The sequence below is a fragment of the Affinundibacterium danionis genome, from assembly GCF_042432465.1.
Classification (GTDB): domain Bacteria; phylum Pseudomonadota; class Gammaproteobacteria; order Burkholderiales; family Burkholderiaceae_D; genus Undibacterium; species Undibacterium danionis.
In genome coordinates this window covers 1-57671 of the sequence record NZ_JBHLXJ010000004.1, presented here as the reverse complement: position 1 = coordinate 57671, position 57671 = coordinate 1, and the positions used below count along the sequence as shown (strand labels likewise).

Annotated in this window: 45 protein-coding genes (1 of these 45 running past the window's edge); 26 read left to right on the top strand and 19 right to left on the bottom strand. The window is 45.8% G+C overall.

Going from position 1 to position 57671, the window contains the following annotated elements:
* Together ACFFJH_RS04350 and ACFFJH_RS04345 are read right to left on the bottom strand one after the other, a co-directional pair.
* Positions 1 to 282, bottom strand: partial view of a peptide chain release factor 3 gene (locus tag ACFFJH_RS04350; RefSeq protein ID WP_390210347.1) — the beginning only. The gene continues 1386 nt to the left of window position 1, outside the view; the window shows 282 of its 1668 coding nt (coding positions 1-282); its start codon is at positions 280 to 282; its stop codon lies beyond the left edge, outside the window.
* A gap of 186 nt (positions 283 to 468) precedes the next feature.
* The gene (locus tag ACFFJH_RS04345; RefSeq protein ID WP_390210345.1) at positions 469 to 1575 is read right to left on the bottom strand and encodes an S-(hydroxymethyl)glutathione dehydrogenase/class III alcohol dehydrogenase; all 1107 of its coding nucleotides are present in this window, start codon (positions 1573 to 1575) and stop codon (positions 469 to 471) included.
* 226 nt (positions 1576 to 1801) lie between these two features.
* Here ACFFJH_RS04345 and sppA point away from each other — a divergent pair, with 226 nt between their 5' ends.
* From sppA to ACFFJH_RS04330, 3 genes are all read left to right on the top strand, one after another.
* The gene (gene sppA, locus ACFFJH_RS04340) at positions 1802 to 3670 is read left to right on the top strand and encodes a signal peptide peptidase SppA (protein WP_390210344.1); all 1869 of its coding nucleotides are present in this window, start codon (positions 1802 to 1804) and stop codon (positions 3668 to 3670) included.
* Positions 3671 to 4094: 424 nt separating this feature from the next.
* On the top strand, positions 4095 to 4835 hold the full coding sequence (locus ACFFJH_RS04335) for a helix-turn-helix domain-containing protein (protein WP_390210343.1): 741 nt from the start codon (positions 4095 to 4097) through the stop codon (positions 4833 to 4835).
* A gap of 202 nt (positions 4836 to 5037) precedes the next feature.
* The gene (locus ACFFJH_RS04330; protein WP_390210341.1) at positions 5038 to 5766 is read left to right on the top strand and encodes a hypothetical protein; all 729 of its coding nucleotides are present in this window, start codon (positions 5038 to 5040) and stop codon (positions 5764 to 5766) included.
* Between the two features lie 93 nt (positions 5767 to 5859).
* Here ACFFJH_RS04330 and ACFFJH_RS04325 read toward each other — a convergent pair whose 3' ends face one another.
* From ACFFJH_RS04325 to ACFFJH_RS04290, 8 genes are all read right to left on the bottom strand, one after another.
* A complete protein-coding gene (locus ACFFJH_RS04325) occupies positions 5860 to 7629 on the bottom strand; it encodes a M14 family metallopeptidase (protein WP_390210340.1) in 1770 nt (589 codons plus the stop codon).
* A 13-nt stretch (positions 7630 to 7642) separates the two neighbouring features.
* On the bottom strand, positions 7643 to 9433 hold the full coding sequence (locus ACFFJH_RS04320) for a M14 family metallopeptidase (protein WP_390210338.1): 1791 nt from the start codon (positions 9431 to 9433) through the stop codon (positions 7643 to 7645).
* A gap of 129 nt (positions 9434 to 9562) precedes the next feature.
* A complete protein-coding gene (locus tag ACFFJH_RS04315) occupies positions 9563 to 11686 on the bottom strand; it encodes an amidohydrolase family protein (RefSeq protein WP_390210337.1) in 2124 nt (707 codons plus the stop codon).
* A 212-nt stretch (positions 11687 to 11898) separates the two neighbouring features.
* Positions 11899 to 12411: a TPM domain-containing protein gene (locus ACFFJH_RS04310; protein ID WP_390210336.1), complete on the bottom strand. Its 513-nt coding sequence runs from the start codon at positions 12409 to 12411 to the stop codon at positions 11899 to 11901.
* Positions 12411 to 13358, bottom strand: coding sequence for a TPM domain-containing protein (locus ACFFJH_RS04305; RefSeq protein ID WP_390210335.1), 948 nt, complete (start codon positions 13356 to 13358; stop codon positions 12411 to 12413). The genes ACFFJH_RS04310 and ACFFJH_RS04305 overlap by 1 nt, the downstream gene beginning before the upstream one ends.
* Complete coding sequence (locus tag ACFFJH_RS04300) at positions 13358 to 13957, bottom strand: LemA family protein (protein WP_390210334.1); 600 nt, start codon at positions 13955 to 13957, stop codon at positions 13358 to 13360. Before ACFFJH_RS04300 ends, ACFFJH_RS04305 begins: the two co-directional genes overlap by 1 nt.
* A 75-nt stretch (positions 13958 to 14032) precedes the next feature.
* A complete protein-coding gene (locus tag ACFFJH_RS04295; RefSeq protein ID WP_390210332.1) occupies positions 14033 to 14488 on the bottom strand; it encodes a NanQ anomerase/TabA/YiaL family protein in 456 nt (151 codons plus the stop codon).
* 233 nt (positions 14489 to 14721) lie between these two features.
* The gene (locus ACFFJH_RS04290; RefSeq protein ID WP_390210330.1) at positions 14722 to 15054 is read right to left on the bottom strand and encodes a DUF3579 domain-containing protein; all 333 of its coding nucleotides are present in this window, start codon (positions 15052 to 15054) and stop codon (positions 14722 to 14724) included.
* 547 nt (positions 15055 to 15601) lie between these two features.
* Between ACFFJH_RS04290 and ACFFJH_RS04285 the strand changes: the two genes are divergently transcribed.
* Positions 15602 to 17056 (top strand): M20/M25/M40 family metallo-hydrolase, encoded by a 1455-nt coding sequence (locus ACFFJH_RS04285; RefSeq protein WP_390210328.1) that lies wholly within the window; start codon positions 15602 to 15604, stop codon positions 17054 to 17056.
* A 90-nt stretch (positions 17057 to 17146) separates the two neighbouring features.
* Here ACFFJH_RS04285 and ACFFJH_RS04280 read toward each other — a convergent pair whose 3' ends face one another.
* Entirely contained in the window at positions 17147 to 17890 is a 744-nt protein-coding gene (locus ACFFJH_RS04280; RefSeq protein WP_390210327.1) for a YoaK family protein, read from the bottom strand.
* A 761-nt stretch (positions 17891 to 18651) separates the two neighbouring features.
* Here ACFFJH_RS04280 and ACFFJH_RS04275 point away from each other — a divergent pair.
* The 7 genes from ACFFJH_RS04275 (at position 18652) to nagZ (ending at position 28730) form a co-directional block, all read left to right on the top strand.
* Entirely contained in the window at positions 18652 to 21348 is a 2697-nt protein-coding gene (locus ACFFJH_RS04275; protein ID WP_390210326.1) for a TonB-dependent receptor, read from the top strand.
* Positions 21349 to 21469: 121 nt separating this feature from the next.
* Positions 21470 to 22990 carry a tryptophan halogenase family protein gene (locus tag ACFFJH_RS04270; protein WP_390210324.1) on the top strand — a complete coding sequence of 507 codons (1521 nt, stop codon included), beginning with the start codon at positions 21470 to 21472 and terminating at the stop codon, positions 22988 to 22990.
* A 305-nt stretch (positions 22991 to 23295) separates the two neighbouring features.
* The gene (locus ACFFJH_RS04265; RefSeq protein WP_390210322.1) at positions 23296 to 24219 is read left to right on the top strand and encodes a glucosamine kinase nucleotide-binding domain-containing protein; all 924 of its coding nucleotides are present in this window, start codon (positions 23296 to 23298) and stop codon (positions 24217 to 24219) included.
* 30 nt (positions 24220 to 24249) lie between these two features.
* A complete protein-coding gene (locus ACFFJH_RS04260; protein ID WP_390210320.1) occupies positions 24250 to 24984 on the top strand; it encodes a GntR family transcriptional regulator in 735 nt (244 codons plus the stop codon).
* Positions 24981 to 26111 carry an N-acetylglucosamine-6-phosphate deacetylase gene (nagA, locus tag ACFFJH_RS04255; protein ID WP_390210319.1) on the top strand — a complete coding sequence of 377 codons (1131 nt, stop codon included), beginning with the start codon at positions 24981 to 24983 and terminating at the stop codon, positions 26109 to 26111. The genes ACFFJH_RS04260 and nagA overlap by 4 nt, the downstream gene beginning before the upstream one ends.
* Positions 26104 to 27114 (top strand): SIS domain-containing protein, encoded by a 1011-nt coding sequence (locus ACFFJH_RS04250; RefSeq protein ID WP_390210591.1) that lies wholly within the window; start codon positions 26104 to 26106, stop codon positions 27112 to 27114. The genes nagA and ACFFJH_RS04250 overlap by 8 nt, the downstream gene beginning before the upstream one ends.
* A gap of 101 nt (positions 27115 to 27215) precedes the next feature.
* Positions 27216 to 28730, top strand: a complete 1515-nt coding sequence (gene nagZ, locus ACFFJH_RS04245) for a beta-N-acetylhexosaminidase (RefSeq protein ID WP_390210318.1) — start codon at positions 27216 to 27218, stop codon at positions 28728 to 28730.
* 202 nt (positions 28731 to 28932) lie between these two features.
* Here nagZ and ACFFJH_RS04240 read toward each other — a convergent pair whose 3' ends face one another.
* A complete protein-coding gene (locus ACFFJH_RS04240; RefSeq protein WP_390210316.1) occupies positions 28933 to 30249 on the bottom strand; it encodes an MFS transporter in 1317 nt (438 codons plus the stop codon).
* Positions 30250 to 30610: 361 nt separating this feature from the next.
* Between ACFFJH_RS04240 and ACFFJH_RS04235 the strand changes: the two genes are divergently transcribed.
* The 3 genes from ACFFJH_RS04235 (at position 30611) to ACFFJH_RS04225 (ending at position 34046) form a co-directional block, all read left to right on the top strand.
* A complete protein-coding gene (locus tag ACFFJH_RS04235) occupies positions 30611 to 31699 on the top strand; it encodes an acyltransferase family protein (RefSeq protein WP_390210315.1) in 1089 nt (362 codons plus the stop codon).
* Positions 31700 to 31948: 249 nt separating this feature from the next.
* A complete protein-coding gene (locus ACFFJH_RS04230; RefSeq protein WP_390210312.1) occupies positions 31949 to 33100 on the top strand; it encodes an HD-GYP domain-containing protein in 1152 nt (383 codons plus the stop codon).
* An 85-nt stretch (positions 33101 to 33185) separates the two neighbouring features.
* On the top strand, positions 33186 to 34046 hold the full coding sequence (locus tag ACFFJH_RS04225; RefSeq protein ID WP_390210311.1) for a response regulator: 861 nt from the start codon (positions 33186 to 33188) through the stop codon (positions 34044 to 34046).
* Between the two features lie 121 nt (positions 34047 to 34167).
* Here the strand turns inward: ACFFJH_RS04225 and ACFFJH_RS04220 are convergent, their stop codons facing one another.
* From ACFFJH_RS04220 to ACFFJH_RS04190, 7 genes are all read right to left on the bottom strand, one after another.
* The gene (locus ACFFJH_RS04220) at positions 34168 to 36069 is read right to left on the bottom strand and encodes a DUF3426 domain-containing protein (protein WP_390210310.1); all 1902 of its coding nucleotides are present in this window, start codon (positions 36067 to 36069) and stop codon (positions 34168 to 34170) included.
* A gap of 71 nt (positions 36070 to 36140) precedes the next feature.
* Positions 36141 to 37049, bottom strand: coding sequence for a 50S ribosomal protein L11 methyltransferase (gene prmA / locus ACFFJH_RS04215; protein ID WP_390210308.1), 909 nt, complete (start codon positions 37047 to 37049; stop codon positions 36141 to 36143).
* A 277-nt stretch (positions 37050 to 37326) separates the two neighbouring features.
* The gene (gene accC, locus ACFFJH_RS04210) at positions 37327 to 38694 is read right to left on the bottom strand and encodes an acetyl-CoA carboxylase biotin carboxylase subunit (protein ID WP_390210307.1); all 1368 of its coding nucleotides are present in this window, start codon (positions 38692 to 38694) and stop codon (positions 37327 to 37329) included.
* 126 nt (positions 38695 to 38820) lie between these two features.
* Positions 38821 to 39291, bottom strand: coding sequence for an acetyl-CoA carboxylase biotin carboxyl carrier protein (gene accB / locus ACFFJH_RS04205; protein ID WP_390210306.1), 471 nt, complete (start codon positions 39289 to 39291; stop codon positions 38821 to 38823).
* Between the two features lie 134 nt (positions 39292 to 39425).
* The gene (aroQ, locus tag ACFFJH_RS04200; RefSeq protein ID WP_390210304.1) at positions 39426 to 39863 is read right to left on the bottom strand and encodes a type II 3-dehydroquinate dehydratase; all 438 of its coding nucleotides are present in this window, start codon (positions 39861 to 39863) and stop codon (positions 39426 to 39428) included.
* Between the two features lie 79 nt (positions 39864 to 39942).
* On the bottom strand, positions 39943 to 40482 hold the full coding sequence (locus ACFFJH_RS04195; protein WP_390210303.1) for a TlpA family protein disulfide reductase: 540 nt from the start codon (positions 40480 to 40482) through the stop codon (positions 39943 to 39945).
* Complete coding sequence (locus tag ACFFJH_RS04190) at positions 40472 to 41080, bottom strand: hypothetical protein (protein ID WP_390210302.1); 609 nt, start codon at positions 41078 to 41080, stop codon at positions 40472 to 40474. The genes ACFFJH_RS04195 and ACFFJH_RS04190 overlap by 11 nt, the downstream gene beginning before the upstream one ends.
* Positions 41081 to 41259: 179 nt before the next feature.
* On the opposite strand from ACFFJH_RS04190, the gene mpl reads away from it, so the two are divergent.
* The 12 genes from mpl to ACFFJH_RS04130 all read left to right on the top strand — a co-directional run.
* Positions 41260 to 42678, top strand: a complete 1419-nt coding sequence (mpl, locus tag ACFFJH_RS04185; RefSeq protein ID WP_390210301.1) for a UDP-N-acetylmuramate:L-alanyl-gamma-D-glutamyl-meso-diaminopimelate ligase — start codon at positions 41260 to 41262, stop codon at positions 42676 to 42678.
* A gap of 12 nt (positions 42679 to 42690) precedes the next feature.
* Positions 42691 to 43272 carry a YqiA/YcfP family alpha/beta fold hydrolase gene (locus ACFFJH_RS04180; RefSeq protein WP_390210300.1) on the top strand — a complete coding sequence of 194 codons (582 nt, stop codon included), beginning with the start codon at positions 42691 to 42693 and terminating at the stop codon, positions 43270 to 43272.
* The gene (locus tag ACFFJH_RS04175; RefSeq protein ID WP_390210298.1) at positions 43262 to 43852 is read left to right on the top strand and encodes a chorismate--pyruvate lyase family protein; all 591 of its coding nucleotides are present in this window, start codon (positions 43262 to 43264) and stop codon (positions 43850 to 43852) included. The genes ACFFJH_RS04180 and ACFFJH_RS04175 overlap by 11 nt, the downstream gene beginning before the upstream one ends.
* A 67-nt stretch (positions 43853 to 43919) precedes the next feature.
* The gene (locus tag ACFFJH_RS04170) at positions 43920 to 46028 is read left to right on the top strand and encodes a ribonuclease catalytic domain-containing protein (RefSeq protein ID WP_390210297.1); all 2109 of its coding nucleotides are present in this window, start codon (positions 43920 to 43922) and stop codon (positions 46026 to 46028) included.
* A 65-nt stretch (positions 46029 to 46093) separates the two neighbouring features.
* Positions 46094 to 46990 carry an energy transducer TonB family protein gene (locus ACFFJH_RS04165; protein WP_390210296.1) on the top strand — a complete coding sequence of 299 codons (897 nt, stop codon included), beginning with the start codon at positions 46094 to 46096 and terminating at the stop codon, positions 46988 to 46990.
* Complete coding sequence (aroE, locus tag ACFFJH_RS04160) at positions 46987 to 47880, top strand: shikimate dehydrogenase (protein ID WP_390210294.1); 894 nt, start codon at positions 46987 to 46989, stop codon at positions 47878 to 47880. The genes ACFFJH_RS04165 and aroE overlap by 4 nt, the downstream gene beginning before the upstream one ends.
* On the top strand, positions 47877 to 48566 hold the full coding sequence (gene mtgA / locus ACFFJH_RS04155; protein WP_390210293.1) for a monofunctional biosynthetic peptidoglycan transglycosylase: 690 nt from the start codon (positions 47877 to 47879) through the stop codon (positions 48564 to 48566). Before aroE ends, mtgA begins: the two co-directional genes overlap by 4 nt.
* A gap of 17 nt (positions 48567 to 48583) precedes the next feature.
* Positions 48584 to 49558: a magnesium/cobalt transporter CorA gene (corA, locus tag ACFFJH_RS04150; RefSeq protein ID WP_390210292.1), complete on the top strand. Its 975-nt coding sequence runs from the start codon at positions 48584 to 48586 to the stop codon at positions 49556 to 49558.
* A gap of 268 nt (positions 49559 to 49826) precedes the next feature.
* Entirely contained in the window at positions 49827 to 52358 is a 2532-nt protein-coding gene (locus ACFFJH_RS04145) for a type I secretion system permease/ATPase (protein ID WP_390210291.1), read from the top strand.
* On the top strand, positions 52355 to 53767 hold the full coding sequence (locus tag ACFFJH_RS04140; RefSeq protein WP_390210289.1) for an HlyD family type I secretion periplasmic adaptor subunit: 1413 nt from the start codon (positions 52355 to 52357) through the stop codon (positions 53765 to 53767). The genes ACFFJH_RS04145 and ACFFJH_RS04140 overlap by 4 nt, the downstream gene beginning before the upstream one ends.
* A gap of 29 nt (positions 53768 to 53796) precedes the next feature.
* The gene (locus ACFFJH_RS04135; protein WP_390210286.1) at positions 53797 to 54399 is read left to right on the top strand and encodes a response regulator transcription factor; all 603 of its coding nucleotides are present in this window, start codon (positions 53797 to 53799) and stop codon (positions 54397 to 54399) included.
* A 91-nt stretch (positions 54400 to 54490) separates the two neighbouring features.
* The coding region (locus ACFFJH_RS04130; RefSeq protein WP_390210284.1) for a retention module-containing protein at positions 54491 to 57671 on the top strand (3181 nt) is incomplete at its 3' end.

Here is a 57671-nt window from a genome sequence, read left to right as displayed (position 1 = left end):
AGAAGAAGCGACCGAAATACCACGTTGCTTCTCAATTTCCATCCAATCAGACGTTGCATGGCGACCGCTCTTACGCGCTTTGACCGTACCGGCTAATTGAATCGCGCCGGAGAACATCAGAAGTTTTTCCGTGAGCGTGGTTTTACCCGCATCCGGGTGAGAAATAATGCCAAAAGTACGACGACGTGCGACTTCTTTGCGGATTAGGTCGGTGGATACTTTTTTGACAGTGACGTTGTCTTGCTCGTCGTTATTATCTGGGGCGCTGGTGATATCGGTCATTGCTGGCGTTCTGTAAGATTAGAATAACCGCGTATTTTAACATGCCGACTTAGCGACTTCTTATTTTTACAAAGTGAAGTGCGGTGCTTGCTTTTAATGATAATTAACTACTATCAGCTTCGCTATTCCTGACAAATAAGCAAAGCTGATAGTTTTTTACACATTTAGTCTGTGATAGGGGGACTTTTAAAACTCCACCACAGAGCGTATCGACTCGCCGCTCTTCATCAAATCAAAGCCTTCATTGATTCGTTCTAAAGGTAATTTGTGGGTGATTAAATCATCGATATTCAATTTACCTTCCATATACCAATCGACGATTTTTGGTACGTCGGTACGTCCACGTGCGCCACCGAAAGCAGAGCCTTTCCAGACGCGTCCGGTGACTAATTGGAAGGGGCGGGTACTGATTTCTTGACCAGCAGCGGCGACGCCGATGATGATGGATTGGCCCCAACCTTTATGACAGCATTCTAGCGATTGGCGCATGGTTGTGGTGTTGCCTATGCATTCGAAGCTGTAATCGGCACCACCATCCGTTAAGCCGATAATCGCGTCAACCACGTTGCCAACTTCTTTAGGATTAACAAAGTGGGTCATGCCGAATTTGCGTGCCATGCTTTCACGTGCGGGGTTGATATCGACACCAATGATTTTGTTTGCACCGACCATGCGTGCCGCTTGAATTACGTTTAATCCGATACCGCCTAAGCCAAACACGACGACGTTGGCACCTGCTTCTACCTTGGCTGTGAATAAGACCGCGCCAACGCCGGTGGTGACGCCGCAACCGATGTAGCAAACTTTATCAAACGGCGCATCCTCGCGGATTTTTGCTAGGGCGATCTCAGGCACCACGATGTAATTTGAAAATGTTGAAGTTCCCATGTAATGGAAAATCGGATTACCGTCGATAGAAAAACGGCTAGTCGCATCCGGCATTAAGCCACGGCCTTGGGTGCTGCGGATGGCTTGGCACAGATTGGTTTTTTGTGACAGGCAGAATTTGCATTCACGGCATTCGGGTGTGTAGAGTGGGATGACGTGATCGTCCTTTTTCAAGCTCTTCACGCCTGGGCCGACATCGACTACAACGCCAGCACCTTCATGTCCTAAAATCGCAGGGAAAATACCTTCAGGATCAGCGCCGGATAAAGTGTAGTAATCAGTATGGCAAATGCCTGTCGCTTTGATCTCGACTAAGACTTCTCCTGCTTGCGGGCCTTGTAGATCAACTTCTTCGATGGTCAGAGGTTTTCCTGCTTCCCAGGCGATGGCGGCTTTTGTTTTCATGTGGTTTCCGATTTATATAAGTTGAAGTAAGGGGGGAGCGTGCTACGTGTGCTTGTATGGTATTTTAGCCTAATTGTGATTTCTTACCTCGTCACTCACTGAATGTGTGATTCTTCGAAGATTGCCTTAAAATAAGTTAAAATTCTGCAAATGTTAATGAACGGACGTGCGCTGTTGAGTGTCTAACGGTGATTGATCCAAATCTTGTTTTTTCCTAGGAGTTACTATGGCTTTTTCACCCTTCCGAGCGATCGGGCAAGCAATTAAATGGAGCTGGAATGCGGTTGATGCTAGTCGTCGCTTCTTATTTAATTTAATTTTTTTGATCTTCGTTATCTTTATTCTGGTTGGACTATTTTCTTCGAATAAAGTGAAAGTCGAAGACAAAACCGCCTTGATCCTTAATTTCAAAGGCGATTTGGTGGAGCAGCATGCGGGCAGTGCTAGCGATGCTTTTCTGGCTGAAGTACAAGGTGAAAATAAGCGCTCGACACAGTTGCGCGATATTTTGACTGTCTTGGATGCGGCGACTAAAGATCCGAAAATCAATAATGCTGTGTTACTGCTAGATGGTATGCAAAGCGCCGGTTTGCCTATGTTGCGTGAAGTCGCAGCGGCTTTGGAGCGTTTTAAAGCTAGCGGAAAAAAAGTGATTGCTTGGGGCTCTAGTTTTGATCAACGCCAATATTATTTGGCATCTCATGCTAACCAAGTCTACATGCACCCTATGGGTAATGTGATGCTCACCGGTTTTGGTCGCTATCGCAATTATTACAAAGATGCTTTGGATAAAATTGGTATCACCGTTAATGTATTAAAAGTCGGGACATTTAAAAGTTTTGCTGAGCCGTATATCGCCAATGGACCATCTCCTGCTGCGGCCGAAGCTGATGCATTTTTGTATAACGCGATGTGGAAGTTCTATACCGATGGGGTAGAAGCCGCGCGCAAATTGCCCGCCGGCTCGATTATGAAAAGTATCGACAATTTACCTGAGATGTTAAAAGCGGCGAATGGTAGCGTCGGTCAGTTCGCGGTCGATGCCAAATTGATTGATGGCTTGAAAACACGAGATGATCTGCGTCAAATGATGTTGGGCTTGGGCGCGAAAGATGAACATACCAAGAGTTTTAAACAAATTGCGTTTGATGATTATTTAGAAAATCATCGTTCGTTTGCTTTTGGTCCTGCGGTTGCCGTGATCGTCGCAGAAGGTGAGATCAGTGAAGGCACTGCGCCACCGGGTGCGATTGGCGGCATGTCAACCGCGAATCTGGTACGCAAGGCACGTGAAGATGATCAGGTAAAAGCGCTAGTGTTGCGTGTCGATTCGCCTGGAGGTAGTGCATTCGGTTCAGAATTAATACGCCAAGAATTAGAGTTGACGCGCAAAGCAGGCAAGCCAGTCGTTATCTCTATGGGTAATGTGGCGGCGTCGGGTGGTTATTGGGTGTCGATGTCTTCGGATGAAGTGATTGCTGATGCGGCGACGATTACTGGTTCTATTGGTGTGTTCGCGATTTTCCCAACGGCGGAAAAAGTGATGGATAAAATCGGCGTACATACCGCGGGTACCACGACCACTTGGATGGCTGATTCGTTTAATCCTTTGCGTCCTATGAATCCCAAATTTGGTGAAGTGATACAGCAAGGTATTAATAATGTTTACCATGAATTCACAACGAAAGCGGCTGTTGCGCGTAAAACCACACCAGAAAAAATCGATGCAGTAGCACAAGGTCGGGTCTGGACTGGTGAGCAGGCGAAAGAACGTGGACTGGTAGATAGGCTCGGTAGTTTTAACGATGCGCTGAAGTCTGCCGCGACGCGCGCTAAATTGGGTGAGGGCTATCGCGTCACTTACATCGAACGTGAACCATCTAAGTTTGATCGCTTCTTTAGTATGTTTGGTGATAATGCCGCTCAAGCGATGTCAAAAGTAGTCAATGAAAAATTCAAAGTGGCGGTAGCGCCGACGGGCATTCCACCAGCCGCTGCGACCGAGATGGTGAAAGACTTAAATTGGTTGGCAGACCTGCGTAAGGAAAACAGATCTTATATGGTGATGGCGCATTGTATGTGTACTTTGCCGTAGTGCGAGTCTTAATAAGTCCCAGCCCAGTAAGGACAACATTATGCATGCGTTGCTTTAGCGGCATGTCGGCATTATGAGTTAAACCCACTGAGTGTATAAATTCGGTTCTATAAGTGCTCCTTATAGGTTTGGAGCTGCAAGCCTTGTATTGTGCGCTAAGGGTCTCAGCAAATATTTTTTAATGCTAGGCATTTGAAAAAATAATGTAAGGTAAAAAAGGGAGGCGAAATGATGCCTTCCTTTTTTATTTGTATTTTCCAACGAGATTTTTGGGCGAACTCTTTATATTCATGTTTATTCGCGTATATTCAGCTTCCAATTTCTACATGAATACCAAAGAATATGGCTTAGGCACTGCATTTCCTGATGATTTGCTGTGTACTGAGACATTCACAAAAAGGCCGCGAGAGAAAAGGTAAAGCAAATGAATTTTGGTGAAAAATTAAAACAAGTCCGTACTGAGAGAAATCTGACTCAGCCGCAAATGGCCGAGGCGATAGGGATAGAGCAATCGTATTTGTCTAAATTAGAAAATGATAAATCGGTCCCGTCAGCGGAGATGTTTCAGTCCATTATTAAATCCTTGAATTTGGATGCTAAGGATTTTTTGAAAGATATTGACAAGAAAATTCTGCAAGGCTCGTTAAAGCAAATTCCTGAGGTGGCGCATTACTTGAACACGACAATTGCAGTGAAAGTACATAATGTTAAACAATGGTTACTGGGTTCAGCCGCGGCCTGCGTGCTTGGATTTGTAGGCTTGTTAGCCGCCAATAACGGTATTTTCTTCGCCAATAATTTGTATAAATATGAATCGCCTGGTGTGTTTCTTGCGAATGAACCTGAAGATATTTTTGAACAATTCTCAAAGATTTTGAATCTTAAAGCGTCGGCAAATATCATAAATCGTGAAGAGTTTTCAAAACAATTGGCTGATTTTGAGATGACTAGAAAACGACCTGTGGCAGTCGAGAAAGACCGTGATTACGGCACCGTCTTTTATCAAGAGGTCGATGGCGGTCGTCGCAAGTTCAGTTTAGTCAACGTGCGTTATGTACTCTCTATGCCTAACAAAATTCTGCAATTCTTAGGCGGCATCTTTGTGTTTTGTGGAATTTTGGGATTCTTTATGGAGTGGCGTTTGCGTAAGCTTCAGGTCACTTGAAACGATGTCGGATAGCTAGATCGCGATTCCCACTGAATCGAGCAAATACTTGAACAAGTAATTGAGCGAATAATCGAGCAAATAATCTCGCAAATTATAGTGTTCCGAGTTTTTTCATAAACCATATAAATTAATTGTAGTAGCGTATATCACGCTAATTGGTAGGGCGAGCTTTTGCTCATTTTTTTGAAAAGGTAAATTTATGTCACACATTAAAACTTTCTTTGCAGGTGCAACGACTATGGCGAGTGCATTGGCGGCCGTCTTTGCATTAACAGGTGCCAGAGAACCAGTTAAACACGAACACTTTGATGAAATCACTGTGGGTCGTATTAATATCGTGGAGCCTGATGGCACCAAGCGTATTGTGATCTCTAATCGTGCGCAGTTTCCTGGTGATTTTATGCAAGGTAAAGAAGGTGCTCGCCCAGATCGTCGTAGTTTTGCTGGGATGATTTTTGTGAATGAAGAAGGTACAGAAAACGGTGGCTTTATTCAAAAAGGCAGTATCAGTGAAAACGGGAAAATTGATGCAGGATTGTCTTTAACCTTCGACCGCTTCCGCCAAGATCAGGCTTTGCAGTTAATCAGTAGCGATAGCGCGAATCATCAATCTACGGGAATACGCATCAATGACGTACCCATGTATAAAGTGACTTCATTAGACGACATGAAAACCTTTGCTGCCGAAGCGGAGAAATTGCCAACCGCTGAGCAAGCCGCCTATTGGAAAAAATTGAGTAGTGAAGGTCGCTTATCGGAGAATCGCATTTTCCTTGGCAACACCAGAGATAAAGGTTCTACTCTAAGTTTGAAAGATGCGAAGGGACGTACTCGTATGATGTTAGTCGTGAGCGCCTCAGGTCAGGCCGAGATTCAGATGTTGGATGAGGCGGGTAAAGTTGTGAAGAGCATTACGCCGGGCAGTTAATTGCTTAATTAACTGATTAATTGATTCATTAAGTAATCTAGCTAAAAAAGCCATCATGAAAATTTCATGATGGCTTTTTGATTTAGCATGGACTTATTTTAAGCTAACTTTTTGGCTCAATTTACCGCCTTTAATACTATCGTAATTAACCACGATATCACCGCCGCCGCTTTCTACCAAGAAGAACAAGGTCGTGTTGCCGAAGCCAGGTACACCATTCACCATCAAACGTTCTGGCCTATGTTCTTGCAGATCAATCTGATTGGTGTAAGGATTGCGCACAATGCCGCTGGAAATGACTTTGCCGTGACTGACCGTGGCCAGATCGACGCGATGCAATTTATTCGCGATGACGATACTACTGACACTAGGAATCGCCCGTTCATTAATCAAGGGTAGTTCTACGTGATATAAATTGGTGCCCACTTTTTTGACGGTGGGTTCCAAGAAGCGCAGCTTCGGTACGTTCATCGCATTGAGTAATACAAATGCAGCATTGCGATGCGTTTCTTCTTCTAGCATCCATCCTTCAGGCATGCGACCGGTATCTTGACGCCAACCACCGATTTCTATTTTGCCGTATTGCGGATGATTGGCTTCTTTGAATGGGATAAATTGACGACCAAAAGTCAGCATGTCGTTCCACTTGAGCTGATCATAGCCTTTAGGCCCTGTTTGTACTGGGCGCACCGGATCGCCTACTTTGGGGGCTGGATCAAAACGGATGATGTTATTGTCGTCCATCACTCTGCCAAACAATTCTGGCACAAATCCAAAAGCGCCGACCACACCGTAGAAATGATCTGTGGTGCTGCCGTAGGCCGTATATAAATCGCGCCAGGTAATCATATAGCTATAACCTGGCATCATTTTTTCACCCTCGCGACCAAGATAATCGAAAGTGCGATTATCAGCGGCGCTGACGGGTGTTTGTGTTGGCGAACCCGGTCCACGCAAAATCATACGACCTGAATTATGAAAACTAATCACACTGGAAACTTCCAAGTGATCAAGCGCCCAATTGGCGATACTGCGTGTTTCTGGAATCTGTAATGGATAGTCAGTCGCCCCATTTTGAATATAACGTGGTGCCCAGTCATAGCCCCAAGTACGATTTGGATCGGCATAACCAACACTGTCTTCGCCCATTAAGCCATCACCATCTTGATCAAAGCCTTCTTGACCAAGTAATAAGTAGTCGCCAAGTTCACCTGGTTCTAAAGGAAGTAAAACGCGCGGATCTTTTGGGTCTAACTTACGATTACCCAAGCCCATTTGAACTTTTTTGCGCATGGTCGTGATGACGCCATCTTTGTTGATATCGACGGGGCCGTCCTCATCCACTTTACCGTCACGATCGTCGTCAAACGGCCATGGTGAAGAACGTGGGTAGCTTGCCGTTGCTGGTTCATCAAACCATTTGGCACGACTATCTGGACTCACACTAGGTACAAAATACAGGGTTGAGCGATCGACTGTTTCGGTAATCTTGTCGAGCTTGCCGTAATTTTTGAGGATGTAATCAATCGTGTAAAGCACTGTATCGGCTGCTTGTGCTTCATTGGCGTGAATTGCACCATCAACATAGGTGGCAGGTTTGTCGCCTGCTTTGCCGGTTTTTTCATTATTGATAGTGAGCATCCACATATCGGTACCCGCAGCAGTTTTACCTAAACTTTTTACCGTGACCAGATTCGGATAGGCGGCAGCATAGGCTTTCATGTACTCCACAATTTCTTTATTGTGATGTACACGATTGAAGTGCGGCTGCGGCGCTTTGACGGAATCAGCGAAACTAGGCGTTACGAATAAGGCGCAGGCGAGAGCAATTGCGCTAAGTTGAATTGGTCTTTGGGTTTTCATGCGTGATTTCATCTCAGTTCGCCTTTCCTAAAGTAATCGTTGTCAGTGCTTGTCCAGCTTGATCTGTCCATAAGCCAACGGTGATCGTGCTGCCAGCCGCGCCTTTGACTAACCATTCGCCCTTAATCGTGCTGGCTGGCTCAAGACGTTCTACTGTCGCTGCTCGATTTAATGTGAGCGCAGTCACGCCTTTTCCCGGACGCATTTCTAAACGTACTGGGAGTTTGTTGCGCATTCGGGTGGCTAATTTGCTGTGGGTTGGAAACTCACCTTGCATACCGCCGATGGCGGTAATTTGCCAAACGTCATCGCCTTTGGCGACAGCTTTGGTTTCCAAGATTTCTAATTGCGCTAATTTTTCACCCCAATTTAAGATTTGCTCAGTGTGAACTTTTAAGGCGGGTTCTAATACTTTGGCAGTGGGTGCGTATTCTGCATAAGGGTCGAGACCGCCAACTTCGACTTCTGTGCCATCAGGCAGTTTTATTTTCTTCCAAGCGATGATGGATTCAGGTGCGTTGGCGCTTAGGTAGCTGATTAGATCTTTTTCTGCGTCGCTTGTTTTGGCGGACGGATTGGCAGCGTTTGGACGTGACGCATTGCCGCTAGTGCTAGCGACAGAAGCAGGTGCTGGGGCTGCATTAGCGTCTGGTGCCGCAGCTTTAGCAACAGGCGCTCCCCAGACATCTAACTCTATGGTCTGCACACCATAATGGAAGTACAACCAGTTCGCCAAGCTACCTTTACCAGTTTGTTTTGCGCTGCGTTTGCTGTCTAAGCCTGCTTGATCTAAGGATTTTTTGTAGGCGTCGCCTAAGTTGGCGAGCACTTTCAGATCATCAGCTTCTAGTTTGTTGGCTTCGGCTGCTGGCGTAGCGCCGGGCGGCGTGATGCGATCAAAACCAGTAGGTGCAGAGAGCAATTGATTGGCGGGGCCAAATACCACGGCCATGGCGATATTTTTATGCGATAGCACCGCGTCCATCGTGGCTTTCGCTTCGGGCGTTACCCCTGGCCAAGCACCAGCGCTGGTATCCGCCACCGGAAAGCCCGCCGGGAAGTTGCGATCAGGATGTACGCCGCCTATACCATCTTCGTTATACACACCATCTTTGTCGTCGTCTTTCCCTTCGATAAACACGCGATGCGTACCGCGCTCGCCTTTGCTGACATCGGCTTTAATCATGCGACGTGGATCTTTGGGATCGATAATCATATCGCCACTAGGGTCTTTAATCCGCATTTGGGTGATGATGCCATTGCCGTCGAGATCATCAGCGCCATCTTCGGCGACCAAACCGTCAAGGTCGCGGTCTAGTTTGCTATCGTTGCCAGCACGCAATTGGCGTGGCGTTGCGAACAGGCCATTGTGTGCATCAGGATTTAAAATTGGTGCGACGTATATCGTCCGTTTGGACAGCAACTCCTCAACTTTTTTCTCATTGGAGTTTGCTAATGTATTGATCAAATGCATGGCGGCTTCTGAGCCAGCATGATGAAAACCGGCGATATTGGCGCCGACAAACAAAGCAGGCCGCTTGTCCGCAGTGACTTTGCCGGAGCCAGCAATTTGCACGAAATACAGTGAACGTCCCCCGGCGCTTTTGCCAACGGATTGTAGCTTGATGCGCTCAGGATACTTTTGCGCGAGGCTCTGTAATTGTTTTTCTATTGTTTCAAAGCTGCGATAGTCTGAATAACTTGGACTGGCAGCGAAGCTGGGCAGGGAAGTTGCTCCTATGCACAAACTTAAACTGAGTTGTAGGCTTAATTGTAATGCGGATCTTTTTAGTGGTCTTACCATGTCACCCTCCATTGGAAATGTGGGCTTATGACCATTTTGCTTGATTTTTAGTTCAAACTTTCAATCGGTATTTGAATCTCGAAATGGCTGGCAGACCGGATCTGTCCGCCAGCAGTGAGTTGTTATACCTTAGTCACGACGTGCAGTACCAAAATAACGTTGCATTGCACCTTCATTGATCCCAATCGCATTAGTCGCCGATACCGGTTTCAGCGCTTTTAATTCTGGTTTGCTCTCGACAAAAGGTTTGATTCCCATGTTTTGATGAATCTCGCTAGGATAAATTAAATAGCCACGCGTGATGACCGCGGAGATTTTACGTACGTCTTCGATATTCTTAGTCGGATCGCCATCGACTAAAACCAGATCCGCTAATTTGCCAACCGTGATAGAACCACGTTCATTTTGTGTGCGAGTGTAACGCGCACCATTGCGAGTAGCGATTTGCAGCGCTTGTGCTGGCGTCAAACCTGCTTTCACCAAAAACGCCAATTCAGAATGCAAAGTAAAGCCCGCTAATTCATCGGTGCCAGCAACGATAGGTACGCCAGCTTTGTATAAACGGCCAACGAATTCGACCATTTTTGCATAGGATTTTTCGTAGCGTTGATGAGTCGCTTCATCAGCGATTTTCATCGTGCCCACCGAGAAGCCGCGACGCACATCTGGCGGCATGTGATCAGCAATCGTAGCGAAGGGCTCGTTGATTGTGCCGTCTTGTTGGCGCAGGAAAGAGAAAGTGGCTAGGGTAGGATCAATGGCGATTTGCTTAGCCTTCAAGCGGGCTATAAAGTCTTGCACAGGCTTGGAATCGAAATCCAGATCCGCTGTTTTTTCAGACGGCAAAATGAAGCGATCTAAAGTACGGGTATCGGTCTTAGGTGTCGCTAAAAAATTCAACATAACTTGATTGATATGTTGAATCTCATCGTAACCTGCATCTAAGGCTTCGAACGCGCGCAAACCGACAGGGATGTGGCCAGAAACCCGCATGCCACGTGAATGAGCGTAAGTCACAGTGTCTTTCAAAATGGCTTTAGGAAAGGAGTTATAGATCTTCAGTTGGGGATAGCCATGCTGCGCATACCAGTCAATCGCATTTTTGGCTTCTGCCAAGTTTTTGATCACAAAACCATTGTTGGCAGAAAACGGACTTTCACCTTCTAAGAAGCCCGCAGGCACCACTTGTGGCCCTAGTAAATCACCTTTGTTGACTTCGTCCAAAATCAATTGCATCTGCGCATTGTCATTACCCATATCGCGCACGCTGGTGACGCCAGCGGCAATATTTAAGCCACCATCCCAACGCCCAACGTGACCATGCATGTCAAATAAGCCGGGTAATAAAATACGACCAGCCGCATCGATTTCGGATGTCGCACCACGCACTGGTGAGCCTGCTGGCAAGATCGCTGTGATACGACCACGCAATACATAGACGTCCGATGCTGCACCGACTTTGGCTTTTTCGCTATCGAAAATACGGGCGTTGCGAATCACGGTTAAACCGGATAGTGGACGTTGTAATTTTTTTGCCCAGTCCACCAAGACTTTGCTTTCGGCCGCTTTTTGGAAGTTGGCCATTGCTTCCCCATTGCCTTGCCAGCCTTCTTCTATCGCTTTCATGTAGCCAGGAATGACGACCGCAAACAGACGAGGATTGTCGCCCGTGGTTGCCCAAGCGAAGCTGGGTGATAGGCCTATGCCAGTTTGTGCCAATAATTGTACGGTTTGTTTTTTGTCGCCATTGACGACTTCGAGTTCACCGATTTTACTTTGCGATAGCGTGCCGGATGGGAGCAATTGTAGTTTCTTGTCCTTAGCTTTTTCTAATGCAGAAATTGACAGCGAGGCGATGGCGAATGAACTATTGAGAGGAATATACAGTGCCGATCCGTTGACTGTTTTACTACCTTTCTCAGAGGTGGATTTCCATTCTGCCTTATCACCTACGCGTTGATAACTCTCGTTGATCACCGCACCAAAGGTGGAATTGCCGGTCACCTTGTAGTCGGTGATTAAACCGTCAGCGCCCAAGCGAAATTCTTCATTCAATTCGGGACCGCGGCCATTGTCTTTGAAGATGAATTTCACTTTGTGCAAACCAGTATCATCGCGTTGAACCACTTGCTCGCCGGCTTGTTTGCCGTTTTCAACAAAGATTAAATATTTGGTGGTTTGAGTATCAGCGAAGGCGCTGGTCGCGTAGAGAGTTAGTAAGCTGGACGCAAGTAGTGTTTTGACTAATTTCATGGGCATACTCCGTATTAAATGAACTGAGGAATGAATTGCGGAATGAACTGAGATCTTTTGAGTGTAAAAACGAAAAAAATGCCCGGCTACTGTAGCACGGGCATACACATGTGAATATTTGCTTTGAGATAAAACGGCGTTTGGTGTGGGCAAAACGCAAATTTGGCAGATAGTTGTGAAGACGTAATTTGATCCGTCAAATTTATGCAAGTTCAGGGAATGAAAATTAATTCATTACTGAGCTCGTTTGGATTGTTCGCCGTAGTTGAGATAGGATAGTGTTGCCGCAATAAAGTACCGAATTCTGTAATGGCTTTACTCAATCCCTCAAGCACTTGATCTGCACCAAGCTGATTTTGTAATTGCTGACAAATCTTATTCCATTCTGCCTGTTCTACCAGCTTGGCAATACCTCGATCTGCCACGATTTCTATCTTACGTTCAGCCAGTATCAGGTACAGCAAAATGCCAGAATTTTCTTCCGTATCCCATACGCGTAAATCGGCGAAGTAGCTGATGGCGCGTTGACGAGTCGAGATGCCAGTCAGCACGAGGCTGACTGGTAATTGACTTTCGACCACAACCCGAATTTCACCACGATGCCCTTGTTCCGCGGCAGCGATTTTCTCACTGAGCAATTGCATGTTCTGTGTTGTAAAGTGTTGGCGATAAGGATTGCGAAGTAAATGCGAGCGCAAATTTTGCCATAGTCGATTATTTTTCATTACCAATCTCCCGAAGCGCCGCCGCCGCCAAAATCACCACCACCGCCGCTGAAGCCATCATTGCTGCTATGACTGCCACCGCCGTGTCCGCCACCAAAGCCACCAATGCCACCAACCGCACCACTTTGCAAAACTGCACCCGCAATATCCCAAAAGATGCGACTGGCTAACAGACTGTATAGCGCAACCATGAGAACGCCTGCCAGTAAGGCTATAGTTAGCGGTGTGCCCGCCAACATTGCCGCTGCTGTACTACCAGCGGCTAATCCACCACGACCCAACCAAGGCCCTAAGACTTTGCTGAGCACTAAACCCGCAATTAATAAGCCTAGCCAAATCAGTGGATGTAATCCAAAAATATTCAGATCGTTGCTGTAGTTTGCGCTGTGGCCTTTGCTGGGCGTGGGGGCTGGTAAAGCTTCGCCTGCGATGACTGCACTGATTTTGTCGATACCGGCGTCGATGCCGCCATAGAAATCATTGGTCTTGAAGGCTGGGCGTACAAACTCGCGAATGATACGGGCGCTAGTGACATCGGTGAGCGCGCCTTCTAAGCCGCGTCCTACTTCTATGCGAACGCGTTTATCATTTTTGGCGACCAAAAACAAAACTCCATCTGCCATGCCTTTGCGTCCTAGTTTCCACTCATCGACTACGCGTATAGAAAATTGTTCTATACCTTCTTCGCCCGTGGTGGGAACAAGTAAAACCGCGATCTGGCTACCTTTGGTTTTTTCTAGCGCCTCTAACTTCTGGGCTAGCGTTTCGATTTGTTGCGCGCTCAGGGTTTGCGTTAAATCGGTAACGCGCTTAGATAATTTGGGAACTGGAATTTGTTCTGCATTGGCATTACTACTTCCGACGATGAGAACGAGTGGGAGCAGCCATGCCAGTAGCAGTGTCAATAGCGAAGCACAGAGTGTCTTATATGACTTCACAGTCAACATTATTTCTTACCAAAATCGACTTTAGGTGCATTAGAAATCGCTTTTTCGTTTTCTACTGTGAAGTTAGGTTTGACTTCCATACCAAACATTTTTGCCGTCAAATTGCTAGGGAAAGAACGTACCGTCACGTTGTAAGTTTTGACTTCTTGAATATAACGATTACGTGCCACCGTGATACGGTTTTCTGTGCCTTCTAATTGCGCGGACAAGTCACGGAAATTATCGTTCGCTTTTAAGGCCGGATAGTTTTCAGAAATCACCATCAAGCGCGATAAAGCGGAAGTCATACCGGCTTGCGCTTCTTGAAATTTCTTCAGCGCTTCTGGATCTTTTGCCAGCTCTGGCGTCATTTGTATGCTGCCAACTTTAGCACGTGCTTCGGTGACGCCTAATAGCACTTCCTTTTCATGATCGGCATAGCCTTTCACGACATTGACTAAATTAGGTACTAGATCAGCACGACGTTGATATTGATTTAAAACTTCAGACCAAGAAGCTTTGACGGTTTCGTCTTGGGCTTGCAAAGTGTTATAGCCGCAGCCACTCAAACCGGTCACCAAACTAGTTGCTAATAGCGTTGTCAACAATAAGCGTTTCATAGAAATCACTCCAAAAAAATAAGAAAAGTAAAGAACCCGCGCAGCATACTCTATGCGATGCCAAAAAATCTTCGGTTATTTGGCTAAAATTTTTATCACCACTTTTTTGATTTGCATACCTAGCTTTACCGCGCGGCAGGGACGATGTAATTCACCGGGGAAAAAGATCGCATACATGCCCGGCGTCAGCACAATTTTAGTTTCATGGGGTTGCTGTGCGACGAAGGCAATATCGCGTTCCTGTAGGCGATCATCATGAGGTATTAGGTCGGGATTCGCTGGTAAATAACCTAGCGCTTCCTCGCCACTCAAAAGATATTGCACATCAATATGACGCTGATGAAATTCAGGAAAACCTGTCTCCCATGACTGTGTCATTGGGTCTTGAACCAGCGCAAACATCTGTTCATCATTGATAGGATACTTGCCAGGCTCACGCAGCAGATAATCTGTTTCTCGCAAGTGTTGCAAAGCCATTTCTATGTGGTCAGCGAATTTTGTATGAGTGTGATTGAGATGGCCGAGTATCATAGGTAAAAGCGTGAATAAACGTCAATAAGCGTCATTCAGAATGACGTAGATAAGGTTAATACTCTAATTATGGCAGAGATTGTGGCGCTGACTAAGCTAGTTAGCTAGCTCACGACAAATTCTTCCTGCGCCCGACTCCGTTTTTACTTACTGATGCTCATAAGGTAAGTGCGGTGAAGAAGGAAATGACTACGGAATGTAAGTAAGTCGATAAGTAAGCCGATTAGCTGGAATTAATTAGCTGGAGGATCGGGGAGCAAGCAAGCATCAACAATTTGTAAGTCATTGTCTTTGGCAAAGCTCATCACAAAATGGAAGGCGAGGGGTTCTATTTCTCTTAAGGCCTCGTTGACTACGACGGAGCGCACACCATTTAGCAAAATCGGGCGCACATAAGGGGAATACTGCAAATGAGCATTACGCCCGCCTTCAGGGCGAAAGCACGACATAGCGCCGCACAAACGTTCAGCCCAATCACTAGGGCGGAACTGTTTGCCATCGCTGGTGAGACCTTGGATAAAGAACTCACGTATCGGCGTCGAAGGTTTGTTTGCTGTATCGGTCATGTGATCCGCACGCTAAAACTACGTTGCTGCTATGTTGAAAATTGCTTGAAGAAAAAGATCAAAATTTCTAAGTGTTGTTGGATAGTGCCAGCACTTTTCATATTTTAATCTACTTAGGTATTATATCTTATAGAAGACTTGAACTAGAAATCGATTTAAAAAATTTCTTTAATGCAATGATGCTAAGTATAGTCGATATTTATCGGGAGTAAAGCCGCACTTGGTTCGCATTTTTGGGGGAATTACTGGTAATAAGTATCGATAAGTAGCGATAAATAGTGATTAGATTCAAGGGCTTATGATTTTTTTTGGCGGTAAGCTTGATATAGATTTTCGGGACTGTCGTTCTTTCAATGGTTGTATTTATGGTAACTCAAGGTTTATGCCTGTATTGATAGTCGAGAAAATGGCTGAACTTTTCCTAGGAATTTAGGTCATGTTATACAGCCTTTTAATGGTCTTTCCATGGGCTGCTAAGCTAGATGATGGCAAGAGCATCATAGACCTTGCTCTGTTAATTTTAAAAAAATATTAAAAAAGGGAAAATATGTTTATTCGTCAAAGCGTAGTCAAAGCGTGTCAACAATCTATTCTTGCGCTGCTCGTCAGTGGCGCATTTTTGCAGGGGGCAACTGCTGCGAATAAAAATGATACGGCGCCATTATTTACAGAAAAAGAATTGCAGACAGCGGCTTGGATACGTGACGCGGCACGTAGCGATAACTTGAGTTATAAGATCCTTGAATCCTTGACGACTGAAGTGGGGCCACGTATGGCGGGCACGCCAGGCGATGCGCGCGCGGTGGCGTGGGCTGAAGCGAAGTTTAAGGAGTTAGGCTTTGATAAGGTATGGAAAGAGCCAGTAACTTATCCAAGTTGGACACGCGGTATTGAAAAAGCGGAAATTGTTGCGCCATTTCCGCAACCACTTTCCATTACGGCACTGGGTAACAGTGTCGCGACTCCAAAAAATGGATTACGTGCTGAGTTAGTTGAATTTGCCAATTTAAAAGAAATGATGGCGGCACCTGATGAAAAAGTGCAGGGCAAAATTGTTTTCATCAATCACAGAATGCAAAATTCTAATGAGTATGGTTTGGTGGTTCCGGGACGTTCTGCCGGTGCTTCAGAAGCCGCGCGCAAAGGCGCAGTAGCGATCGTTATCCGTTCGGTCGGCACAGATAATCATCGTTTTCCGCATACGGGCGTGATGCAGTATGCACCGGGTGTGGCACAGATTCCCGCGGCGGCGATGTCGAATTCTGATGCTGACATGGTGGCGCGTATGATCAAACGCGGTAAGCCAGTTTCTTTGAAGTTGGAATTAAGTTCGGCTGCTGCTGGCACGTATACGTCGTATAACGTGATAGGCGAAATGACTGGCAGTGAGCTACCGAATGAGTATGTTTTGATAGGCGGTCATCTGGATTCTTGGGATTTGGGCACGGGTGCTATTGATGATGGTGCTGGATGTGCGATCACGATGGCGGCCGCTGAATTTATTAAACGTAATGGTTTGAAACCTAAGCGCAGTATTCGCGTGGTTTTGTTTGCCAATGAAGAACAAGGCTTGTTTGGTGGCAAAGCATATTTAGCGGCACATCAAAATCAGATTGCACAAATTCAAGCCGCAGCAGAAGCTGATTTGGGACAAGGACCTGTGACAAAAATGGCGTCTTTTGTCCGTACCGAAGCCTTGCCATTAGTCAAGCAAATGCACAGCGTCTTAGCACCTTTGGGCATAGAGCCTGGCGACAACAATGCCTTCCCTGGTCCTGATATGGGTGACCTGCGTATGGCAGGCGCAGCGAGTTTTGGTTTGGCCTTGAAAGCGGATGATTATTTCGATTTGCACCATACGCCGGACGATACTTTCGACAAGATTGAACCTGCGCGTATCAATCAGGCTGCGACTACCTATGCGGTATTTGCTTGGATGGCGGCACAGGCGCCGATTAGTTTTGGTTCAGGTCAAGAATTATTGAAGGCGGCAAAAAAGTAGCTTAAAAAGTGACTTAAAAAAGTCACTTAAAAATGAGTCAAAAAAATCAGCTCTTTTGGCGGCGTATCGTAATTAAAGATACGCCGTTTTTTATTGCTCGTTGGTTTTTGAAAATGCAGGTGCGATAGCCAAGCTGGTTAGAGCTAAGGCGAGTGGAACGCTGGCAATAAATCCCAGATACTTGAAACCCGCGGCCCCCATTACTGCGCCAATTGCAAATGAGAGAACCAGCTGACAATGAAGTTTGAGCTTGTGACGGTTCACTACGACTTTCATTTCTTCTGTATGCGTTTGGTTTCGATTCCAATACAGCATTTTGCCGAGTTCGATACCTATGTCGGTTACTAAGCCTGTGATGTGTGTAGTGCGTATTTCCGCATGCGAGATCTTTGTGATTAGGGCATTCTGCAATCCCATCATGTAACACAAAAGAATCGCCGTGAACGATACGGTAATCATTTCATGCTTCAGTAAGCCTTGTCCCAGCATGCCAAAAATTAATAGAAGGATTGCTTCCCAAAACAATACTGGCGCATATAGATAGCGCGGCAAATTGCGTTTGGTGTAATTCACCATGAGCGCGGTACAGGCAGCACCGGTTATAAAGGACACCAGCATGAGTAGTGCCGCCAGCGCTGCCATTTTGTGTCCAAGTATGAGTTCATCAGCGGCACTTGATAAAAGTCCTGTCATATGTGAAGTGTATTCACCTACCGCTAAAAAACCGCCTGCATTTAATGCGCCGGCAATCCAGCATAAGGTCACGCCTAGATGCAAGTTGGCTTTTGCGCTGCGTTGTGGAGAACTTAATTTGGCCAAATAGTGCTGTGGCATAGGATGTTTTTTTGAATTGAAAAGAACGGATAGCTTAACACTCCTGAGCTGTTTAAATTGATCCGTGCTGGGGAAAAAGTAAGGCCGTGAACTGCCTATTTTTACATCAATCTAAGCGCGATAAAACGCACAATTTCGTGATTAATATGTTGATATTTTGCAATAAATATTTGATGAGTAAAAAAAGGAATTTGACGATAAAAACAGTCCTATTTTTGGAATGGTATGTTGGATTGAGTCAACATACCAAATCATTGAAAAAAACATTTTTTTACCTGAATATCTATTTAAATCAAATACTTATAAGTATTTGGTATCAAAGAGTATGCATACCAATTGCAAATATTGTGTAATACCAACTAAATAAAACTAATACCACATGAATACCGCTTGACAATTGGTATTAGCAAACTTAAAGTGAGGACTCTTCGAAAATTAATATGTTTCGCTTGCATTGGTTACGCTGGTATTTGATTTCCTGGCCGGCGCTGCGATGTAGTAAATATTCCTGTGGGGGGAGTTTTCCGAAGTTGCAATCAATTGCGTTCGAGGTATAGAAAGCATTGTTTGAATTGAGTTTTAGCTTGCGGGTTGATCGAAATTTGTGTGCTACCTGCAAATACGATTCAAGTGATTTAAGTTTTTCTAAAGAAGTGGTAGTTCGGGCTTGGCAAATTTGGGGGAAGTAAGAAATTCGCTAAGTATTGAATTTTTTTATGGAAGTCTTGGGGGAATAGATGAAAAGTAATTTGAAACTTTGTATGACGCCAATCGCATCTGCTGTTGCTTTGATGTTTATAAGCGCAGCGATGCCGGCGATGGCGCAGCAAGCGACGCCTGCGAAAGCTGAGGAGCCACAACAGGTGGTTGTTTCTGGTATCCGTGCGTCTTTGCAGCAATCAATTGAGCAAAAGCGTCTCGCTAATACTTACGTCGAAGTGATTACGGCGGAAGATGTGGGCAAGATGGCAGATAAAAACGTAGCGGACTCTTTGCAACGTATTTCTGGTGTTAGTGTGGCGGCTGCAGGTGGTTCCGAAGGTAGCTTTGGTGAGAATGATCGTATCGCTTTGCGCGGTACGCCATCTGCTTTGACATTGACTACTTTGAACGGGCATTCTGTATCCAGCGGTGACTGGTTTGCAGACAATATCATTGGTGGCGGTCGTAGTGTGAGTTTTAGCTTGTTCCCATCTGAATTGATTGGTCGCGTGACTGTATACAAAGGCGCGCAAGCAAGTTTGTTAGACGGTGGAGCGATGGGTTTGGTGGATATTCAAACTCGTAAGCCACTCGATTTGCTGCGCACTAAGAGCTTTACGGCGCAAGCAAGCGTGGGTGTAATGCATTCTGACTACGCGAAGAAAACTGATCCACAATTGAGTGGTTTGGTTGCATGGCGTAATGAAGAAAGTACGATGGGCGTGTTGGTGCAAGCCTTCCATCAAAAGCGTCATTTGAGTCGCGTAGCACAAGAAAACTCTATTTGGTATGACGCGGTTGAGCCAGGTTCTCAAGTTGCAAAATCAGTTCCGGGTTCTGCTGGTGCGATTATGAATTACTTGGGCGGTACTGCATGGTTTGAGCAAGAGCGTACTCGTCAAGGCGCGATGTTTGACTTGCAGTTCAAGCCTTCTAAAGATTTGACTTTCGATGTAACTGGCTTCTATTCTCACATGGATGCGCCGAATATCAATCATAACTTCATGCAAACTGCTGGCCGCTTTATGGGTAACTCTTGGGCGGCACCGCAATTTCCAGCAGCGAACGTGAGTGGCGCCGTCAGCAATGGCATCATTACTCAGTTCTCCGCAACGACGCCAGCTAATTGTGCGGCCTGCGTTAAAGATGTTTCTGGTTCTATTCAAGAAATTTTCGGACGCCCTGTAGCTGAAAGTAAATCTCAGTTCTTCAATATTGACGGTAAATATAAAGTCAGTAACGACGTCACCTTGAGTGGCCAAATCGGTACAACGAAAGGCTTGGGTAATACTGAAAGTGGTGCTCTGAGTAATCCAATTCCATTCACGCCAATCAGCTATCGTTTTAATGGTGCTGACAAGCCAATGACTTATGAAACTGGTGGTAGCAGCACACATTCAATCGGTGGTGGTTATGGTGGCGTTCCAGGTACTTTTGGTTCGCACGTCACATCTAACGACAAAGAGACTTATGCTCAAGCTGATTTGGAAATGAAATTGGCCGATGCGGGTATCACTGCAGTTAAGTTTGGTGTACGTGGTGCTAAACATGAACGTAATTTGTCGGTGATCGATAATTCTCCTTTGCCAGGCATGGATGATCCTAAAAACTTACCTTTGTGGGGCTTGACAACGTTCCCATCTCATTTAAGTGATGTGGCAGGTGTTGGCTCTAATTATTGGACATTTAGCCAAGCGGCGGTCTTCGCTTGGGCGCAAAAATACACTGCATTTACTACTCGTCGTTCTCAAGCAGAATTTGACATCAAAGAACCTACACAATCAGCGTATGCAATGGCAGAGTTCTCTAATGATGATGGTCATTTGACAGGTAATTTTGGTGTTCGTTATACGCGTACGAAAGAAGATGTATTGAAGTATGAATTTGGCCCGTCTGGTAAATTTGAGCCACGCCAATACAGCAACACGTATAACGACTTTTTGCCAAGTTTCAACTTGCGTTACGATGTGAGCCGTGACGTGGTAGCACGCTTAGGTGTTAGTCGTACTATGGCGCGCCCAGAGTTAGGTGCAATGGCGGGTATCGATTTGCGCGATCAACAAAAAACAGGTACGACAGGTAATCCAAACTTGGCACCGATACGCTCTAATAACTTAGATCTCGGCGCTGAATGGTACTTTGCTCCACGTTCTGTTTTGGGTGCCAATGTTTTCTATTCTGATCTAGATGGTTATGTTTCTTATGGTGCGAGTTCAGGCATCTACTATAACCAACAAGATAAGACAAACACCTTGTACAACACAAGTTCACCGATCAACTCTTCTGCAAAAGTGAAGGGCTTGGAATTGAACTACGTGCAGGCTTTGCCAGGTGGCTTTGGTTATAACGTGAACTACACTTATACCGATGCTGAAGAAACAGGTAAAAAAGCAGGTTCTGCTTGTGGTGCTTTGGTGAAACCAGACTGTACGATGATCGGTGCATCTAAGAATGCTTACAACTTAGGTGTATTCTTTGAAAACGATACGTTTAGCGCACGTGTAGGTTACAGCTATCGTTCTGCATTCTTGAACGGTTTTAGCCGTAATACTGCGCAGTTCCAAGCGGGAGTTGGATTCTTGTCAGCGACTTTCTCATACAAAATCAATGACAACTTAAGCGTTTCATTGGATGGTAAGGATTTGAATAATCCTATGCACCGTTCAGAGATTCACTTCCCAACTTCAGGCAATCTGCCAGGCTCATTCTATAAAAATGGCCGTCAGTTCTTCCTGTCTTTGAACGCAAAAATGTAAGTGCTGTAGAGAGTGAATACATTTAATTTCATTTGTTCTTGAAATGAAATTAGATGGAGAAAATGCCTCGTCTGTTTAATCGACAGGCGAGGCATTGTTGTATTTAACTGAAGGTGCGAAGATGAATAGTTTGCATGAACTGAAGAAAATTGCGATTGTGGGTGGTGGCTCCGCTGGCTGGATGAGTGCAATGATTTTGGCAGATACGCTAAAAGAAAAAAATATAGAGATAGAATTGCTTGAGTCTCCTATCGTTGGTGTCATTGGTGTCGGTGAAGGTTCCACGCCTGCTTTAAAACGGTTTTTTGATAGTCTGCAAATACCCGAGTCGGAATGGATGCCTGAGTGTAATGCCACCTATAAATGTGGTATTACTTTTGATGGCTGGTCGACCAAGCCTGGCTTCACTAGTTATTTTCATCAGTTCGCCAGTATGGTGGACAATATCACGCAACCATTATTTATCAGTAACGTCCATGCACGTTTGCAAGGTATGGATGTGAATGCAAAACCGAATGATTATTTTTTAACCAGTGTTTTGGTTGAAAAGAATTTAGCTCCTATTCCTTCCGAAAATTTCCCGTTCACTACCAGTTATGGCTACCATTTTGATGCCACCTTACTGGGCCGATTTTTGCAGAAGAAAGCATTGGAGCGTGGCGTGCGTTTTACGCCTTGCCATATCGAACATGCAAGCTTGAACGAGCATGGAGATATTGATGCGGTGATCACCCGAGATGGCTTGCGTATCACAGCAGATCTGTTTGTCGATTGCTCCGGCTTTAGTTCGCTGCTCATAGAAAAAACTTTAAAGACACCATTCGTCAACTATACCGATAATTTGTACAACGATTCAGCCATTGCTTTGCCTACTGAAATCGGCAGCGTGATTCCTTCGCAGACGCTTTCTACTGCTATGAAATTTGGTTGGGCTTGGAAGATTCCGCTGACCAATCGATTTGGAAATGGTTATGTCTACAGCTCACAATTTTGTAGCTCAGATGAGGCCGAGACAGAGTTGCGTGAGAAATTAGGATTATTGGATGCGGACGTGTCGCCACGACATTTGAAAATGAAAGTGGGGAGAGTGGAAAAGCACTGGAATAAGAATTGTGTCGCGGTAGGTTTATCACAGGGTTTTCTTGAGCCTTTAGAGGCGACTGCTCTTTATTTGACACAAATGACTATCGCTATTTTTGCATTGTTTTTAGAGCGAGGTGATTATAGTGAGCAGGCCAGAGCCGCTTACAACAATGAAATTAATAATTTCTTCGACGGTCATCGTGATTACATCGTCGCTCACTATAAAACTAATTCTAGAACAGACACCGAATTCTGGAAGGTCAATGCGCGCAATCTTGATCGTGTGTCGGAGTCCTTGGGACGTTTATTTGAAGTCTGGTTGCATGGGAAAGATTTGTCCGCAGAAATACGTCGCCAAGATATAGAGCGTTACTATCCAATTGGATCTTGGTATGCGTTGATGGCTGGCATGGGGATATTTCCTGAGGTAAGTACAAGTGCATCAGATATGTCTAGTGTGCATGCGGGGCAGGGCGCGCAAATGAAAGACTTTTTGCAGCGTTGTGCGTTGAACTATCGAGACCATAGAACGGTATTAGAGCAAGCTGCACAAGGATAAATTCGGTACATCTCGATTACACGGCAAGCACTCTTAAAGTGACAGGGCTGGCGTAGAGAGTCGTTGTTATGCTTATTTTTTGCGGTGAGAAATCAAAGTAAATTTTTTAATTGTGTTGAAAAGCAGACGAGAAATTGTCGGTAGTTGTAAATAATTTGAATACCACTTAAATACCTATTGACAGCCACTTTGGAAACACATAAAGTGTACTTAAGTTGTAGTTTATGTCTGATTTATGTCTGAATTTCTGTGGTCTCTATCGTAAGAGGTATTGCAGTTAACAGCGTTTTTTGTTGGATGATGCCGTGAAAGATTCTAAGCAAGTGCAGTCACAGTTCAAGCTCCAAATGCCATCGCAGTTTCAATACCTGATCGGTGTTGACGGTGGCGGCACCGGAACTCGTGTTTTGCTCGTCGATAAAGATGGTAAAGAATTAGCGCGTGCCAGTGCCGGTCCTTCAGGATTAATGCACGGTGCCAAGGCTGCTTGGGAATCTATTCTAACAGCAATTGACAAGGCATTTGCGGAAACTGGTATGGTTACTCCAGCCTTGGGACAAATGGCAATAGGTTGTGGCTTGGCAGGCGTCAATAATAAGGTATGGGCTGATGAATTTCGTGCGGCCAACCCTGGTTTTGCTGGGCTTGCGGTAGAAACGGATGCTGGCACCACATTGCTAGGCGCTCATCAAGGGCAGCCTGGCGCTGTTATTGCATTGGGCACTGGTAGTGTTGGAGAGGTAATGCATGCTGATGGTAGTCGGCGTGAAGTGGGGGGGTGGGGTTTTCCTTCTAGCGATGAAGCAAGCGGTGCTTGGATGGGTTTGCGTGCGATTAATCATGTGCAGCACGCACTGGACGGGCGTAGCGCTATGGATGAATTTGCACAAGCTATTATCGACTTTTGTGGTGGTAGTCGTGATGCCGTATTTGCTTGGTTGGGCGGGGCGAATCAAACCAAATTCGCGCAATTGGCTCCCATGGTGATTGAGTATGCGGAACGGAATCCAAAAGCCCACAATATCTTGTTAGATGCTGGTTTGGAAGTTGAGAAAATGGCGCATGCCTTAGACCCAACTGGTATTATGCCAATTGCTTTGTGCGGTGGCTTAGCGGATGCAATTTGGGCTTATTTACCTGAACAATTATTGTCACGTGTAACCAAGCCTAGTGGTGACTCCGCCGCAGGGGCGCTGATTTTGGTCAAAAACCAATTTTTGAAATCGTAACAATCATAGCGAATTCAGAGGATAAAAAAGATGTTGGCACAACTACTTGATTTCAAACCTGATGGCGATAGTTCGACACCGCTTTATTTGCAACTGGCAAATAAGTTGGCGAATGGAATTCATAATGGCTACTGGCAACCCGATGAGGCCTTGCCTTCGGAGCGTATGTTGGCCGAGGCTTTAGAAATTTCACGGGTGACTGCGCGTAAAGCGATAGAGATGCTTTGTGAACGCGGCTTACTCACGCGCAAGCACGGTTCTGGTACTTACATTACACCTAAATTAGAACAACCTCTATCGCGCTTGACTAACTTTAGTGAAGAGTTGCGTCAACGTGGCTTTATGCCGGGCTCGCAATGGTTGTCGCGTGATACTGGCGTTGCTTCACCAGAAGAAATTTTGTCTTTAGGTTTGTCGCCGCATTCAGTGGTATCGCGTTTAAAACGTTTGCGTACCGCTGACAACGTAGTAATGGCGATAGAAAGCACGACTATTCCTAATATTTATTTGCCCAATCCAAAGTTGGTTACCGATAGTTTGTACGGTTATCTGGATCAAAATAATGCCTCACCAACTCGCGCTTTGCAGCATATTCGTGCGGTAAGCGCCACTGCTGAGCAGGCCAAATTAATTGGACTCAAACAAGGCACGGCGATGTTGCTGATTACGCGTGTTGGCTATCTCGCTAACGGCGCTGCCGTTGAATTAACCCATTCGTATTGCCGTAGCGATTATTATGACTTTGTCGTGGAGTTGTTTAGATGAGTGTATTGGGATCAGCCGCACAAAGCATTGAAGGTAATGTTTTAACGCCTACTGGTTGGGTCAACGGTAGCATTACTTTTGATCAAAAAATCACCGCATTGCCGACGCAAACGGTTGATCCTGATAGCAATCAGGCTTGCTATATCTTGCCGGGCTTTATTGACCTACATGTACATGGTGCGGGTGGTAAAGACACGATGGAAGGTGCGGGCGCGATCGAGGTAATTTCGCGCATGCATGCGCAGCATGGCACTACCAGTATGTTGGCAACGACCATGACAGCACCGATGTCTGATTTAGAGAATGCTTTGCACGCTTTGACAGCGGTATGCGCACAACGAGCCAGTGGCGCTGCGCGAGTGCTGGGCGTGCACCTGGAAGGACCGTATATCAATCCCGGAAAACTGGGGGCGCAACCTGATTTTGCGCATGCGGGTTCTTTAGAACAAGTTCAACATTTACATCGTATTGCCCCCATCAAATTAATTACTTTGGCACCTGAAGTCGAGGGCAATTTGGCGATGGTGCGGCAACTGACTGATCTTGGTATGCGTGTCCAGTTAGGTCACACTTTAGGGACTTACGAAGACGGTGTCGCCGCTTTAGAAAATGGGGCTAGCAGTTTTACGCATTTGTACAACGCTATGTCGCGCATGGATCATAGAGCGCCAGGGATGGTTGGCGCAGCGCTGGCGCATGCTAATTTTGCCGAAATTATTCCTGATTTATTACATGTTCACCCCGGTGCTATTCGCGCTGCCTTGCGTGCAATTCCCAAAGTCTATTGCGTGACCGATTCCACTTCAGCGTCGGGTATGCCTGATGGTGAATACATGCTGGGACGTCAAGTGGTGCATAAGTGTCTGGGTGGTGTGCGCTTGGCTGATGGGACCTTGGCGGGTAGTACTCTGACCATGGATCAGGCATTAAAGAATTTAGTCAAGATTGGCTTGGAACTGGACGATGCGTCTAAGCGTGTTTCTACCTACGCAGCAGATTTTTTAGGATTATCTGATCGTGGTCGTCTGCAAGTGGATGCTTATGCAGACTTAGTAGTTCTTGATCGGGATTTGAATCTAATTGCTGTTTATATTGAGGGAGAAAAAATTGAGCTCAAAGATGCTTAAAGAGGCGTGCTCGTCGGGTGAATTTGTCGCTGCACAGTTAAGTCAAGATCGTGAACGTTTAGTCGAGCTGGGGCAGGCTTTACGCGCAACACCGCCGTCATCAGTTGTCACTATTGCGCGCGGAAGTTCTGATCATGCGGCAAATTACGCCGCCTATTTGATCATGGCGAGATTAGGCCATATCGTCGCTTCTTTGCCTATGTCTTTGGTGACTTTGAATAAAGCACCACTGCACGTAAAAAATGCCTTAGCGATCGCGATCTCACAATCAGGTCAAAGTCCAGATGTGGTGGAACCAATTCGTTATTTTCGTGAACATGGTGCGACCACGGTGGCGCTGGTTAATGATGCTAGTTCACCGTTAGCGCAAAGCGCGCAATGGACTATGCCGCTGCATGCTGGTCCAGAATTAAGTGTTGCGGCGACCAAGAGCTTTATTACTTCCCTCGTGGCGGGTGCGCGCTTGGCTGGGCACTGGCAAAACGATCCAGCATTCCTTGCTGGTATTGAAGAATTGCCGCAGGTTTTGCATCAAGCGACTCAATTGGATTGGTCTAATGCATTGGACGTGTTGGTACCAGCGCAAAGAATTATGGTGGTGGGGCGCGGTATTAGTTTTTCTGTCGCTTTGGAATCGGCGCTTAAGTTTAAAGAAACGTCGGTGATTCAAGCGGAGGCATTTAGTGGAGCAGAAATTAAGCATGGCCCTATGGCTTTGATTGATGATGGTTATCCATTATTGATTTTCGCAACTCGTGGTCCCGCACAAGCTGGCTTGATCGCATTAGCAGAAGAGATGCGCGGTCGTGGTGCGAATGTATTATTGGCGGCACCGGCTGATGTGAAAGAACGTAATTTAACGCTGGCGACGGCGGCAACGCCAGATCTCGATCCTATCGCTGCGATTCAATCGTTCTACGTGATGGCGGCACATCTGTCGGTCGCACGTGGATTGGATCCAGATAAGCCACGTCATTTGAGTAAAGTAACTAAAACAAATTAAGACGTACTTGGATAATAGAGCGGGAAATCAGATAATTTGATTCCCGCTTTTCTTTAGCATTTTTATTTTACGTATCTCCGTTCGGAGCACATGGAAGAGCAATGAGTTACCTGATCAGTAAAGAAGAAGCACGTCGTATTGCCGGACAATTAATTATGATCCGCATGCCGGAAACCGTCTTGAGTGAAACGACTATCAATTTTATTCGCGACCATCATATCCGCGCGATTTGTCTGTTCCGCCAGAATATGGTGAACCAAGAGCAGTTGTCAAAATTAACCGCTGATTTGCGGGCAGTGATGGGACCTGAAGCATTGATCGGTATTGATCAAGAAGGCGGTGCGGTCGTGCGTTCCACTTGGGTGCCGCAACCACCTGCTGCGATGTCATTAGGCGCAAGCAATGATGCTGATTTATGTCGCCAAGTCGGTGCGGCAGTGGCGCGTAGTGTTAAAGCCTTGGGTTTTAATTGGAATTTCGCGCCTGTCTTAGACTTAAATAATAACGTTAATAATCCGGTGATTTCTGAGCGTTCATTTGGCGCCTACCCAGCACAGGCGCATAAGCTCGCCAGTGCTTGGATGGAAGGTAGTTTGGCCGAAGGTGTTGCTTGTTGCGTTAAGCATTTTCCTGGTCATGGTGATACGCACGTTGATTCACACCGCGATTTGCCTGAAGTGAACAAGTCCCGTGCTCAGCTCGATGCATTAGAGTTAGCGCCATTTAAAGCTGCCGCGAAAAATGCACCCGCAATGATGACAGCACATATTGTGTATCCGCAAATTGATCCAGAAAATCCTGCGACAATGTCCAAGGCAATACTCACTGGCATATTACGAGATGAGTGGAATTATCACGGTGTTGTGATTACCGATGGGATGGATATGCACGCTATCGCTGGCCGCTATGGTGTTGGTACTGCTGCGGTGAAAGCTTTGGCAGCGGGTGCTGATATGGTGATGGCTTTGGGTAACACCGAAACCCAATTAGAGACCTTGGATGCTTTAAGTTCTGCGATATTGTCTGGCGAAATCGAATACGCGAGTTTGCAAAAAAAATTAGCACGTATCCGTCAGTTAACCGAAACTTATCCTAGTGTAAGTGGCATCTACACCGAACAAACTGATGCCGCCGATCGTGTGCTGATGGCACAAGCGTGGCAACGTGGTTTAACACCTTATCGCCAACCGCAAGCACCGCAACCCGGTAGTAAAGTACGTTTGGTGATCAGCGCCGATGTCGTGAGTGATGGTGTCTCTGAAGCAGGTATCCCTGCGCATAAAGTCGCCACCATGTTGGGACAAATTTATGACCTCGAAACTACGACATTTGATGATGCTAATAGCTTTGAATGGGCTAACATTCCTAATGACGGGCGCACGGTGATTTTGGCTTCTACAGTCCGCATTCGCTACAATGATTATGCACGCAAAACTTGGAAACCTGATTTGCATTTGGTCTTGTGGAACCCCTTCCAGAGTTTAGACATTGCAGCGCCAGCATTGATCACCTATGGTTTTGCGGCACCAGCCATTGACGCCGTCGCGAATTGGTTGTTGGGTAAAGCTGAGGCGACTGGGCAAGTGCCTGTGGCGGATTTTGATCGACTTGCTTGATCCGACTTTGGTGCAATATCAGGCTATGCTTCGATAGAATTTAGCAGCATAAATGCAAAAAAAACCGAAATGCGAATTTTGCATTTCGGTTTTTTTATGAGTTCCTTACCTAACTTATTAAGCTTAATCGAACAGAAATTTTTAAGCAGAAAACTCTCTGTTCGAATGAAGTAAAAAATCTCGCCTGCCTGTTTGTAAAACCTTAAACCTCTGCGCCAACTTCTTTGTTTTGTGCGTTGCTATTGTCAGTTGCATTCGGCTCTTGATCCTTAATATTCAAGAAGCGACACAAAAATAATACAGGCAAAGCAGAGATCAAAACCCAGATAAAAAAGTTATGGTAGCCAAGCATGGTTTGAATTTTCCCGCTGATCATCTTTGGAATGACTAAGCCTAATTGCATGACACCTGTTGCTAAAGCGTAGTGAGCCGTTTGGTATTTACCGACAGCGACTACTTGCATCATGAACAGAATTAAACCTACAAAACCGAAGCCATAACCGAACATTTCTATGCTGAGTGATGTTCCTATGATCAACAGGCTTTCAGGCATGGTGGTGCTGAGGAAAAAGAAAGAAATATTCGGGAAATTCATCGCAATAATTAGCCACGGTAAAGCGCGACGCAGACCTAACCAAGAGGTGAAATAGCCACCGAGTATGCTACCGCCTAAGAATGCAATAGTGCCTGCGGTGCCATACACGATACCAACCTGTTCGTTACTTAATCCCAAGCCACCATTAGCTTTTAATTCTTTTAAAAATAGCGGTCCTATGGTTTGGATTTGACCTTCACCCGTTCTAAATAAAATAATAAATAGAATGGCCAACCAGATTCCAGGCTTCTTAAAAAACTCGATGACCACATCCACCGTGGTGGTGTAGATGCTGTGCATGGATTGCTTGGATTCTTCTTGCTTGGTATTGGGCAATGACCAACTATGATATATGCCTAAACCAATCAGCATCGCGCCCAATAAGCCAAAGATAATGGCCCACGCTTGTGCCGGTGGCATACTTTTTTCAAGATGTCCCGCGAGAATGACCAAGCCACCTAGAGAGATAAATTTGGCCGCATTAAAGAACGCACCTTGCCAGCCTGCATAGGCAGCTTGCTGTTTGTTATTTAAGCTGGCGATATATAAGCCATCTGCCGCGATATCGTGCGTGGCGGAGGCAATGGCGACCACACCTAATAAGGCGATACTCACTGCGAAATAATTGGGCAACTGCATAGACAGTGCGACTAATCCTAAACTCACACCGCCGATTAATTGAAAGCACACCACAAAGAATTTTTTGCTGCGGGCAGCTTCTAAAAAGGGACTCCACAAAGGTTTGAATACCCACGCGAAACCAATCGCACCTGTCCAGTAAGCGATGTCTTCATTTGATACGCCCAGACTTTTGTACATTAAACCGGCAACCAGAGTGACCGCAAAAAATGGCAAGCCTTCGGCCAGATACAAGGTGGGCACCCAAGAAATGGGGGAACGTGAATTGTTTTTTTCAGTTGTCATGAACGAAGTCCTGATATGGATGGCATAGCGATTAAGCGACTTTTTTGCGTTACATCGCACAACATACTATTCTCAATTATTCAGGTCAACTGGTTTTGTATAATTAATGCCACTTAAGTACCAATATACAACTAAATTTTTATTTTTAAGATCAATTTATTACAAATGATGAAGGAAAAACCTATAATTTAAAGAAGTTGAGGCCAATCAAATAAAATTTTTGGAAAATTAAATCCCATGACTATTTGAGTATTTTTGTTGAGAAATCGCTTAACTGGTATTGTTTTAATGGTATGAGTCAGATGCCTGGGGAAATCGCTACCTGGTCGGATTTCTATCTTTGAAAGAAATTGTGAAAGAAATGAATATGCTCGAAGTGAAGACCATGCAACGTTTTTTATCCGTCGATGCTTTACGTGGATTAACCGTTGCCGCAATGCTGTTGGTGAACAGCGCTGGTGATTGGGATCATGTGTATCCTTGGTTGGAACATGCCAGTTGGCATGGTGCGACACCCGCAGATTTTATTTTCCCATTTTTCCTTTTTATTGTTGGTGTGTCTTTGTATTTGGCGCTGACACCCAAATTAGATGCGGGCGTTAATCGCGTCGACTTGGCGCGTACTGTGGTGTGGCGTGGTGTACGGATTATCGCTTTAGGTTTACTTTTACATACCATCGCTTACGCATTAATTCCTGGTCGTGAGTTTCGTCTAATGGGCGTGTTGCAGAGAATAGGCCTGTGTTTTATTTTCGCTGGATTATTAATGATTTATGTGCGACGCCTGCGATTGTTGGCGATATTGTCAGCAGCTATTTTGCTGCTGTATTGGGGATTGTTAAGTTTGGGCGCTTCCTATGAGCCGCATATCAATATAGTGGATCAGTTCGATACTAAAGTGCTGGGTAAATTGGCTTATAGTTTTGATGTGAGTACGGGTTTGGCGCAAGAGCCTGAAGGATTATTGAGCACTATACCTGCTTTGGTTTCTGTTTTGTTCGGCGTATTGGCAGGTGCGGTGTTGCGAGCGGGGCAAACGCAAAGGCTTTGGCAAACTGCCCTATTGTTAGCCTTAGTGGCGTGGATTTGGTCTTGGTATTTGCCCTTTAATAAGCAGCTTTGGACCTCATCATTTGTATTGTGGACTACCAGCTTTGCTTGCATTGCACTGTGGTTGGTACATCATTTGGTTGATCGAGGTTCTTGGCCTGCGCTCGGATTGAGTTTTGGTATTAATGCGATTGCTGCATACGCAGGATCTTGGATCGTAACTTGTGTCCTAGCTGGCATGGGCTGGATGACACCGATTTACCAACAGATTTTCGCCGCACATCTGGTGCCCTCCGTGGGACCCGAATTTGCTTCTTTCGCTTTCGCGGCAAGTTTCATGGGTTTGTTTGCGCTACTGATGTTGGGTTTGCGCAAAGTAGGGTGGCGTTTTTCGATTTAGAGCGCAATTCTCTATTGATGCTTTTCTGCATTTTTGTGCCACATTTTCTGCGACCTATTTAGTAATAGTGAATCAAACTCACTTCGGCTAGCGCTTAGCCTGTTGTGAAAACCTCTAAGTATACTGACGAAAAACAGCTAATCAGACCATGCCCTGCCCATCCTCTGTTAGGATGGACAGGTAGAGCAAATCATATCGCTTGTTTTGATGCTTGCTCTGTTTTTGCGGCCTAAGCTCGCTGGGGGAGGTATGTCAAAGAAACGCATTTCCGTATCAGACGTTCAAATCGGGCAGGCCCTGAAATGGGATGTTTATGGGAGTGATGGCGGCCTCTTGTTGCGTCGAGGTTTTGTGGTATCGAATGAGAATCAAATTGAGATCTTGTTACAGCGTGGAATGTATCTAGCGAGTGATATCGGAGAGGATGAGCCGCAGATTGACGCTGAAGGTCGAAAGATATTTCCTAAAACGGTTGAGCGCCCCTCTGTCGTTCGTATGATTGCTCAGGTACGCAACGAACTGAGCACACTGTCTTTTAATCTAACAGAAGCGCCACAAGCGAGAACGCAGTTCTTAGTGCTTGCGAAGAAAACGATGATCGCGACTTATTTGGATAGCGACGTTGCGCTAGGCTCTATCTTATTACATCAAACTGGCGGCTATGCGGTTCGTCATTGTGTTGATGTCGCGATAGTTTCAATACTGGTAGCAAAAGCACTCAAGAAAACAGATGAGGAGATCATTTTTTTGGTGGCAGCTTGCTTGAGCATGAACATCAGTATGTTAAGCCAACAAGAGCATCTGCAAGCCAAGAGTGAGGATCTCAGTGCGGATGAGCAAGCCCTTATTTTTCATCATCCAGAGCAGAGTGTCGCTTTATTGAAAGCCGCAGGTGTGCATGATGAAGCGTGGTTATCGTGGATCTTACATCATCATGAAAATGAAGACGGTACAGGTTATCCCGGCAAAAAACATAGTGCCGATATCCCTCAAAATGCAAAAATAATCTCAATTGCAGATCGTTATTGTGCTCGCATATGTGCTCGCAGTTATCGCAAGTCTTTATTGCCAAGCGCAGCACTGAAGGACATTTTGGTCGCGGGTAAATCGACCGTGGATTTGATGTTGGTCGCTTTGTTTATTCGTGAGTTGGGTACTTATCCAATTGGGAGTTTTGTTAAATTAGAAAATGGTGAGCTAGGCGTTGTTACCAGTAAAGGAGGCACCGCTACGACACCTTATGTACACGTGTTGACCGATGCTTGGGGAGCACCTTTGCCAGTGCCAATTAAACGGGATACGCATAAAAATTTGCATGGTATTCGCGAAGTATTACACAGGGATCAGGTTCGAGTCATATTTGCTATGCGTCATTTGTGGGGTGAGATTGCGATGGAGTAGGGTGTTTTATTGGTTTGTTGTACGTCTCCAGCTTCGTTTCCATTCTCTCCAATTTATTTTATTTTTTCGATTGATTGATTAAATCATGCAAGAAAATTCTGAACTGAATGAATCGCCAGCGGAACCAAATATTGGGTCGACCATCGAGTCGCCTATCGAGCCGATTCAGAGCCAAGTGCGAAGTCGTCAATTTGAATTGGTTTATGTGTATGCGGCCGATGTTGATTATGCTGCTGATTTAGCGCAAGTTTTGCGTTTGTTTCATTACGAAGTAAATTGTTTTAGCGACTTGGAAGAGTTTCGTGCAGCTATCTTGATCAGGGCACCTGCCGCGGTTGTTTTGGATATTGATTCGGAGCAGGGACAGCGTGCCAAGGCTGCTATGGCCGTCAGAGTCATTACGACTTTTCCAGCGATTTATGTTTCTGCTAAAGATAATTTCGACGACCGCCTAGTAGCAGTGCGTGAAGGGGCAGAAGGTTACTTTATTAAACCTGTCGACATACAAGCTTTGAGCGCTCGTATCGACGAAAAAATCGCGAAAAATACAGTGCGTTCTTATCGCATTCTTGTAGTCGATGATGATGAGTTTTTTTTGAGTTTTTTTGATGCGGTTTTAAGCAGTGCAGGCATGCATGTGATGCCGCTAATCGACCCTACACAAATTTTAGAATCCATTAAAACATTTAAGCCAGAATTAATTTTAACTGATCTACATATGCCGCAATGTAGCGGTATCGAGATGGCAAAACTAATACGGCAAAATAATCATTATCTCGATATTCCTATCGTCTTTTTGTCTTCAGAAACCGAAATGGAAAAACAGATAGGCGCGTTGGAAAATGGCGCAGATGATTTTTTGACTAAGCCAATTGATCCTGAAAAATTGATTTCATCCATCGCAGCGAGGGCTGAGCGTTATCGTAATTTGCGCAAGCAGATTTAGAAAGTCACATGTGGCACTGCAGTGCACCGCACGCCTACCATCCTTGAATGTTACTGCTAGATCGCTTAGTACATCTTTGAATCATAAATCATGATTCAAAGATGTCGCCACATTGAGATTTTTATGGATAAAAAATTTCTACCGTATAGTCAGACGCTTTTAATCCGTTAAGTTGGAAAAATATTTTGTGATTGGTTTCGCTATTGGCGGCCATACCTTTGTTTAGCAAATCCTTGTTGTCTAAATATTGACTGGGGCTGAAGGCTTTTTGTAACAGGTCTTTGCCGCGTCTATCTTTTAAGGTGAGATCAAAATGTGGCCAAGCCTGTACTGTGCCACTCTTGTTTTGGATTTGAACTGAGAGCGTATTCATGCTGAGCTCTTCATTGACTATCAATAACTCGCTACCTGTGATTTCTAGCAGACTCTTTTGGGCAGGTAATTTGATCTGGCAAGACAAAGCTTTGCAGATACTGAGCAATTGAGGCTTGAGCTGCGGCATTTGCGCCGCGATATCCGAGCGAAGAAAGTACGCGCTTTGTGCTACACCCAGTAGGGTGAACAGCACTACGCCCAATCCTAGTCCGTAACGCTTCCATTTTCCGAAACGCTGCGCCCGCTCTGCTTGTAATACAAAAGCAGGTGTGACTTCCGGATCGTGTACCATCGTTTCATTAAAGCTGTCTTGTTGATCTGCAAGGCTATCGGCAAGCTTTTCTCTGCCGCTAGAGACTCTTAAGTCATTAAGAGTTTGATGTTTGACTGTGGTGGTTGGTAGATCAGTTGAGGTATTCTGGGCGGTAATGTCGTCAAGTATAGGTTTTAAATCTTTTAATGAATCGATAAAACCATCTTGTGCTGATGTTGTTTCGTGTTTTGACCAGTCGTCGGTCGCTTCGTCCAGAACCGCAGCGCGTGTCTCTAATTCTAATTGATGAATATGAGCCAGCTCATCAACCCATTCTCTATCTTCTTTGCTTAGCTCAAAATCAAGATTGGCAGTTAATGAGGTTGGCTTTCTGGTATTTTGTTTAACGGCAGGTGTTAATTCTGCTTTAGGTTCTGGCTCAGATGTTAATGTTGCTTCTAATGTCGACTCTAATGTGGACTCTACTGATGAATCCAAGGATGATTCAAGTGCGGGTTTTGGTTCTAATTCCGTCGCAGAGCTTTCAGAGGCGCTTGGCGGCAAGTTAAGCGCTTTGTCGAGGTCACTTAATTGTGGGGAGGCTACTGCTGTGCTTGTTGCCTTGCTTGCGGTTGCAGTTAAGTGGTCAACATCGCTGTTAGACGAGTCTTGCGTGGAGTTTTCCGAGGTGAGTTTGGTCGCATCATGAGCTTGCTCGGTTTCCTCTAAGGTGAGATCGTCTTCATGATGAGCCGCCAGTTCTGTATGCGGTTGTACTGCTGAGGGAGCTTGATCTTTAATGATGGATTCAGGTTCAGCACTAAATTCGGTATTGAGTTGAGGACTAGCCTCGGTGTCGAGTTTGGGAGAGACTTCTCTATCAACGTCGCTATCAATCTCACTATTCAGCGCAGTACCAACTTCCGTATCGGTCGTTAAATTCTCGCCCTTGGTTTGAGTCTCCAACCCCGATGTGATGGTGGTTGAGCCCGCTTCTTCCTTGGCTTCTAAATCAATATGATCCGTTTTTTCTAGACCTAGTTCTGAGTCAGGATGCAAGCTTGAATCTAGGTTGGCATGTTCCTGACTTATCTCTGGTGTTGCTTCACCTTGGGAAGATGAAGCTGGCGGCAGGTGAGTATTCTCCATTGCAGCAATGATATCGCTAGCGCTAATATTGGCTGCGTTCTTTTCTACTGACGCTTGCGTAGCATTCGACGTAGGATTTGCCGAAGGTGGCGTTTTTGCCGCTGCCCCTGGTGCTAATAAATGTTCAATACCATTAAAGGTTTGTTTGCAGGCACCGCAACGTACCATGCCTGCATGCAGTTTTAACTGATCGTTGGCTACTCGAAAACTTGTGTAGCAATGAGGACATTGGGTTGCGAGTGCCATGAGATTTCTTAATTAGTGGAAGTCAAAGCGGAAATCAAAACGAGTGTCGATCTTATGCGCATAGATCAATTTTAAGCAAGGCGACCATGTAAAGCGACCCAGCCTTCGCGTTCTTGCCATACGCTTAATTGAATAAAGGGAGCGTAAGCTGCGGCGACTTCTTCTGCTTGACGGGCTAGTACACCAGATAAAATCAATGCGCCACCGGGAGCGACACGACCAGAAAGCATAGGTGCCATTAGTTTTAATGGGCTGGACAAAATATTCGCAACAACCACATCAAATTGATGTGAGGCAGGATATTTTTCACCGAAGGCTTCAGGCAAAGAAAACTCAATGTCACATTGATTGCGTTCCGCATTGAAATTGGCTGACTCGATTGCTTGCGGATCGATATCTACGCCTACGACTTTATTGCCTCCCAACTTCTTGGCGACCATCGCCAAAATTCCAGAGCCACAGCCGTAGTCGAGTACTGACAAATTTTGTGGCGCATGCGCTTCTAGCCATTCCATGCATAAACGGGTAGTCGGGTGGCTACCCGTACCGAAAGCAAGACCCGGATCTAATTCCAACACCAAAGCTTGTGGGTCTGGAATCTCATGCCAGCTTGGGACGACCCAAATATTTTTACCGATATGAATAGGTTCGAATTGAGATTGCGTTAAACGTACCCAATCTTGTTCTTCGACCTTGCGAGTTGTGAAAGCGGGAATTTCTGCCAGTTTAATTGACGCGGCGGCCTCCGCAACTAAGGCTGCATGATCAACATCGGTATCGGCCAGTGCAACCACACGGCTACGCTCCCATGCGCGTTCGGTGATCTCCATGCCGGGTTCTCCAAACAAGGGTTTTTCAGCATCAGTGCCTTCGTCCGCGTCTTCTACCGAAACGGATAAAGCACCAGCGTCCATCAAGGCATCGGATAGATTTTCTGCGTGATCGCGTGCTACTTCAATGATGATTTCTACCCAGGCCATATGTGCTTTCAAATTCAAAAAAATATGTTTGAGCGCCAAAAAATGGCGTCAATTTAAATCAAAAAACGCGATTGAATATAGTATCTCAATCGCGTCCTGCAAACTACCAAACTAGCTATCGGGCGCCTCTAAAAAATCCGAACTACGATGTGATGCGTCGTTGTGAGAAAAATTTTACCTCTTACATATCAAGCAAATGTAGCGGGTCAAAATTTTTCTCTCGTCTAGCCTGACTTAGTATTTTGAATTTTTAGAGGTGCCCTATAATGCAAAGCGTTTATTTCGACTTGTTGGACAATACTGGCATATCCGCTAATTTATGTTCGAGGTAGTGAATATTGGTGCCGCCTTCGATAAAACGAGCGTCCACCATTAGTTCACGGTGCAAAGGAATATTGGTTTGTATGCCTTCTACCACCATTTCAGATAAAGCGATTTGCATACGACGAATTGCCTGCTCACGAGTTGCGCCATAAGAGATGACTTTACCGATCATAGAATCATAATTGGGTGGTACAAAATAGCCTGCGTAAGCATGAGAGTCAACCCGAATCCCTGGGCCGCCAGGGGTGTGCCAAGTAGCAATACGGCCAGGTGACGGCGTAAATTTAAACGGATCTTCGGCATTGATACGGCACTCGATAGAGTGGCCACGCAATTCAATATCGGATTGTTTAAAACGTAGTTTGTCACCGAAAGCAATATGAATTTGCTCTTGTACGATGTCGACCCCTGTAATCATTTCTGTGACTGGATGCTCAACCTGTACCCGAGTATTCATTTCGATAAAATAGAATTCGCCGTTTTCATAGAGGAACTCAAAAGTACCCGCACCACGGTAGCCAATCTTGCGGCAAGCTTCGGCACAACGGTTACCAATTTTTTCTATCGTTTTACGTGGAATGCCAGGAGCAGGGGCTTCTTCAATGACTTTTTGGTGACGACGTTGCATGGAGCAATCGCGCTCACCCAACCAAACCGCATTGCCGTGTTGATCAGCCAAAATTTGGATTTCCACATGACGTGGGTTTTCCAAAAATTTTTCCATATAGACTTCTGGATTACCGAATGCTGCACCTGCTTCGGTCTTGGTCATCGTCACCGCATTTAATAGCGCCGCTTCGGTGTGTACTACGCGCATACCGCGACCACCACCACCTCCAGCAGCTTTAATAATGACCGGATAGCCGACTTTACGGGCTGTTTGCACGATGACTTTAGGATCATCGGGTAAAGCACCGTCTGAACCCGGTACGCAAGGTACGCCAGCTTCGATCATTGCGTGTTTAGCAGACACTTTGTCGCCCATCAAACGAATCGACTCGGCGCGAGGACCAATAAAAACAAATCCAGATTGTTCTACACGCTCAGCAAAATCAGCGTTTTCAGACAAAAAGCCGTAGCCGGGATGGATAGCTTGAGCATCAGTCACTTCAGCGGCACTGATGATTGCCGGCATACTTAAGTAACTCAAATTGGAGGGGGCTGGGCCGATGCAAACGGATTCATCGGCTAATTTGACGTATTTTGCTTCGCGGTCAGCTTCGGAGTGAACGACTACGGTTTTGATGCCCATTTCGCGGCAGGCACGCTGAATACGGAGGGCAATTTCGCCACGATTGGCGATCAGAATTTTTTCAAACATAATATATTTTGCTTTGGCAGAGGTTGCAGCCGGAGAGCTTAGGAGCGGTATATTTTGTTTTCGCCAGATTTATTGGCGAAGCAACTAGCGTCATTAAGCTGTTTGAGCTGATAGGTCTTGCTGAAATTAAGCAATGATAAACAATGGTTGGCCAAATTCGACCGGTTGACCATTTTCGACCAAAATTTGCTTGATGCTGCCAGAGAAATCGCTTTCGATTTCGTTCAATAATTTCATCGCTTCGATAATGCACAAGGTATCACCGCTGTTGACGTTTTTGCCAATATCAACGAATGGCGCGGAGCCAGGAGACGCAGCGCGGTAGAACGTGCCGACCATAGGAGATTTAATCACATGACCTTCAACCGCAGCTGGTGCCGCTGGCGCTGCAGGTGCAGCTGTAACAGGCGCCGCTGCTGGAGCAGGCATTCCTTGCTGCATGGTTTGCATTTGCGGTTGCATCATCACCATTTGGCCTTGTGGCGCAGGTGAAGATTTGACGATGCGAACTTTGCCTTCGCCTTCGGTGACTTCTAACTCAGAAATATCGGATTCCGCAACGAGGTCGATGAGGGTCTTGAGTTTTCTTAAATCCATGTGAAATCTCCTGAAAAATGTGTCGTTTAAGCCTGCTTTTGCTTGCTTAAAAGCTTGTTATTGGGAAGAATGCAGTTCATATAGAAAATCATTTTGTATGATTGATGATGTGAATTGCATGAAGATGCGAGAATTTAAAGGTTTTTTAGTGCAAAGTCAATTGCTAAGCGATATCCGTCGATGCCAAAACCGCAGATTACGCCTTTGGCGATATCGGAAAGATAAGAGTGATGCCGGAATGCTTCTCTTTGATGAATATTGGAAATATGAACTTCTAAAAATGGGATGGTGACACCTGCAAGAGCATCTCTAAGTGCAACACTAGTATGTGTCAATCCGCCGGGATTAATCACGATGGCATCGATTTTTTCGGCGCGCGCGGCGTGAATTCTGTCGATCAATGCGCCTTCGTGATTACTTTGAAAACAATAAAATACCGCTTCTGCGTGTTCTACTTGCTGCCTTGCTGCGTCTTCAACGTCAGTGAGCGTTTGACTTCCATAGATTTCTGGTTCGCGTGTCCCTAGTAAATTCAGGTTGGGGCCGTTGATGAGCAGGATCTTGCGTGCCATAGAATTTATTATTTTGCCGAAGTTGCAGGCATTTTGCCGTTATTTACCCCTAATTGGCAAGGAAAAACACGGAATCTTTTTAACTTTTTATATTCAGGCGCTGAATATCAGCACGTAATTCAGTCATTTTTAAGCGGCCAGAATAGGTTTTTACGACCTTGCCGTCTGCTGAGATTAAGGCGGTGAAAGGTAGGCCGCCCGCTTTGTTACCCATGGCTTGGGAGAGGCTAGTGCCATCCATGCCCGCGGAAAATACAGGATAGCTGATCTGATATTTCTGTGTAAATTCTGCAATGTTACTTGGTGTATCTATGCCTAGTCCAAGTAACTGTACATTTTTTGCTGCCAAGTCTTTTTGTAATTGGACTAATTCTGGCATTTCTTCGACGCAAGGTTTGCACCATGTTGCCCAGAAATTAACGACGAGAAATTTTCCCTGCCATTGTTTGATCGCTTGCGGCTTGGATTGAGCGTCATTTAAGGTTAACGCAAATAATTTCTGTGTGGCATTGTCGGCCGCTGGCGCTGGCTCGAATTTCTTAGCGCCCAAGCTAGCGCCCAGACCTGCAAAGATGAGGGCAATTAATGCAGCAGAAATAGCGAATCGTTTATTGATCATGATGTTCAGCCTGTTCTATTAAACTTTTAAGGTGAGCGAGATTGCCGCGCTCTTTTTTATCAGTGTGTCGCACATCGTCGGCATCATGCACTAAAAGATGCACGCCTTCGTTTTTAAACATGAAACTCAGGGTTTCTAGTGGGTCACCACGTTTTCCTTGATGCTCCGATACGTCGTAATCGATACCCGCATTGAGTAGGTAGATGGCGACATCTTTACTATTATCAGTATATAAATGTAGGTGGATGTCTGAGTGCTCGCCTGCGGTTCCATTCAGCACTGCGCCTATCAAGTAGGGATTGAATTGTGTTAATTCTTTCATCAAAATCGCCGCGGTCTGGCGCAAGTGCAGTAATCGTGCGGGTTGAGTATCGCCAAAAAATAAGGCCTGATACTCGCGTACTTCTTGTTCGATTTGTTCATTGTCGGGCAGGATGTTGCCATTTAACTTTTGATTGCCGAGCAATTGTTTTACTGCGCGACGTTTAGCCGCGCCGTATTCAGCACCTTCTTCTGCGATAAACTTAGCGGCCAGTGATGCAATTTCGTCACGTATTTGGCCGACCGAATCGCCGTCATTAAAAATAAAATTCGTCATTTGCGCATCATATCGCATTCGGTTTAGTCGTGTCTGTCTGCTTGCTCAGGTAGAATTGCGGCAATTGTTAAAAAGTGGTCAAAAAATTGGTCAAATTGAATGAAAAGCGCAAACTTTTGCCTTTCTTGTTCATGCCGCTTTATTCGTGACCAAGGATTATGGAAAGTTGGCATTAATTTATGCATATTCATATTTTAGGCATTTGTGGCACTTTTATGGGTGGTTTGGCAGTATTGGCAAAGCAGGCGGGACATCGCGTCACTGGTTGTGATGCGAATGTTTATCCGCCCATGAGTACGCAGTTGGAAGCTCAGGGAATCACCTTGATCGAAGGCTTCGATCCCGAACAAATTGATCTGGCACCGGATTTATATGTGATTGGCAATGTCGTGTCACGTGGTAATCCTTTGATGGAAATGATTTTGAACCGGGGTTTGCCCTATGTGTCCGGTCCACAATGGATAGGTGAGCAATTATTGCGCGATAAGTGGGTGTTGGCAGTTGCTGGAACGCACGGTAAGACGACGACGGCTTCGATGTTGGCGTGGATTTTGGACTACGCTGGCTATGCGCCGGGTTTTTTGATTGGCGGTGTGCCTTTAAATTTTGGCGTGTCAGCACGTTTGTCTGGTGAGGCTATCGAAGGTGCTGGCAAAAAATCTAATTTTTTCGTGATTGAAGCGGATGAATATGACACAGCGTTTTTCGATAAGCGCAGTAAATTTGTGCATTACCACGCAAAAACGGCGATTTTAAATAATCTGGAATTTGATCATGCCGATATCTTTCCTGATATCGCCGCAATAGAAACCCAGTTTCATCATTTAGTGCGCACTGTGCCAGGTATCGGACGCCTGATCGTCAACGCGAAAGAAGCCTCCTTGCAGCGCGTGGTACAGCGCGGCTGTTGGAGTGAAAAGGAATTTTTCACAGACGAGATGAACGGCGCAGATCGGGACTGGCATTTGGTATTGCAAGAATCCGAAGATTTTAGTATTTATTTCAAAACTGAATTGCAAGGTACGGTGCGTTGGTCTTTGAACGGTGCGCACAATCGTATGAATGCTTTGGCGGCCATTGCTGCGGCGCGTCATGTTGGTGTGACTCCCGCTATAGCGATTGCTGCCTTATCAGAATTTGTTAATGTAAAACGGCGTATGGAATTGCGTGGTGAAGTCAATGGCGTCAAAGTGATTGATGATTTTGCCCATCACCCGACCGCGATTGCGACTACGGTGCAAGGTTTGCGCCGTAAAGTCGGTGCATCTCGTATTTTGGCTGTGTTAGAACCTCGCTCTAATACCATGAAAATGGGCGCGATTAAACAAGCATTGCCTGCGAGTTTGATTGATGCCGACTTGGTGTTTGTGTACGGAGCCCAAAGCGGTAAAGATGCGATAGGCTGGGATCTCGCAGAAACGTTTGAGGAACTTGGCGAGAAAGTCAGAGTCCACCATCAACTCTCCATCTTGGTGAATGACATTGTGCAAGTGGCGCAATCGGGTGATCACATTCTGGTGATGAGTAATGGTGGCTTTGGTGGCGTGCATCAAATGCTCTTAGATGCCTTGGCAACAAAAAATTTTAGCGCGCACTAGTCAGGCTTTTTCATGATTTTGTATTTACATGGTTTTCGCTCATCGCCCGCTTCACTGAAAGCGCGACTGCTTACTGATTATTTTGCCGCCCATGGACGTGCCGCTGAATTCGTATGTCCACAATTGCCAGCTTCGCCTGCGCAGGCGATCAATTTGCTACTGCGCATAATCGACCAATATGTGGATCAACATTCAGCACAAAAATTGTGTTTGATTGGTTCTTCACTGGGTGGTTTTTACGCGACTTATTTAGCGGAAAAAAATAATTGTAAGGCTGTGTTGATTAATCCTGCGGTCACTCCACCACGTGATTTGGAGAAGTATGTCGGCGTGACGACGGCCTATCATAGTGATGAAGTGTTCGAATTTAAATCCGAATACGTGGAAGAATTAAGGCAATTCGCGATATCCAAGATCAGTCATCCAGAGCGTTATTTTTTATTAGCTGCGACGGGTGATGAAGTGCTAGATTGGCGCGAGATGGTGGCGCATTATCCGTCCGCCAAACAGCATATTATTCAAGGTAGTGATCATGGTATTAGCGAGTTTGCCGATTATCTGAATTTAGTTGTGGCGTTTTGTGATGCAGCATAAAACCGTATTTACAGTGGCTGCGAATTGGCATACTCATGTCAATCACGTGCAAGCTTCGCCTAAGATGGCAGATTGGCTCAGTAATCGTGATTCCTTGACCGAACGCTTGGTAGCTCATAGTCAGCAATTTCGCGTGCAGCGCTTATATCAAGGTCGAGCTCGGTGTTTGCAAGATGAATTTATGGAAATTGATTTGCCGCGCGTGCAACAAGTGGTAGAACGTGAGGTTTTATTGCGTTGTGATGAAGTGCCAGTTGTCTACGCGCACACGGTATTGCCTTTGCATGCGAATGCGTACCAGTGGCCGTTATTTGCCTCATTAGGGAATCGTTCTTTGGGCACAACCTTGTTTAGTGATCCTTTGGTGCAGCGTGGTCCTTTACAGTATGCACGTTTGCGCCCGGAGCATCCTTTAATGCGACGCATCGCAAGACTGGCTTTGTTGGAACTCAGTGAATCTTATTTGTTGGCACGTCGCTCGGTATTTACCCGACGTGGCTCCAAGTTGTTAGTTACGGAAGTTTTTTTACCTGCTTTGAGTGCACTGAGTTTGAATGCAGTCGGAGTTACAGCTGAATAAGTATGAATAGAGGTCAATAGAAATTATGGTGATTTCTTGACCTAGAAATTTTAAGAAAACAACTAGCATGAATTTATTTTTTGAAGAGTCGGGCGATTTCAAAGCGGGCACAGTATTGTCGCAAGCAGGTGAAGCTTATCAAGTGGAATTGGCAAGTGGTAAGCGCTCTAAGGTGAAAGCGAAAGACGTTCTTTTGCAATTTACATCGCCAGATGCCGCCACATTGTTAGAGCAAGCAAAAGCGCAGGCAAGTGAGATTGACTTAGAGTTTTTGTGGGAAGTCGCTGGCCAGGAGGAATTTGGTTTTGCTGAATTAGGTGCAGAATATTTTGGTCACGCACCGCAAGCAACGGAAGCCGCCAGCTTGATTTTAGCTTTGCATAATGCACCATTTTATTTTTACAGAAAAGGTCGTGGTCGCTATAAAGCCGCTCCCGAAACCGCATTAAAAGCGGCGCTCGCAGGGATAGAGAAAAAGAAACAACAAGCGATTGTTCAAGCGGCTTATGTGGAAGAACTTAAGCAATTGCGCTTACCTGAACAATTTAAAGCACTTGGTTTGCAACTATTATTTAAGCCAGATAAAAATAGTATTGAATATAAGGCGATGGTTGAAGCTTGCTCTGCATTGCAAATGAATCCAGCGCGCTTGATGTTGGCAACGGGTGGTTTGCCAAACGCGAAGCAGTTTCATTTGTCTAAATTCTTGTTAGAGAATTTTCCTAAAGGCGTGGGATTTCCAGCCACTGACTTACCGGTTTTGCCTGAGAATTTACCGGTTGCCGATGTTCAAGCATTTTCAATTGATGATGTCACTACGACAGAAATTGATGATGCGTTTTCTATTACTACTATCGACGAAAATACGGTCAAAGTTGGCATTCATATCGCCGCACCTGCTTTAGGTATACGACCAGGTGATGCGCTCGACCAGATTGCGCGTCATCGTATGTCCACTGTGTACATGCCGGGCGACAAAATCACCATGCTACCTGACGCTTTGGTGGATATTTATACCTTGGGAGAAGGGCAGACTCGACCCGCCGTTTCTTTGTACGTCACTTTAAATACGCAAGAATGGCAGATCTTGGCGACAGAGACCAAGATAGAAGCGGTGCCGATGTCGGCCAACTTGCGTCACAACGATCTTGATGCTTTGGTTACAGAAGAAAATCTGGCGAATGATGCCGGTGAGTACCCACATAAAGCGGATCTTGCTTTGCTGTGGAAATGGGTACAAGTTTTGGAAGCGGGACGTATGGCCAAACGCGAGAGTTTCGGTTTGAAACCTGAGCAGACCAATCGCGTTGATTTTAATTTTTATGTAGAAGATGACGTGGTTAGTATTGTGCGTCGCAAGCGCGGTGCGCCGCTTGATAAAATCGTTGCAGAACTCATGATTTTGGCCAATAGCACGTGGGGTAAATTACTGCATGATCACGGTATCCCTGGCATTTATCGTGCGCAGGGCGGTGGTTCTGGTGGTTGGGCAGCGAAGATGCAAGTGCGTATGGTGACGCATGCCGCGCCGCATCAAGGCTTGGGTGTCGATCAATATGCTTGGAGTACATCTCCATTACGTCGTTACACCGATTTGGTGAATCAGTGGCAAATCATCGCCTGCGTACAGCATGGTGTAACGGCAGCATTGGCTGCACCATTTAAACCTAAAGATGCGGACTTGTTTGCCATCGTTTCTAGTTTTGATGCCGCCTATGCTGCGTATGGCGATTTTCAGACGAATATGGAACGTTATTGGTGCTTGCGCTGGTTGGCTCAAGAAGGTCTGCGTCAAGTCGATGCGGTGGTGTTGAAAGACGAAGTCTTGCGCTTGCTAGAGATCCCACTGATTATTCGTCTGCCAGGTATGCCGCAAATCGCCCGTGGCGCTCAGGTGCGTCTCGAAATCCTGCGTTGGGATGAATTAGATCTGAGCATCGAAGCGCGTTTATTGGAAATGCTGACGACCGTGACGGACGAGGACTTGGAAGACGTTGCGGAAGAGGATCTAGAGGATGCAGGCGCTGTAATCGATGTGGGCGCAACTGAGACTGGAACTGAAACTGAAGTGGGATTGGAGGCGGAAGAAACCAATCCTAGCGATGTAGATATTGAGCTGCAAGTCTCTAGCTCTGTCGCGACAGTCGAGGATGAGGCAAATACTAGTTCAAACTAATGTACTTAATGTACTGGCGTATGAAGCATATGCAACTGCTGGCATAGGATTTATTGGATGAATTTGTGAAAACGATACTTGATAATTTGATTTTAAGTGCGGCTATTTTAGTGTCCGTACTGTTTCACACCGTGGTATTGCTGGTGCATTTTGTCATGCCTAAGCCCGAGGAAAATAGCGCAGTTGATTCGGGATTGGAAATCATTTTGGTCAATGCCAAACATGATAAGCGCCCTATGAATGCTCAGGCTTTGGCACAGGTGAATTTAGATGGCGGCGGCGCGCATGACGACGGACGGGCTAAATCACCGTTGCCAGATATGCGTCGTACCGAAGATGGCGATAATGTGCTGGTGGCACAACGTAAAGTACAGGAATTGGAAGAGCGTCAGCGGCAGTTGATTGATCAGGTACGTAATGAAACTCGCTTTAAATCACAACGTATACTGGACAAAAAACAGTTAGAGGATAATCAGCCACAAGAAAATGGACGTGATCCAGTTGATAGCAATAAAGCTTTAGCGCGCTCCATCGCTGAGATATCGCAAACCATAGAAGACCAAAATAAACGACCACGTAAAACTTTTTTATCCCCCAGCACGCAAGCGGTGGGGCATGCGATTTATTACAAAGCATTGCAGAAAAAAGTGGAAGATGTTGGGACTTTAAATTTTCCGCAGCTGAATGGAAAAAAAATGTATGGGGAAGTCATTATTTATATCCCTATCTTTCAGGACGGCACGATTTATGAAAAAGGTGGCGGCCCTAAAGTTGAAAAGACTTCAGGCAATCCAGCTCTAGACAGTGCCGCTTTAAAGATAGTGCGTAAGGCCGCTCCGTTCGGTAATTTTCCGGCGAATATGCGATCTAAGGATAAGGATGATATTTGGATTGTGATTACTCGATTCAAATTTACCCGTGATCAATTATTAGAAACAGAAATGCGCGGAGGGGCGCAATGAGCTCGCTAGGAAATCGCGCATTGCCAGACCAATATGCTGTGTTTGGAAATCCCGTGCAGCATAGCAAGTCACCTTTTATTCATGCCTTGTTTGCAGAGCAAACTGCGCAGTCTATTGTTTACCAAAAACATCTGGCACCACTCGATGGTTTTGCTGATGCGTTGCGTGCTTTTATCGCTGCCGGCGGAAAAGGAGCCAATGTCACGCTGCCATTTAAATTGGAAGCCTATGCATTGGCGACCACACTCAGTGAGCGCGCTGCGATAGCGGGTGCGGTTAATACCCTGAGTTTTCGAGGTGAAGAAATAGTCGGCGATAACACTGATGGTGCTGGATTGGTCAGGGATATCGTGTTGAATGCGGGCGTTCCGATTGCTGGCGCGCGCGTGTTATTAATGGGTGCGGGTGGTGCGGCGCGTGGTGCATTATTGCCCTTGTTGGCAGAACGGCCTGCTCGTCTGGTGATTGCAAATAGAACCTTAAGTAAAGCACAGGAATTGGTGCAGCTTGCGATGGCAGTGAATCGCAAGCAAAGTGCTCTTTCCTCATCGACCTGGGATCAATTAAATGAAGAATTTGATTTGATCATTAATGCGACTTCCGCGAGTCTATCTAGTGAAGTGCCTCCGATACCAGTCAGTGTCTTTGCCAAATCTTGTTTGGCCTATGACATGATGTATGGAAATGAGCCAACCAGTTTTATGCGATTTGCGCAGCAACAGGGCGCTCGTGTTAGAGATGGCATGGGGATGTTGATTGAGCAGGCCGCAGAGGCTTTTTTTGTGTGGCGCAATGTACGTCCAGATACTCGGGCTGTGTTTGATAAATTGCATGCGCAAATGAGTGAGGCAGTTGACGCGACTAAATCAACGGCAAGGTTGCACACATGAAGAAACGTATTTTTTGGTGGCTAGTGCTATTGCCTTTGGGTTTGTTTATCTTGGTGCAGTTGTATTTCTTAATCCATATTTTATGGTGGATAAAACATAACCCTTCGTCAACTAGTTTTATGCGTCAACAAGAAGCTATTTTGTTAGAAAAAAATCCTAAATTTGTCTTGCAGCATAAATGGGTTGCTTATGATCGTATTTCGAATAATTTAAAACGTGCCGTTATTGCTTCGGAAGACGATGGTTTTTCCGAACATGAAGGTGTGGATTGGGAGGCGATGCAAAAAGCCTTTGAGAAAAATAAGAAAAAAGGCAAAGTAGTGTCGGGAGGTTCGACGATTACGCAGCAGTTGGCAAAGAATTTATTTCTCTCGGGCGAACGTAGTTATGTGCGCAAGGGACAGGAGCTGATCATTACCTATATGCTGGAAATGTGTATGGATAAAGAGCGGATTTTTGAGATTTATTTGAATGTGGTGGAGTGGGGCGTTGGGGTGTTTGGTGCGGAAGCGGCGGCTAAACATTATTATGGTGTGAGTGCAGCGGGTCTATCCGCTTCTCAAGCCGCACGCATGGCAGTGATGCTACCTAAGCCACGTTACTATGACAAAAACACTGGATCTGCTTATTTGCAGAAACGCAGTGAAATTATTTTGCGCCGTATGAACTCATCTGAGTTGCCGTAGCGAGCCAGGAGTTAAGTATGATTAATGTATTTGTATTGCATAACGGACGTCTCAGTCAAATCCATATTGAGAGCCGTGAAGATTTGGAAAATACCTTACCGGTTTGGGTTGATCTTACTGATCCAAATGAGGAAGAGCGCGAATGGGTTAAAGGCATTTATGGCGTGACCTTGCCGGGTGAAGATGAAGTTAAAGATATCGAAGCGTCTGCCCGTTACTATGAAGCAGACAATGGTGACTTGCATTTGCGCACCGATTTTCTGATTGATGATGACGATGATGATGAACCTGCACGTACCGTCACGGTGGCTTTTATTTTGGCGCGTGAGATTTTGTTTTCGGTGCATACCGTTGATTTGCCAGTGTTTCGTCTGGTTCGTATGCGTGCTCGTTCTCGCCCTGGTTCGATTGCCGATTACAAAGATGTGTTGATGGATTTGTACGCGACTGATGCGGAGTATTCTGCGGATGCGCTGGAAGGTATCTATCAAAATTTAGAAGATGTTAGTCGAGCTGTTTTGCAAAAGGATTTTTCAGATCAGGATGCTGCGGTGGCCTTGAATGCGATTGCGCAAGAGGAAGATTTGAATGGTCGTATTCGTCGCAATATGATGGACACACGCCGCGCGGTCAGTTTTTTAATGCGTGGACGTTTGCTCAATGCCGAACAGTTCGAAGAAGCCCGGCAAATTTTGCGTGATATTGAATCTTTGGACGGACATACTTCTTTTCTGTTTGATAAGATTAACTTCTTGATGGATGCGACGGTCGGTTTTATTAATATTAACCAGAATAAGATTATTAAAATCTTTTCAGTTGCCTCGGTGGCGTTTTTGCCGCCTACTTTGATTGCTAGTATTTATGGGATGAACTTTAAAGTTTGGTTCCCAGAATTGGAATGGTCTTTGGGTTATCCATTCGCGCTGGGATTGATGGTGGTTTCGGCGATTACGCCATTTTGGTACTTTAAACGTCGCGGTTGGTTGAAATAGTAATTTAAGTAAAAAAAGCAGAGATTTTTGCTTTCTTGGAACATTTTGCCTAACCAATCTGACTTGCTATGCTTTGGTATAAGTTTATTAATGATTGTTAATGATTGTTAATGCAGCTATTGAGAAGGTAAATTTCCTTTCTGGAAACTTATGTCTATTGTAAAATTAAAAATAAGAATTCATTGCAAACGGTGTAGTTTTAAAAGAACTGGCACTGTAATAAATCAGCTTAGCTGATTCTCTTAACGAATTTCGGTGGCGAATAGGCATGACACAACAAGAAAAAAATCCTGCACAAGAAGCTGGTGCAAACCTAAGCGCCAGTTCCGATAAGGTCGCGCAGCACAGCGCAGGTAGCTCTGTGGGCGGTTCTGGCGCCAGTAGCACTAATAAGCTTTCAGGCTTAGATGTGAAAGTTATGCCTAGTCATGTTACGAATCAAGCTCCACATCAGGCTCCACATCAAGCGCCAAATGTTGCTGCCAATAGCACTGTCAATAATGCGCCCCCAAATGTCGCTCATAGTGCAGCTCATACTCCAACCCAGACTCCAATCCAGACTTCAGCTCATACTGCGCCTGCGAACCCAGTTAATCCGGCGGCTAATGCAGCGGCGCACAGTGCAAGAAACCCTGGACCGAATAACATAGGATTTGGTTCTGGTATACGTGAAGACTTATTGCATCGCGATCCCTTGTTGGACTGTTTGGTTGAGCTGACGCGGATTCATGGAAGACCTAGTACTCGTGCTGCACTTACCGCGGGTTTGCCTTTGTTGCCTCAAGGTTTAACACCCTCTTTATTTGCACGAGCCGCTGCACATGCTGGTTTTTCTGCGAAAGTAGTGCGACGAGATCTTTTGAAGATAGACCCTGCCTTATTTCCAGCGATCTTACTGCTCAAAAATAATGAAGCCTGTCTGCTGCAATCTTGGAGTGCAGATGGTAAGACGGCTCAATTATTGATGCCGGATTCAGGGCAAGGTGCGATCAACTTAACCCGTGAAGAATTGATGGGGCGATATACCGGTGTCGCTATTTTTTCACGACCTCATTTCCGTTTTGATCAACGCACGCCGCCTTTAGTTGAAGTGCCTCAGCGACATTGGTTTTGGGGAGCGATTTTAGAGCAAAGTCCGATTTTTAAAGATATTTTAGCTGCCGCATTGTTGATTAATCTGTTTGCGCTGGCGATGCCTTTATTCACCATGAATGTGTATGACCGCGTGGTGCCGAATTTTGCCGTGCAGACCTTGTGGGTATTTGCAGGTGGTATCACTTTAGTTCTGGTATTGGACTATGCAATCCGTTTATTACGAGGACACTTTATCAGCCTGGTAAGCAATCGGATTGATCTTAAATTATCTGCTTTGATTATGGAGCGGGTATTAGGAATGCGCATGTCGCAACGTCCTGCTTCGGTCGGCGCTTTTGCTTCGAATTTACGTTCTTTTGAGACGGTACGTGATTTTATTGCGTCGGCTACCGTGACCGCTTTGATTGATTTGCCGTTTGCAATTTTGTTCTTGTTTGCTTTGGTATGGATTGCCTGGCCCATCGTACTCTTGCCTATTATCGGTATTATTATTGTGGTGATTTATAGCTATATGGTGCAGCACAAGATGCGGGAATTGTCAGAGACAACCTTTCGTGCCGCTGCTTTGCGCAATTCGACTTTGGTTGAGAGTTTGACCGCGCTAGAGACAATCAAAGCGCACGGCGCCGAAAGCCAAATGCAAGCCAAATGGGAAAAGACCACAGCGTTTTTAGCTAAAGTAAATTCCGAGTTGAAATTACTTTCTGCGTCTAGCATGAATGGCGCTTCACTGATTCAACAATTGGTGAATGTTGCGGTGGTGGTCGCTGGCGTGTATTTGATACAAGAGAAAATGATGTCCATGGGTGGCTTGATTGCCGCGACCATGTTGGCAGGTCGTGCGATGGCGCCAGTCGCTCAAGTCGTCGGTTTGATGTTGCAATTTGAAGGTGCAAAAAACTCTCTGGCTTCGCTGGAAAAAATCATGGCAACGCCAACCGAAAGAAGTGATGAAACTGCCTTCGTTCACCGACCTGAAATTAAAGGTCAGATTGAGTTTAGGAATGTGCATTTCAGCTATCCTGGCCGTACCGAGGAAGCTTTGCGCGGTGTTAGTTTTAAAATTACACCGGGCGAACGTTTAGTCATTATCGGCAGAATAGGTTCGGGTAAATCGACATTAGAGAAACTCATTTTAGGCTTGTACACACCGAGTAAAGGTTCCGTATTATTGGATGATGTTGATTTACGTCAGCTCGATCCAGCCGATTTGCGTCGTAATCTCGGTTATGTGGAACAAGATTCTATGTTGTTCTACGGGACCTTACGAGAAAACATTACGATTCGTGCGCCGTATGCCGATGACAGTGCAGTGGTAGCGGCCGCTGAGTTGGCTGGTTTGACTGAATTTGTTAATAGTCATCCTGAAGGTTTTGACATGCTCATTAGTGAGCGTGGTGAATCTATTTCAGGTGGACAAAGACAAAGTATAGCCATTGCCCGTGCCGCTTTATTAGATCCTCCGGTGTTGTTGCTCGATGAGCCAACCAGCGCCATGGACTATCCTTCCGAGGCGCAATTTAAGGAGCGGATTGCACGTTATGGTCAGCATAAAACCATGATTATTGTGACGCATCGCCCAAGTTTAATGGATTTAGCAACGCGAATTATCGTGGTTGATAGTGGTGTTATCGTTGCTGACGGCTCGCGCGATAAAGTGATGCATGCGTTGCAAACGGGTCAAATTGGAAGAGCAAAATTATGAGTTTCTGGCGTCGTTTAGGACTAGCAATCATCGCTCTGCTGGAAAAGCTGCGACTTAAATTTATGTTGTCTCCTGGCGGTTGGCTGCAACGCTGGAAGGATAATGTTGCGTTGCCAGAGTCGGATTTTATGCATGATGCAGAAACCATCATGATTCAGCAAGAACCAATACGTGCTCGGATTTTGCTACGTTCTGTGCTGTTTGTTTTTGTCTTGTTTCTGTTGTGGGCGGCAGTGGTACATGTCGATGAAATTACGAAGGGTGAAGGAAAAGTGATTCCTTCGCAGCAGCTGCAAATTTATCCTAGTCTGGATGGCGGTATCGTGACTGAGATTTTGGTAAAAGAAGGTCAGGTTGTGAACGAGGGACAGGTCTTATTACAAATCGACACGACACGTTTTGAATCCTCAGTAAAAGAAAATCGCTCTTTGTATTTATCGTTAACCGCAAAAGCGGCACGCTTGCGCGCGATCGGTGAAGGTAAAGCTTATTCACCGCCAGAAGAGGTGGTGAAAGAAGATCCCAAGACCGCTGAAGAAGAGCAGCGCTTATATGAAACGGCAACCTCTGAATTGAATGCGCAAGTATCGATTGCTCGTCAGCAGTATGAACAACGTAGCCAAGAGCAAGCAGAGGCCAGTGCGCGCCAAAAACAAGCAAGCAATGCGTATGAATCAAGCTTGAAAGAATACAACGTCACTAAGCCATTGTTGAGCACTGGCGCCGTGTCTGAGGTGGAGTTATTACGTTTGGAGCGTGATGTGTCTCGTTTCAAAGGTGAGCGTGATGTCGCCGCAGCGCAAATCGCGCGCTCAGGCGCAGCTATGAATGAAGCGATGCGCAAGATTCAAGAAGTGGAACTAGCCGTCCGAAATAATGCGAGTAAAGAATTGTCCGAAACGATGGCTCGACTGAATTCCTTAATTCAAAGTGGCACGGGTTTGGCAGATAAGGTTAAGCAGTCGGCGATTCGGTCCCAAGTGCGTGGTACGGTGAAGCGATTATTGGTGAATACGGTGGGTGGCGTGGTGCAACCTGGGCGTGATGTGGTGGAAGTCGTGCCTAGCGAGGGTCGATTGATTTTGGAAGCCAGAGTGGCGCCAAAAGATATCGCATTCTTGGTGCCAGGGCAAAAGGCGGTGGTGAAGTTTACGGCCTATGATTTTTCTACTTATGGTGGTTTGGACGCCAGACTCGAACACATAGGTGCTGATTCAGTGACTGATGAGCGCGGCAATACTTTTTATACCGTACGCGTATCGACCGAAAAATCGACACTGTCTGGTGGCCAACCGATTATTCCGGGTATGGTTGCTGAGGTCGATATTATTACCGGAAAAAAATCCATATTGACGTATTTATTGAAACCTGTCCTGCGCGCCAAACAGGGCGCTTTTACTGAGAGATAGGTGCCTAATTGCAACAGCAAAATCTTTTTATGATGCATTTTTTTTGCTCCGAAGACCTGCAAATTCCCTTGGGTTTGAGTAAGGCTTTTCCTGATATTCAGTTGCTTGATCTTGCGCCCGCTGCGAATGTCAGCTCCGCCACTTCGATTGTGTGGTTTCACTTGCGTCCAGGCCAAACGGTGGCGCAACAAATGCAGACCTTGAAACAAAAAATGCCCAGTGCATATTTTGTGGGGATGAGTGATTTGCCTAACGATATGGAAGCATTAGCGGTGTTTTCCTTGATGGCAAAGGGCTATTGCAATACTCACGCTGGGGCTGAAGTTCTGCTCAATATTGCCGGCGTAATACAGCAAGGTGGCGTTTGGATAGGCGAATCTCTCATGCAAAAATTGCTGGGTATGCCTCCAGCGCCGCCTCAACTGGAAGTCGTTGCGGAAACTTGGTCAGGTGTGTTGACGGGGCGAGAAACCGAAGTGGCAAAAGCGATCGCGGTGGGTGCCAGCAATAAACAAATCGCCACTCAAATGGGAATTACGGAGCGTACCGTCAAGGCGCATGTGGGTGCGGTGCTCGATAAGTTGAAGCTGAAAAACCGCTTGCAACTGGCTTTGTTGGTAAAAGATCGTTAAATCTTTGTTTTCTAGTACCTTAGTACAATTGGCTTAATCTTTACCTGTTGTTACATTCTGGACATTCACTTTTTACGTCTGGAGCTCTGTAATGGCAAATTCGACAAGCATTATCGGTAAAGTAGTTGCACTGCAAGGTCAGGCAATCGTTAAGTCTCCAGACGGCAAACAGCACCAGCTTAAAGTGGGTGATGTGGTCTATGAAAAAGACGTGATTGTCACCATGCCAGGCGCGCATGTTGAATTAGCCTTTGATTCCGGTCATACATATGCCATCCGCCAAAATGAAACGGTGAGTCTGGATGCTAGCGTGTATGCACCTTCCCAAGTCGAAGTGGCAAATGCTGCTTTGTTACCTCCAGATACATCAGCACAAAACATCGCGAACGCGGTGGTCGGTGAAAATAGTCTCGACAAATTATTAGAAGAAACTGCCGCTGGTCTTACTGGTGGCGATGTCGGTGAAGGTAATAGTTTTGTTCGTTTAGATCGTATTGCTGAGAGCGTCACGCCTGCAAGTAATGATGCAGCACCTTTGATTTCTTCAACGCCGTCCAATTTTGTTAATCAGGCGCCACCAGCGGATGCCACAGTTGAAGTTACTTCAGTTTCATCCGCCAGCGCGACAGAGGGTGGTGCTTTAAATTTCGTGGTGCAATTATCCGCACCAAGCAACCAAGTCACTCAATTGAATCTGGCTCTATCATCAGGATCAGCCACGGTTGGCGTTGATACTAACAGCCAATTGGTATCTTTTGATGGTGGACAAACTTTCGTTGCGTTTGCTAATGGTGCGGTTACTGTTCCTGCGGGAGTGAGTTCGGTATTGGTGCGTGTTAATGTTGTGACTGATGGTCTATTAGAAGGCAATGAGAATCTGTCATTGTCTGCAAGTACTTCTGCAAATACTTCCTTGGTGACAGGTACTGGTTCCGTCATTGATGCTGCTGTGCCCAACATTAGTATTAGTGGTCCTGCCGAAGTCAATGAGGCGGCTGGTGTGGTGAGCTTGACGATCACCTTGAGTTCAGCGAGTCAGGCATCCATTTCTGTCAACTATGCCACGGCCAATGGTAGTGCTATCGCTGGCAGTGACTTCACGCCATTGGTTGGGAATGTTGTATTTGCTCCAGGTGAAACCAGCAAGACTATTTCAATTCCAATTACAACGGATCGCGTTTTTGAAGGACTGGAAAACTTCAATGTTAGTTTATCCAATCCGACAAACGCTTTAATTGGTACTGGTAGTGCCACTGTCGGTATTCGTGATCAGGCACCTGAAGTTAGTAATATTTCTAATCCAGTGGTTATTGAGGGTGGCGCGTTAGTATTTGATGTTAGTTTGAGTGGTAGTAGTACTACGCCAGTTCAAGTTACCGTCAATCTGGCGTCTGGCAGTGCGACTTTAGGTGTTGATACTTCGGGTCAAGAATATTCTGTGGATGGCGGTGTAACTTGGAGTCCTTTGGGTGGCACTGTCACTGTGCCACCAGGTTCGACAGGCTTTCAAGTCCGTGTTGGTACTGTAGTTGATGGTTTAGTCGAGGGTAGTGAGACGATAAGTTTATCTGCGTCCACCTCGCAAAATAATACGCCTTTGGTTGGAACGGGGACGATTAACGACGGTGATGTTACGACAGTAAATATTAGTGGTCCAAGTGATGTCAATGAGGCTATTGGCACTATTACTTATACTATTTCTTTGAGTGCGCCAAGCCAATTGCCAGTTACGGTGAGTTATTCAAGTCGTGATGGCAGTGCATTGGCAGGTAGTGATTATTCCGCAATTAGCGGAACAGTGACGTTTGCGCCGGGTGAAACTACAAAAACCGTAACGGTGTCGATAACTAATGATGCAATTTATGAGGGCGCTGAGAATTTTAGTTTGAATTTGTCAGGCGTGGTGAATGCAAGTATTGGAAGTGGCACAGTTGTTACCACCATACATGACGACGGTACGGGCACCGGCGGTACTGACGATGATAGGATAATCGTCACAAATATCTCTAACCCAACGGTCACAGAGGGAGGGGATTTAGTATTCACGGTGAATCTAAGTGGCGCTGGTGTGGTGAGCACTCCAGTCAGTGTGAATGCTGTATCGGGCTCTGCCACACTAGGTCTTGATACAGGTAATCAAGAGTTTTCTGTCGACAATGGTTTGACTTGGAATCCGCTCACTGGCAGCGTTCTTGTTCCTGCTGGTTCAAATAGTTTCCAAGTGCGCATTGCAACTTTGGTTGATGGCATTATCGAAGGTACCGAAACGATGGGTTTGTCTGCAGCGACTGCGCAAAACTCAGGTCCTGTCACTGGTATCGGCACCATTTTAGATGGCACAGTTGCTACGCTTAGTGTCAGCGGTCCTGCGAATGTGAATGAAAATGCGGGAACTGTCACTTACACCGTGACTTTAAGTGCGGCGAGCATTGCACCTGTTACTGTCAATTACGGAACAGTTAATGGAACGGCTATCGCAGGTAGTGACTACTCCGTCACTGGCGGTAGTTTAACTTTTGCTCCGGGTGAAACTTCTAAAACAGTTACCGTAGCCATCACGAACGACAGTATCACTGAAAGTCTTGAATCCTTCCAATTCGTGATTAGCGGGGCGAACAATGCTGTGTTAGGGACTAGCTCTGTTAATACTAATATTATCGATGATGATGCTCCGAGTGTTTTAGGCGTAGAACCGGGTGCTCCGGGTGTTGCCGATAATAATGTAGTTGAAGGAGCGAATCTGGTTTATACCGTTACGTTATCGCAAGCGACGACAAGCGCGACTACTTATGCGTACAGCTTAGGTGGTGGCACAGCGACAGCCGGTAGCGACTACAACGCCACACCAACGTTCAGCAATGGCGTCACCTTAGTCGGTGGCAATTTGATCGTTCCAGCCGGTGTGGCGAGCTTCACCGTCACCGTCGCGACCATCGATGATGCAGTCGTCGACAGTGCCTCACCAGAAACTTTACCGTTGGTGATTGCTGGTGTGACTGGTGCCGGCGGTATCTTAGACAATGACCAACCGACGATTACGACAGTCGAACCAGGTGGCCCAGGTGTCGGTGATGACAATGTGGTCGAAGGTAATAACTTGGTGTACACGGTCAGCTTGTCAGGCACCACCACAGTAGCGGGCACCTATGCTTACAGCTTAGGCGGTGGTAGCGCCACAGCCGGCGCTGACTACAATGCGACACCAACGTTCAGCAATGGCGTCACTTTAGTCGGTGGCAATTTGATCGTCCCAGCCGGTGTGGCGAGTTTCA

Excerpts from the sequence above, each read along its gene's own strand:
- ACFFJH_RS04235 (WP_390210315.1), top strand. The coding sequence starts at position 30,611 with ATGAATATGCTCGAAGTGAAGACCATGCAACGTTTTTTATCCGTCGAT.
- aroQ (WP_390210304.1), bottom strand. The coding sequence starts at position 39,863 with ATGGCACGCAAGATCCTGCTCATCAACGGCCCCAACCTGAATTTACTA.
- ACFFJH_RS04195 (WP_390210303.1), bottom strand. The coding sequence starts at position 40,482 with ATGATCAATAAACGATTCGCTATTTCTGCTGCATTAATTGCCCTCATC.
- sppA (WP_390210344.1), top strand. The coding sequence starts at position 1,802 with ATGGCTTTTTCACCCTTCCGAGCGATCGGGCAAGCAATTAAATGGAGC.
- nagZ (WP_390210318.1), top strand. The coding sequence starts at position 27,216 with ATGAGTTACCTGATCAGTAAAGAAGAAGCACGTCGTATTGCCGGACAA.
- ACFFJH_RS04330 (WP_390210341.1), top strand. The coding sequence starts at position 5,038 with ATGTCACACATTAAAACTTTCTTTGCAGGTGCAACGACTATGGCGAGT.
- mtgA (WP_390210293.1), top strand. The coding sequence starts at position 47,877 with ATGAAGAAACGTATTTTTTGGTGGCTAGTGCTATTGCCTTTGGGTTTG.
- ACFFJH_RS04175 (WP_390210298.1), top strand. The coding sequence starts at position 43,262 with ATGCAGCATAAAACCGTATTTACAGTGGCTGCGAATTGGCATACTCAT.
- ACFFJH_RS04285 (WP_390210328.1), top strand. The coding sequence starts at position 15,602 with ATGTTTATTCGTCAAAGCGTAGTCAAAGCGTGTCAACAATCTATTCTT.
- ACFFJH_RS04180 (WP_390210300.1), top strand. The coding sequence starts at position 42,691 with ATGATTTTGTATTTACATGGTTTTCGCTCATCGCCCGCTTCACTGAAA.
- ACFFJH_RS04300 (WP_390210334.1), bottom strand. The coding sequence starts at position 13,957 with ATGAAACGCTTATTGTTGACAACGCTATTAGCAACTAGTTTGGTGACC.
- ACFFJH_RS04225 (WP_390210311.1), top strand. The coding sequence starts at position 33,186 with ATGCAAGAAAATTCTGAACTGAATGAATCGCCAGCGGAACCAAATATT.
- ACFFJH_RS04295 (WP_390210332.1), bottom strand. The coding sequence starts at position 14,488 with ATGATACTCGGCCATCTCAATCACACTCATACAAAATTCGCTGACCAC.
- ACFFJH_RS04145 (WP_390210291.1), top strand. The coding sequence starts at position 49,827 with ATGACACAACAAGAAAAAAATCCTGCACAAGAAGCTGGTGCAAACCTA.
- aroE (WP_390210294.1), top strand. The coding sequence starts at position 46,987 with ATGAGCTCGCTAGGAAATCGCGCATTGCCAGACCAATATGCTGTGTTT.
- ACFFJH_RS04320 (WP_390210338.1), bottom strand. The coding sequence starts at position 9,433 with ATGGTAAGACCACTAAAAAGATCCGCATTACAATTAAGCCTACAACTC.
- ACFFJH_RS04290 (WP_390210330.1), bottom strand. The coding sequence starts at position 15,054 with ATGACCGATACAGCAAACAAACCTTCGACGCCGATACGTGAGTTCTTT.
- corA (WP_390210292.1), top strand. The coding sequence starts at position 48,584 with ATGATTAATGTATTTGTATTGCATAACGGACGTCTCAGTCAAATCCAT.
- ACFFJH_RS04135 (WP_390210286.1), top strand. The coding sequence starts at position 53,797 with ATGATGCATTTTTTTTGCTCCGAAGACCTGCAAATTCCCTTGGGTTTG.
- mpl (WP_390210301.1), top strand. The coding sequence starts at position 41,260 with ATGCATATTCATATTTTAGGCATTTGTGGCACTTTTATGGGTGGTTTG.
- ACFFJH_RS04190 (WP_390210302.1), bottom strand. The coding sequence starts at position 41,080 with ATGACGAATTTTATTTTTAATGACGGCGATTCGGTCGGCCAAATACGT.
- ACFFJH_RS04305 (WP_390210335.1), bottom strand. The coding sequence starts at position 13,358 with ATGTTGACTGTGAAGTCATATAAGACACTCTGTGCTTCGCTATTGACA.
- ACFFJH_RS04270 (WP_390210324.1), top strand. The coding sequence starts at position 21,470 with ATGAATAGTTTGCATGAACTGAAGAAAATTGCGATTGTGGGTGGTGGC.
- ACFFJH_RS04325 (WP_390210340.1), bottom strand. The coding sequence starts at position 7,629 with ATGAAAACCCAAAGACCAATTCAACTTAGCGCAATTGCTCTCGCCTGC.
- nagA (WP_390210319.1), top strand. The coding sequence starts at position 24,981 with ATGAGTGTATTGGGATCAGCCGCACAAAGCATTGAAGGTAATGTTTTA.
- ACFFJH_RS04250 (WP_390210591.1), top strand. The coding sequence starts at position 26,104 with ATGCTTAAAGAGGCGTGCTCGTCGGGTGAATTTGTCGCTGCACAGTTA.
- ACFFJH_RS04335 (WP_390210343.1), top strand. The coding sequence starts at position 4,095 with ATGAATTTTGGTGAAAAATTAAAACAAGTCCGTACTGAGAGAAATCTG.
- accB (WP_390210306.1), bottom strand. The coding sequence starts at position 39,291 with ATGGATTTAAGAAAACTCAAGACCCTCATCGACCTCGTTGCGGAATCC.
- ACFFJH_RS04345 (WP_390210345.1), bottom strand. The coding sequence starts at position 1,575 with ATGAAAACAAAAGCCGCCATCGCCTGGGAAGCAGGAAAACCTCTGACC.
- ACFFJH_RS04315 (WP_390210337.1), bottom strand. The coding sequence starts at position 11,686 with ATGAAATTAGTCAAAACACTACTTGCGTCCAGCTTACTAACTCTCTAC.
- ACFFJH_RS04230 (WP_390210312.1), top strand. The coding sequence starts at position 31,949 with ATGTCAAAGAAACGCATTTCCGTATCAGACGTTCAAATCGGGCAGGCC.
- prmA (WP_390210308.1), bottom strand. The coding sequence starts at position 37,049 with ATGGCCTGGGTAGAAATCATCATTGAAGTAGCACGCGATCACGCAGAA.
- ACFFJH_RS04275 (WP_390210326.1), top strand. The coding sequence starts at position 18,652 with ATGACGCCAATCGCATCTGCTGTTGCTTTGATGTTTATAAGCGCAGCG.
- accC (WP_390210307.1), bottom strand. The coding sequence starts at position 38,694 with ATGTTTGAAAAAATTCTGATCGCCAATCGTGGCGAAATTGCCCTCCGT.
- ACFFJH_RS04310 (WP_390210336.1), bottom strand. The coding sequence starts at position 12,411 with ATGAAAAATAATCGACTATGGCAAAATTTGCGCTCGCATTTACTTCGC.
- ACFFJH_RS04220 (WP_390210310.1), bottom strand. The coding sequence starts at position 36,069 with ATGGCACTCGCAACCCAATGTCCTCATTGCTACACAAGTTTTCGAGTA.
- ACFFJH_RS04260 (WP_390210320.1), top strand. The coding sequence starts at position 24,250 with ATGTTGGCACAACTACTTGATTTCAAACCTGATGGCGATAGTTCGACA.
- ACFFJH_RS04140 (WP_390210289.1), top strand. The coding sequence starts at position 52,355 with ATGAGTTTCTGGCGTCGTTTAGGACTAGCAATCATCGCTCTGCTGGAA.
- ACFFJH_RS04170 (WP_390210297.1), top strand. The coding sequence starts at position 43,920 with ATGAATTTATTTTTTGAAGAGTCGGGCGATTTCAAAGCGGGCACAGTA.
- ACFFJH_RS04280 (WP_390210327.1), bottom strand. The coding sequence starts at position 17,890 with ATGCCACAGCACTATTTGGCCAAATTAAGTTCTCCACAACGCAGCGCA.
- ACFFJH_RS04240 (WP_390210316.1), bottom strand. The coding sequence starts at position 30,249 with ATGACAACTGAAAAAAACAATTCACGTTCCCCCATTTCTTGGGTGCCC.